This window comes from Alteromonas sp. AWQ4_252 (assembly GCF_056158205.1).
The window spans coordinates 173,014-230,684 of record NZ_JBSWSV010000001.1 but is presented as its reverse complement, the minus strand read 5'-3'; the positions used below and the strand labels follow the sequence as shown (position 1 = coordinate 230,684).

Genomic DNA, 57,671 nt, shown 5'->3' with positions numbered 1-57,671 from the left:
GGCGAGGGCATGCAAGACCAAGGTCTTATACTTTCGTCTAGTTTTTATGGGTTGGCCCGCATTTTTGACTATTTCTTGACGCAGTTGCCGTTCATGTTGATAAATCTTGTTATACTGCCGCCAATTTTTAACTCTAGCTATTGAGGATTTACATGACGACAAATCAGTCATCAGTTGAGCGTCCTGCGCTGAAAAACGACCGCTACTTGCGTGCGTTATTAAAACAACCTGTTGATATGACTCCGGTGTGGATGATGCGCCAAGCCGGGCGTTATTTGCCTGAATATAAGGCAACTCGCGCCGAGGCAGGTGATTTCATGTCTTTGTGTAAAAATGCTGAACTGGCTTGTGAAGTTACGCTTCAGCCTTTGCGTCGTTTTCCATTGGACGCAGCCATTCTTTTTTCGGATATCTTAACCATACCTGATGCAATGGGCCTAGGTTTGTACTTCGAAGCTGGAGAAGGGCCTCGTTTTAGTCATCCGATTCAATCTAAAGCTGATGTAGACAAAATTGGCATACCTGATCCAGAGGGTGAACTACAATACGTCATGAATGCAGTGCGCACCATCCGTCGGGAACTCAAAGGCGAGGTTCCTCTGATTGGCTTTTCCGGCAGCCCCTGGACGCTGGCGACTTATATGGTTGAAGGTGGGTCGAGTAAAGCGTTCACCAAGATTAAGAAAATGGCTTTCGCGGAGCCGGCTACACTGCATCTGTTACTTGAAAAGCTGGCTGATTCCGTAACGTCATATTTGAATGCGCAGATAGAAGCTGGTGCACAATCAGTGATGATCTTCGATACCTGGGGAGGTGTGCTGTCACCCAGGGATTACAAAGCCTTTTCGTTGCAATACATGGCTCGTATTGTTGATGGCCTCAAGCGTGAGAATGAGGGGCGCCGGGTACCAGTGACGCTGTTCACCAAAAATGGTGGTATGTGGCTGGAAGCTATTGCTGACACTGGTTGCGATGCAGTGGGACTTGATTGGACTATTGACATAGCAGATGCAAAAGCCAGGGTGGGGGATAAGGTAGCGCTACAGGGTAATATGGACCCATCTATGTTATACGCACCACCTGCTCGCATTGAAGAAGAGGTTGCTACTATTCTGGCTGGCTTTGGTGAAGGCAGTGGTCACGTTTTTAACTTAGGACATGGCATTCACCTGGATGTGCCCCCTGAGCACGCCGGTGTATTTGTTGAAGCCGTGCACAAGTTCAGTCGTCAGTACCACAACCGATAAAAGCGTGCCACAGGCAACACATGCCTGTGGCTGGTTTTTCTCAGGCATCCCGAGGCAGGCCTTTTTCGATTACTCTGATGAGACGCTGTTGCTGTCTGTCCTGGCCATTGCTGTCTGACTTCTTACGTTGTTGAGTCAGCGCCCAGTCAATGTGTTCTTGTACCAGCGCTGAAACCTGTCCATTGCGCTGCTCAAGTGCCGATGTTATTGATTTATCGGGTTTGGCGTTACCCATTGCGACTGCAATATTGCGCAACCAACGCTCGTGTCCGATACGGCGAATTGCAGATCCTTCGGTATTCTTCAGAAATGTCTCTTCATCCCATAAAAACAAAGTTTCTAAACGCTGTCCGTGCAAGACGTTGCGCGGCGTAAAGTCTGTTTCTTTAGTGACGGACGCATACCTGTTCCATGGACATACCAACTGGCAGTCGTCACATCCGTAAATGCGATTTCCCATAAGCGGACGAAGCGCTTCGGGTATAGGGCCGCTGTTTTCTATGGTCAGATAAGAGATGCACTTTCTGGCATCCACGGTGTAAGGCGCGACAATGGCGTTAGTTGGACAAATTGTGAGGCAGGCCGTGCAGCTCCCACACCCTTCCTCTATCGGCTCGTCAGTGGGCAGGGGTAAATTAATAAATAACTCACCGAGGAAAAACCAGGAACCAGCCTCACGACTCAGGGTTAATGAATGCTTCCCCGTCCAGCCCGTGCCAGCTTTTTCTGCGATAGCATGTTCAAGCACGGGCGCAGAATCAACGAAGGGGCGATAGACGGTATCCGCCGTTGCTTCGGCAATTTTTTGTCCCAGCTTTTTTAAACGATTTCGCAATAACTTGTGATAGTCACGGCCTAAGGCATAGCGTGAAATATAGCCAATACTGCTGTCTTTGAGGTGTTTGGCAAACGAGGCATCGGGCGGAAGGTAATCCATGCGAACACTGATAACGCGGAGTGTTCCCGGCACAAGCTCAGCAGGCCTGGCGCGTTTCATGCCATGGGCGGCCATGTAGTCCATGTTGCCGTGATAGCCGTTCTCGAGCCATTGGCTGAGCAGTGCTTCATGCTGACTGAGATCAATATCGCTGATGCCAACGTGCTGAAAGCCTAGCGCACGGCCCCAAGCCTTGATATCGTTTGTTAATCTTTTGAGATCGATTGAATACAACGCGGACATGAAACCATGCTAGATTCTAAACACGCTACAAGCTTACCACATAAACTCTATCGGGCCGAACAGGTAAGGGAAAACGAGGAGGAAGCTGCTAAAAACAGTGGCTGTGACCTCTATACTCTGATGGAGCGAGCTGGTGAAGCAGTGTTTAAACAGTGTCAGAATTTGCTGCCCAATACCGATGTGTACCTGGTTATTGTTGGCCAGGGTAACAACGCCGGTGACGGTTACGTAGCGGCGTTAACGGCTAAGCACGCCGGAAAGCAGGTATTGGTAACCGCCGTTGAGCCCCATCGAATCTTGCAAGGAGATGCAGGTGAAGCACAAAAGCGCTGGCTGGAAGCTGGCGGTAAAATAGACGTGTTTAAACCCGCACTTCTAGACAAAGCTGACCTTGTCGTTGATGCCATGCTGGGAACGGGGATCACCAGTTATATCAGAAACGAGTTTGCTGACATTATCGACGCCCTGAACGATCACAGTGTGCCTGTGGTTAGTGTCGACGTGCCATCGGGGTTGGACGCCAACACCGGTCAGTCACTCGGGCGGTGCGTCCAGGCTGACGTGACAGTTACGTTCGTAGGAATAAAGCCGGGCTTAACCACAGGGGCTGGCAAGCAATCCTGTGGCAAGCTGGTGTTTGAGGATTTAGGTATAGGCAAAGCATTTTCTGCGCTAGCACGTTCCTCTGCCAGTTTGCTTGATATTGAGCAGTTTCGCGGTATGGGGCCGCGGGATGTTCACAGTCACAAAGGTACCTATGGCAGGCTTTTGTGCGTGGGTGGAAATAAGGGAACGGCAGGGGCAATTCGCTTAAGTGGTGAAGCGGCATTGAGAAGCGGATCCGGAATGGTTCGGGTATTCACCCACGAGCAGTCGATCATTCAGGTGAGTGCCGGGCGTCCGGAGTTGATGGTAACGTCGGATAATCTGGAAGACGCACTTAATTGGGCATCTTGCGTAGTGATTGGTCCGGGGTTGGGGCAGGACGAATGGGCAGAAGACGTATTTACCACAGTCATGAAACATTGCCAGACCCACCCGAAACCCATGGTTATTGACGCTGATGCTTTAAATTTGTTGAGTCGCCAAGCCACCGCTTACACAATTAATGACTGCATTTTAACACCCCATTCAGGTGAAGCGGCGCGGTTACTCGGCGTATCTGTGGACGATGTTGAAGCGGAGCGGTTTAATTACGTGCGTCAGTGCGCGCAGCGGTATCATGCCACTTCTGTTTTAAAAGGTGCGGGAACCATCATTGATAATGAACGGTCTACATGGGTGTGCAAACACGGCAACCCGGGTATGGCAACAGCTGGCAGTGGTGATGTGCTAAGTGGTATTTGTGGCGCCTTGCTCGCCCAGGGGCTGTCCCGGGATATTGCCGCGAAATACGCAGTAACCATACACGCCAAAGCGGGTGATGATTTGGCTGATTTGTACGGTCAGCGTGGTATGATTGCCAGTGATTTGTTCGACGCGGTAAGGGCGTTGATAAACCAGTAAATACGAGTAGCTTTCTTTGTGTAGTAAAAAATATGCCAGCTGAAACATTACAATTTCTTTCTGACTCCGTTGAGGACACTCAGGCCATTGCGGTCAAGCTGGCCCAAGAGGTCAAAGCCACCTTGCCTGAGCGAGTAGTGATTTATCTTCAGGGCGATTTAGGGGCCGGTAAAACGACATTCAGTCGTTATTTCGTTCAGCAACTTGGTCACACTGGTAACGTGAAAAGCCCGACTTATACGTTAATTGAACCTTATGAGCTGGATGATCTCACTGTCTATCACTTCGACCTCTACCGTCTGGCCGACCCTGAAGAATTAGAGTTTATGGGTATCCGGGATTATTTCAGGGATAACGTGATATGCCTGGTTGAGTGGCCTCAGAAAGGTGCTGAATTCTTGGCAACTGCTGATTTAGTGATTAATATTACATCAACCGGTGATGACAGAGTATTCAATGTAACGGCCATGTCTGACCGGGGTAGCCAGATAATATCGGCCTTGCCGAAATAATAATGAAGATACCGGCCATAACACGAATAATAAGAACGACGATTAAAAAGAGGTTACAGGGTTAGTATGTTGCGCTTAATTGTCACCACATTATGTCTTTGGTGTTTAACAGACGTTGTGTGGGCACAAAACCAGATTAATGGTGTCAGAGCCGCGCCATCTGGTGACAAAACTCGCCTGGTGCTGGATCTGACCTCAGCGCCCGAGTACACCTATTTCTCCCTTTCAAACCCTCACAGGTTGGTGATTGATCTGGCCGACACACGAGACGATCAAAATCTGTCTGGTGCGGATATCAGCGGAAGTTTAGTAAAAAAAGTCAGATATTCTACTCCTAAGAATGGGAATTCTGCGCGCATTGTGGTGGAATTAGCTCGCAAAGCTGAGCCTTCGTTATTTCCTGTGGAACCCGACGGACCCTTTGGGCACCGCTTAGTGGTGGACTTACTCGATTCCGCTCCACCTTTGCCCCTACCTGCAGCTTCTCCGACGGTTGTTCTGAATACCGACAATAACAGTAGAGACAGAGATATCATCGTAGCTATTGATGCCGGACACGGTGGTAAAGATCCAGGGTCCATTGGCCGTGCCGGTACTTACGAAAAACACATTACCCTAAGTATTGCCAAATATTTAGAGGACATGGTGAATGCTGAACCGGGCATGCGGGCGGTAATGACGCGTAGTGGCGATTATTCAGTGGCATTAAATACGCGCCCTGAGATTGCCCGTAAAAGCAAAGCCGACTTGCTTATATCCATTCACGCTGATGCATTCACCGCGCCGGGGCCCAGAGGAGGGTCTGTGTGGGTGCTTTCTATGCGCCGCGCAGACACAGAGCTAGGCCGCTGGCTGGAAAGAACAGAACGACATTCAGAGTTACTTGGCGGCGCTGCCGAAGTCATTTCCGATAATGCCAGTGAACGCTATCTTGCTGAAACCATTTTGGGGTTGTCTATGGATCATTCCATGTCTACCAGCTATGACCTCAGCCAAAAAGTAATAAAAGAAATGCGCGGGGTGACAAAAATGCACAAGTCTTCCCCACAGGCTGCTAGTCTGGCTGTGCTCACCGCGCCAGATATTCCATCTATTTTGGTCGAAACGGGTTTTATTAGTAATCCTCAGGAAGAAAAGAACCTGAATTGGAGCACTTATCGCAAGCGACTGGCGACCTCTATGTTTGAAGCAATTAAAAGTTATTTCAGGCAGGTTCCCCCGGATGGTACGTTATGGGCCAGTCAAAAAGCACTGAATCGACAGCATAAAGTCCGTAGTGGTGAGTCTTTGTCCTTGCTGGCTCAACGCTATAATGTCAAAATCAGCAGTATCAAAAGAGCCAATAATTTAAATGGCGATACCGTACGAATTGGTCAGGTGCTGACCATCCCCAGAACCTGAAACACATCTACTATTAGCAGGATTTCACTTGCCTATACAGCTACTCCCACCGCAGTTAGCAAATCAGATCGCAGCTGGCGAAGTGGTGGAACGTCCGGCCTCCGTGGTTAAAGAACTGATTGAAAACAGTTTAGATGCAGGGGCCACTAAAATTGAACTGGATATTGAAAAAGGTGGCCACAAACGAATCCGCATACGAGACAACGGCAGTGGTATCAGTCAGGACGAACTCACACTTGCGCTGAGTCGTCATGCCACCAGTAAAATCACGTCGTTGGACGATCTCGAACAAATTCTATCCCTGGGCTTTCGTGGTGAGGCTCTGGCCAGCATAAGTTCGGTCAGCAGGCTTACCCTGACTTCTAAACCCTCTGCGCAGGAGCAGGCTTGGCAAGCTCACTGTGAAGGACGGGATATGGAAGTGAAAGTCAATCCCGCCGCGCATCCCGATGGTACTACTATCGACGTTGCAGACCTTTTTTATAATACGCCAGCCAGACGCAAATTTCTGCGCACTGAGAAAACTGAATTCCAGCATATCGAAGATGTGGTGCGCCGAATTGCTTTAAGTCACTCAAACGTGAGTTTTATTCTGAAGCATAACGGTAAAGTAGTAAGACGATACATGACTTCTGGCTCTGACCCCCTTTCACAGCGCATTGGTGCGGTAATGGGGCAAAAGTTTTTGAACAGTGCCCTGCATGTGGTAACAGAAACTCATGGAATGAAAATTGAAGCGTGGCTGGGCGATGAAAGCATGTTGCGCAGTAGTACCGATTGCCAGTTTAGCTTTGTGAATGGCAGAGGAATGCGGGATAAGCTCATTTTACATGCCATTCGACAGGCGTATGAGAGTGTATGGGGTGTACTAGAGCAACCCTCGTTTGTGGTGTATCTGTGTGTGCCGCCAAAGGACGTTGACGTGAACGTTCATCCGGCCAAACATGAAGTGCGTTTTCAGCAGAGCCGCCTGGTTCATGATTTCATCTGTAAAGCCGTGGCCGATGCATTGTCAGAGGGTAACGATGAAGACAATGGACATTATGCTGAACCAAGCCATGACTACATCAGGCCATTGAGACAAGAACCATCTGATATGACTCCTGCCAGCTTATCGGCACCGACGGGGGGGAATAGCTACCAGTCTGGCGCTCAAAAGCGCACTGAGCCCAGTTTTGGCCGCTCTTCGGGGTCGCCTGGGCCTTCGACTCGCCATTTAACTGGTGCAGTGGCAGAGCAATACAGCGCATTAATGTCAGCAGATCGTTTTGATCCAGCTACGACTGATGTCCAGTATTTAACCTTAAATGAATATGTAAGACTTTACCGGCATAAAAATGCATGTTGGCTTTTTGATATAACGACTATACTTTCACAATGGGTGCACAAGCAGGTGTGTCAGGCAAGTACGTCGCAGCCTTTGTTAATGCCGGTTTCCGTTGCGGCGGAGGGTTCTGGTGACAGGGTGGCTGATGTGCTCACAGCACATCATTTTTCCGTGAAAAAAGTAGCCGGGAAATACTTACTTCAACAAGTGCCCGCTGGGTGCAGGCATTTTCCGTGGGTGAAATGGTTTCCGGAAATGCTCTCATCAGGCCAGAACACATTAGAAGATGTGGTAAATTCTCTTTCATCAGGGGTTGAGTTACCCGGAGATATCCGAGCGGCATTGTGGGATGACCTATCCCAGCGCTCACAAAGTGAGCTGCTCACGACTTTGACACAATTTGGGCAAGAAAAGCCAATGGATGCTATCCTGAAAGGCTGGGGGCGTTTATGACTATAACGTCTTCTCGGCCGGTGGTGAGTATTATGGGGCCTACGGCTTCAGGAAAAACGGGGCTGGCCCTGGCGTTGGCGGAAACGACACCTTGCGAAATTATCAGTGTGGACTCAGCGCTGATTTACCGGGGAATGGACATTGGTACTGCTAAGCCAACCCGGCAAGAATTGGCGGCCGTGCCCCATTGGCTTATTGATATACGGGATCCGGCAGAAGCTTATTCCGTCGCAGAGTTTCGGCAAGACGTCTTAAAGTGTATTGAAGAAATACACGGCCGTAACAAATTACCTGTATTGGCTGGTGGTACGATGATGTACTTCAATGCCTTGATAAAAGGTATTTCGCCCTTACCTCGGTCTGACGAGGCGGTACGTGCCCAGATAAATCTCGAAGCGGCCTCTTCTGGGTGGCAGGTGTTACATGATGAGTTGATGCGGGTTGATCCTGTGAGTGCCGGGAGAATTCATCCCAACGATCCTCAGCGCCTGACGAGAGCATTGGAAGTTTATAGAGCCACGGGGCGTACGTTGACTTCCTGGCAGGCTGAAAAAGGTGAACCTTGTCCTTATGACATCACACAGTTTGCCATAGCGCCTGCTGATAGGTCGGTGTTACACGAGCGCATAGCGCAACGATTTGACGCCATGCTGGAAGCGGGTTTTATTGAAGAAGTAAAAACGTTGTACGCACGGGGCGATTTACATGAAGACTTGCCGGCCGTACGTTCGGTTGGTTACAGACAGGCATGGCAATACCTGGCTGGAGAAATCGACTATGCAGAAATGCGTGAGAGGGGTATCATAGCTACTCGCCAATTGGCAAAAAGACAGTTGACCTGGCTGAGAGGTTGGCCCTCACTCCACTGGCTGGACACGTTTGATAACAATAATTTGGCAAAAATTTTGTCGAAACTCACACTTTGATTTTTGAGTGTGTTATACATTAGGCGCGGTGGCATGCTATTTGGCATGTCATAGAAATAATAAAAATTAAGGATTTCAGATGGCTAAAGGGCAATCACTACAAGACCCATTTTTGAATGCGTTGAGAAAAGAACGTATACCTGTTTCCATTTATCTCGTGAATGGAATAAAACTTCAGGGGCAAGTAGAATCATTTGACCAGTTCGTGATTTTACTTAAAAACACAGTTAGTCAGATGGTGTATAAACACGCTATCTCTACAGTGGTGCCATCTCGTGCGATCACCATGCCCAGTTCAACCCAAGGGGATTCTGAAAATACTAAAAGTGAATAATACAAAAGGTACGTTGCTTGTTTGACCGTTATGAAGCCGGTGAACAGGCTGTTCTTGTTCATGTAAACTTTGCTGATGAAAACAGCAAGGAAGATTTGGCCGAGTTGGAATTACTTGTGTCTTCAGCAGGTGTAAATGCGGTAGACGTATTAACAACGTCGCGTAGTGCGCCTCATGCCAAGTATTTTGTTGGTTCCGGTAAAGCTGAAGAGATCGCCTCCGCAGTAAGAGCGCATGAAGCGAATGTCGTCATATTCAACCATGCGCTGTCTCCTTCTCAGGAGCGGAATCTCGAATCTATCTGTAAGTGTCGGGTTCTAGACAGAACAGGCCTTATTTTGGATATTTTTGCGCAGCGAGCTCGTACCCACGAGGGTAAGCTACAAGTCGAACTCGCGCAATTAAGACACATTTCTACACGCCTTATTCGTGGCTGGACTCACCTTGAAAGACAAAAAGGTGGTATAGGCTTGCGTGGTCCTGGTGAAACTCAGTTGGAAACAGACCGTCGTCTTCTCAGAGGGCGGATCAAGGCCATCCTACGCCGTTTAGAAAAGGTGCAGAAACAACGGGAGCAGGGCCGGCGCTCCAGAAAGCGGGCGGAAATTCCCACCGTTTCCCTGGTCGGCTATACCAATGCTGGTAAATCCACACTTTTTAACACCATTACTGATGCCCATGTGTATGCAGCTGACCAACTGTTTGCTACGCTCGATCCTACGCTCAGAAAAATTGAGCTTAAAGATGCCGGACCGGCTATTTTAGCAGATACGGTTGGTTTTATTCGTCACTTGCCCCATGATCTAGTAGCGGCTTTTAAAGCGACCCTACAGGAAACACAGGAAGCAGACTTACTGCTTCACGTGGTAGATATTGCTGAAGCCAATTATCGTGAAACCATGGATGAAGTGAACGAGGTATTGGAAGAAATTGAAGCCGACGACATTCAACAATTAATAATCTGTAACAAGATTGATAAACTGGATGATGTTCCACCGCGTATTGAAAGAAACGAGGAAGGTATACCTACTCGTGTTTGGCTGTCTGCGCACTCAGGTGAGGGTGTGGAGTTACTGAGTCAGGCGTTAACTGAGTGCCTTGGCAAGAGCATGGTGAGTTATACCTTACGTATTCCTCCTGCACACAGTAAACTACGTGGTGTTTTGTATGAGTTAAACTGTATTTCCAGTGAGCAGTACGATGCCGATGGAGACTGGGTTGTTGACGTTAAAATGCCAACCGCTGACTGGAACCGCCTGGAAAAGCGGTTAGACAGTGGTTTATCTGGCTATGTCGTACACCATTAATGTCTGTGATAACGGCGATGAAAAGATTTTCTAATTAAATTAATAACCTCTTATGGAGTATCAGCATGGCTTGGAATGAGCCGGGTGGCAAAAATAATGACCCGTGGAAAAATCGCGGTGGCCGTGATGAAGGGCCACCTGATTTGGATGATGTATTCAAAAAACTGTTTGGCAAATTCGGTAAAATGGGTGGTGGTAATGGTGGCTCAGGCAAAAGTCTTGGCACCGTGGGCATTGCCGTCATCGCAACATTGCTGATTGTCGTTTGGGTAGTCAGTGGTTTTTACACCATCCGTGAATCTGAGCGCGGTGTCGTGCTGCGGTTTGGTGAGTATTCCAAACAGGTAGAGCCGGGCTTGCGATGGAAACCAACATTTATCGACACCGTTATTCCTGTGGACGTAACTTCTATTCGGGATCAGGCGTCAAGCGGTTCCATGCTTACCGAAGATGAGAACGTAGTTCGGGTGCAAATGGAAATGCAGTTTCGTGTTGTTGACCCTTACCGTTGGACTTTTGCCGTCACCAGTCCAGAGCTTAGTTTGAGCCAGGCTTTAGACAGTGCGATCCGTTACGTTGTCGGGCACTCCCAAATGGATGATGTTCTGACAGATGGCCGTGAGGTGACCCGTCAACGAGTTTGGGAAGAGCTGCAAGCTATTCTTGAACCTTATGATTTAGGCGTTGTTATCACCGATATGAACTTCCGTGACGCTCGTCCGCCTGAAGAAGTGAAAGACGCATTTGATGATGCAATTGCGGCTCAGGAAGATGAACAACGTTTCATTCGAGAAGCAGAAGCCTATGCCAGAGAAATAGAGCCTCGTGCCCGTGGTCAGGTTAACCGCATGAACGAAGAAGCACAGGCTTATAAAGAACGCGTCATTCTGGAAGCCCAGGGTGAAGTGGCGCGCTTCTCTGAATTGCTGCCTCAGTTTGAAGCTGCACCGCAGGTGACCCGCGATCGGATCTATATTGAGACCATGGAAGCTGTTCTGGGCAATACCAGTAAAATCCTGGTAGACAGTGAAGGTGGCAACAACATGTTGTATCTGCCATTGGATAAAATAATGGAACAGCGTAGCGCAAACACGCAAAGCCGGAACAATGCTACCTCGTATCAGAGTGCGCCTATGTCGACATCCGGTGATTCGTCACGCGGTACCAGCACGAGCTCTGGAATCCGCGACAGTCGATTTAGAGATGGAGGGCAATAAGTCATGAAGAATCTATTAATTGCAGTTGTTGTGCTGTTTGCCATTCTCTTATCTGGTTCTCTATTCGTGGTATCGGAAGGTGAACGGGCTATCGTTATTCAGTTTGGTAAAGTTCAGCGGGACGATGCCACTGGTGAAACCCGGGTTTTTGCTCCAGGTTTGCATTTTAAATATCCGCTTATCGATACGGTCAGACGTTTAGATGCGCGTATACAAACACTGGACGATGCGCCGGACCGGTTTGTGACAGCTGAGAAAAAAGACTTGATCGTGGATTCGTATGTTAAATGGAAAATTAATGACTTCGCGAAGTACTACCTGGCTACTCAAGGTGGGAACAAGCTCCAGGCTGAAGCCTTGCTTAAGCAGAAGGTAAACAACGGATTGCGTTCAGAATTTGGTACCCGCACAATTTCACAGATTGTTTCTGGTGAGCGTTCTGCGCTTATGAACCAGGCGATGGAGCAAGCGAGTGATTCGTCAAGCGAGTTGGGTATTCAAATTGTTGATGTTCGCGTTAAGCAAATCAACCTGCCTAATGAAGTCAGTAACGCTATTTTCCAGCGTATGCGCGCTGAACGTGCAGCAGTGGCTCGTGAACACCGCTCTGAAGGTCAGGAACAAGCTGAAGTAATTCGCGCAGATATTGACGCTAAAGTAACGGTAATGCAGGCGGATGCGGAGCGAAATGCTCGCCAGGTTCGTGGTGAAGGGGATGCACTGGCAGCTCAAATTTATGCTAACACATACGCGAAAAACCCTGAGTTTTACAGCTTCCTTCGAAGTATGGATGCTTACCGCAAGAGCTTTAGTAATAAAGAAGATGTCATGGTGCTCGGCCCGGATGGCGAATTCTTTAAGTACCTGAACAATGCTTCAGGCAAATAATTTCTACCTTTGAAAAAACCCGCGACATCGCGGGTTTTTTTATATCACTTAAATCTGCTTGTTTTTTATAGTCAAAAAGTATGGAAAATCGCCGATTTGCTGCCTTGTTGCTGCTAGAAGATACAATCTCCGTTATACTATCGCCGATTATAAAATGTGACGACACAAGAAGTGTTGCACCATAAAACGACAGAGGTTCACCGTGAGTACCAATCAATCTCAGGCGCCGTCATCCAATGACGCAGCGCAGAGTGGATGGTTTGCGCGCTTTTTAGCTACCGTAGAGTGGCTAGGGAATTTGCTACCCCATCCAATCACACTATTTGCGCTTTTATCTGTTTTCATCGTTGTATTAAGCGGTGTTCTAGGCTATTTCGATATTGCTGTGGCAGACCCACGCCCTGAAGGCGCCAAAGGGCGAGAGGCTGACGGCATGATTGAAGTCATATCACTGATGAGCGCTGAAGGTTTACAACGCATCGTTACCGGGCTGGTCACTAATTTCACTAGCTTTGCTCCCTTAGGGACAGTGCTGGTTGCGCTGCTCGGTGTATCTGTTGCTGAGCATTCGGGAATGTTATCTGCACTTATGCGTTCAATGGTTATGGGGGCACCGAAACGGGTAGTGACATTTGCTATTGTCTTTTCGGGTATTTTGTCGAACACCGCCTCTGAATTAGGCTATGTGGTACTCATTCCTTTAGCTGCAATGATCTTTCACTCTTTAGGAAGGCACCCGTTAGCGGGTTTGGCCGCTGCCTTCGCTGGCGTATCGGCAGGCTATAGCGCAAATCTACTATTAGGTACTGTTGACCCGTTGTTATCCGGGATTACTGAAGCCGCGGCTCATATGATTGACCCAGGTTACACAGTGGGGCCAGAAGTGAATTGGTATTTTATGTTTATCAGCACGTTTATTATTGCCCTCATGGGCACGCTGGTGACGGAAAAAGTCGTTGAGCCCCGCCTGGGTGTGTACAACGAAAATGACGCCTCTGTTCCCTTGGATAATCAATCTATGGACGCGCCAACAGCACTGGAAAAGAAAGGGCTGGTTATGGCTGGTATCGCATTTGTGGTGGTATGCGCAGTGTTGGCCCTTACCGTGGTGCCGGAGAACGGTCCGTTGCGCAATCCAGACACAGGCGGTGTAACTGGCTCTCCGTTTTTAAAAGGCATCGTCGCGTTTATTTTCATTACCTTTGCCATCCCGGGCTTTGTCTACGGCCGGGTGGTGGGCTCGATGAAAAACGACCGCGATATTATCAATGCCATGTCTAAGAGTATGGGGTCCATGGGCTTGTACATCACACTGGTGTTCTTCGCTGCCCAGTTTGTTGCATTTTTCAAATGGACAAACCTAGGTACGTTTCTCGCGGTAAAAGGGGCAGCATTGTTGCAGTCAGCCGGGTTAGACGGTCCGTCTGTATTTATATTGTTTATTCTTATGTGTGGTATGGTCAATTTGTCGTTGGGCAGTGCTTCAGCGCAATGGGCGGTAACCGCTCCTATTTTTGTACCTATGTTGATGCTGCTAGGTTATGCACCAGAGGTTATTCAAGCGGCATATCGAATTGGCGACTCGGTAACCAACGTGATATCGCCTATGATGAGCTACTTCGGACTTATTCTGGCAATGGCGGCCCGTTATCGCAAAGACGTCGGCATGGGAACACTTATAGCCATGATGTTGCCGTATTCGATGGTGTTTATTGTCGGCTGGACTATTCTGTTTTTCGTCTGGGTATTCTTGTTGGGGATGCCAGTTGGACCAGGAGCTGCTACCTACTATCAACCTTAAATTACTTTGTGCCAGCAGGACTTCGTCTGCTGGCACATTTTCTGTCCTTCCTGTTTCATCGCTATACCCGAACAATCCAATCGAATTTAAAACACCAGCATTTGGATCAATCCTGCGGTTTAACCAGTATACTATTATCATTAATCACTAATTTTGAGACTATGCGAAAGTTACCCGTGTTGTTCTCATTTAAGGTGTCATTTTGTTTCAGGTAGAAGTGGTATGAAATATAAGAACAGCAATTATTTTACGCATGGACAAGCAGATAAAATCGGTGTGCTGGTAACCAACTTGGGAACCCCTCAAGCGCCCACGAAGCAAGCGTTAAAGCCTTATTTACGAGAGTTTTTATCCGACCCCAGGGTGGTAGAAGTGCCGCGATTGTTATGGTGGATGATCCTCAATGGCGTGATCCTGAATATCAGACCTAAACGTTCTGCCCAGGCCTACGCTACTGTATGGACTGACGAAGGCTCGCCACTACTGGCTATCACACGCAAGCAGAAAAACGCTATTGCAGCGCGCTGCCGAGCCGAATACGGCGATAATGTGGTGGTTGATTTTGCCATGCGATATGGCCAACCTGCCGTATCGGATGTCATCGACAATATGTTATCCCAGGGCGTGCGAAAGTTAGTGGTGCTGCCTTTGTATCCACAATATTGCGCATCCACCACTGCGTCGACATTTGATGCGGTTGCTGCTGATTTTACCCACCGACGCTGGATGCCCGAGTTGCGCTTCATCACACATTATCACGACAATCCTGCTTACATAGCTGCATTAGCAAACAGTGTTCGGGAACACTGGGCTAAGGAAGGTCGGGCCGACAAACTCATTATGTCCTATCACGGTATACCAAAGCGGTATCTAACCAATGGCGACCCGTATCATTGTGAGTGTTACAAAACTTCGCGATTGGTGGGGGAAGCGCTGGGTCTGTCTGCTGATGAGTATATGACAACCTTTCAATCGCGATTTGGTCGTGAAGAATGGCTAAAACCTTATACCGATGAGACTTTAAAAGGGCTGCCAGGACAAGGTGTCAGGTCTGTTCAGGTCATGTGTCCCGGTTTTTCAGCCGATTGCCTGGAAACTATTGAAGAAATAGGTGAAGAGAACAGAGAGTATTTTGTCGAGGCGGGAGGCGAGCGCTACGAATACATCCCCGCACTTAATGACGGCGCAGAACACATTGAGATGTTATTTGATTTGATTAAAACCAATCTCCACGGCTGGACGATTCAACCTGATATAGCTGGCCGTGAACAACGAGCTAAAGCGCTGGGAGCAGACCGCTAATATGAATAACGACAGTGAGTTTAAAGCACCAGAAGCTCTGACCAAAGCACAGGCGTGGGCAAATGCGCTCGATACTGCAGTGAAGATTCCTTTTGTGCCTTTGCGTATTGGTCTTGACTCACTTGTCGGCCTTATTCCAGGTGCTGGTGATGCGCTTATGCTGCTTGCGGGGTTGCGCATCATCTTGCTCGGGAAATCAATGGGCATGCCGAAGGCACTTATTTCGAGCATGATGCGAAATACGCTCATAGACTTTGTGCTTGGCTTTATTCCTATCGTGGGTGATATAGCTGATGTGTTTTACAAATCGAACCGAAGCAATGTACGTATCATGGAAAAGTGGTGGGTGAGTAATAACAAGCACAACGTGGACAAAAATACCGCAGAAAAGCTTAAAAATTGGGAAAGCCAGTTACCTGACTAAACCGTCATTCGTCTGAAAACTGACATTGTTGTAATCGCATTTTGGTTAAGCGCCGTAGCACTCCTAACACAACCACAAACGTTGAGGAGCGCGATACGCAATGAAAGCATCTGATCTCTTCGTGAGAGCCCTTGAAGCAGAAGGGGTTGAATACATATTTGGTATTCCGGGGGAAGAAAACCTCGACTTACTGGAATCTTTACGAACATCCTCTATTAAGTTGATCCTCACCAGACACGAACAAGGCGCAGGCTTTATGGCGGCCACCTATGGCAGGTTGACTGGCAAAGTTGGCGTGTGCTTGTCTACGTTAGGTCCTGGAGCAACGAACCTGGTTACGCCAGCGGCTTATGCACAACTGGGTGCGATGCCCATGTTGATGATAACCGGGCAAAAGCCAATCAAAACCAGTAAACAAGGGCGGTTTCAGGTTATTGATGTGGTCGATATGATGCGCCCTATCACCAAATACACCAGTCAAATTGTCAGCGGTGATCGAATACCCTCTGTGGTGAGAGAAGCGTTTCGCATTGCCTCAGAAGAACGCCCCGGTGCAGTTCACATCGAATTACCTGAAGACATTGCGGCAGAGAAAACCAGTGCACCGCTTTTATCACCCAGCTACACCCGACGCCCCATTGCTGAATACAAAGCCATTGCTGCAGCCGTTGATATGATTGAGTCAGCCAGCTCGCCTTTGTTATTGATAGGGGCTGGCGCGAATCGCAAGCTAACTGCCAAAATGCTGCGAGAGTTCGTAGATAAAACCGGTATTCCCTTTGTTACCACGCAAATGGGGAAAGGCGTATTAAATGAAAGTGATCCGTTATTTGCAGGCAACACGGCTCTCTCAGACGGAGATTTCGTTCATCGCGCTATCAGCAGGGCCGATTTGATCATCAATGTCGGGCATGATGTGGTAGAGAAACCGCCATTCTTTATGCATGACGATGGCAAGAAAGTCATACATATTAATTTTGATGCTGCCGCTGTAGACCCCGTGTATTTTCCACAGTTAGAAGTCGTCGGCGATATTGCCAACAGCGTGTGGCAAATTAAAGAAGCTATTACACCTCAAAAAGACTGGAAGCTTAATTTCTACAAAGATGTACATGATGCTTACGTCGCACACCGCGGCGAAGCGGAGGATGACGGACGGTTCCCTGTATTACCGGAGCGTTTTGTCAGAGACGTGCGAAAAGCGCTACCAGAGGACGGTATAGTCACCCTGGACAACGGGGTATATAAGATTTGGTTTGCCAGGAATTATCCGGCCTACCATCCCAATACCCTGTTGCTGGATAATGCTCTGGCATCAATGGGCGCAGGGCTGCCATCAGCCATTGCGGCCAAGCTCGTACACCCTGAAAAACAGGTGATAAGCGTGTGCGGTGACGGCGGCTTTATGATGAATAGTCAGGAGCTGGAAACGGCTGTTCGCCTGGGGCTTCACCTTACGGTAATTGTGCTAAGAGATGATGCTTACGGCATGATTAAATGGAAGCAGGCGCATATGGATTTTGACAATTTTGGTCTTGATTATGGCAACCCCGACTTAGTTCAATATGCTAACAGCTATGGCGCGTCAGGCTGGCGTATTGCCTCAACCGATGAACTGGGGGAAACCATTGAACATTGCCTTAACACTCCGGGGGTGCATCTTATCGATTGCCCCGTTGATTACAGTATGAATGACAAAACGCTGAACCACACCATTCGCGAACTCAGTAAACAATTATAAGGAGTCTTTTTATGTTGAAAGACAGCTATCCCTACTATTTGGCCAGTAAACCCGTTTACGCAAACGAAGATTTAGTCGTGACGAACAAGTATACCGGAGAGCCTGCGACGCGCGTGGCAAAAGCTGACGCTGATACCATCGATAAAGCGATTCAGGCAGCCGAAGATGCCCAGCCAGCCATGACTGCATTAAAACCTTATGAGCGCAAAGCGGTACTGGATCACTGTGTTGCACGGTTCACTGAACGCAAAGACGAACTGGCACAAGCTTTGTGTATTGAAGCGGGTAAACCTATTAAAGATGCCGAAGGTGAGGTTACAAGACTCATTGATACCTTCCGGATTGCAGCAGAAGAGAGCGTGCGCATTGAAGGTGAAGTACTGAATCTGGAAATCTCGGCCAGAGCCAGTGGTTATCAGGGAATGACAAAACAAGTGCCTATTGGTCCTTGCTCGTTCATTTCGCCTTTTAACTTTCCACTGAATTTGGCTGCGCACAAGGTGGCTCCGGCCATTGCGGCAGGCTGCACCTTTGTACTTAAACCGGCCTCGCGTACACCCATAGGTGCGTTAATCATTGGTGAAGTGTTAGCAGAAACTGACCTGCCGGAAGGGGCGTTTTCTATTTTGCCCTGTAGTCGTGACGGTGCTGATTTGTTCACCACAGACGAGCGATTAAAACTATTGAGCTTTACCGGCTCCCCCGATGTTGGCTGGGCGCTTAAAGCCAAAGCCGGAAAGAAACCCGTAGTACTTGAATTGGGCGGTAATGCAGCGTGTATCGTCGATGAAGACGCGGACATAGACGATGCCATCGAACGCATTATCATTGGTGCTTATTATCAGTCCGGGCAAAGTTGTATCAGTGTTCAGCGTATATTGCTTCACGATAAAATCTACGATGTATTTCGCGAGAAATTTGTTAAGCGGGTTTCATCTTTAGTTTCCGGAGACCCTGCCGATGAAAATACCTTCATCGGGCCAATGATTTCCGAGTCAGAAGCTGAGCGACTGGAGGGGTGGATCAGCAAAGCCCATGAAGCGGGAGGCACGATTTTATGTGGTGGAACGCGAAATGGTGCCATGCTGGAGGCCACGGTAATGGAAAATGTACCCGCGTCTTGTGATGCGAGCGCAGAAGAAGCCTTTGGGCCGTTGTCAGTGCTCATGAAGTTCAGCGATTTTGACGACGCCCTCAAAGAAGTGAATAACAGTCGGTACGGCTTGCAAGCCGGCATATTTACCCGCGATTTGTACAAAGCGCATAAAGCTTGGGACGTATTAGACGTGGGTGGTGTTGTGATTGGCGATGTGCCAAGTTGGCGCGTAGACAACATGCCTTACGGCGGCGTCAAAGATTCTGGCCTTGGCCGGGAGGGCATTCGCTATGCTATCAAAGACATGACGGAGACCCGTTTGATGGTGATCCGCACGCCTTAACAGCGAGGCAAAAAAGCGCGTTTACAACGCGTCCAGTGCGTACATCTCAAGGGTTTCCAATGGGATGACATCAAGGGCTTTTTGATGGGTTGCCGCCAGATTAACTCTGGGGGCAACGCCAGCACGATAAGCCTCTAACCATCTTGCGGCACATAAACACCACTTGTCACCGGGCTTAAGTCCTTCAAAGGCAAGTTCGGGGCGGGGTGTGACTAAATCATTGCCCTGGTCTACTGAGTAAGCCAAAAAGGGCTCATCGACTACCGCACAAACACTGTGATTGCCAACATCTGATGCAGGGACATAGCAAAACCCCTCCCGGGTAAACCCGGTATTTCCACAGCACAGCTGTAACGGCCGGCCATACACATTTTTTTCATTTGCCATAAAGCGGAACTCTGTTTTTCAACGTAATAAAACAAACGTATCGCAAAAAGCAACGCAGGCACAGCGCCAATTACTATTATGTGGAGAATGTAATGCTTGATAAAAGCCAGTTATCAGACCCAGTTTCATCTGCAAACGTCAGTGAGGATGAGATCGCACGGTTTGATGCCCTCGCCGAGAGCTGGTGGGATCCAAACGGTAAATATAAAACCGCATTGGCTTTTAACGCGGCGCGGGTCGAGCATATTGTTTCTGCCATTAACAAACACTTTAAACCCCATGGGGCAGCCGACAAGTTGTTTAATGGGTTGTCTGTCTTGGATGTTGGCAGTGGCGGGGGATTAATCTGCGAGCCATTGGCGGTACGCGGTGCAGAGGTAACTGGTATCGACGCCAGTGCGGTGAGTGTAGAAGTGGCCAAACGGCACGCACAGCAGCGAAATTTACAGGTTAATTATCATCACAGCCTGGCTGCAGACTGGGCACGAAAAGGGGAAACATACGATGTGGTCATCAATGCTGAGGTGGTAGAACACGTGCCGGATCAATACGCCCTGATACAAGATTGCGCCGCCATGGTGAAGCCTGGAGGCCTGCTCATTTTAGCAACTATAAATCGCACACTAAAAAGCTATTTGGTTGCCATTGTTGGCGCTGAATACATCATGCGCTATTTGCCTGTTGGTACCCATGATTGGCGTAAATTTGTAACGCCAAAAGAAATGGACGAGTGGGTGGGCACGTCGTTTGTTCGTAAAAGTCAGTGTGGATTTGCCCTTAACCCCATGAACAATCAATGGCGACAGACGTCTTCTGTGTCAGTCAATTATTTGTGTTGCTATAAGCACAGCGCGTAGTTAACACTCGATAGCGTAAAACGCTGCTAATCGCCTTGGCTTGCTTCTATCATCGATTTTACCGTGTCCAGAGTGTCGGCTTCGACAGCGGGCTTGTCCCACCTGATGCGGTGGATACGAGGGAAGCGCAACGCCACGCCCGATTTGTGACGCCCCGACGGGTGTACGGCATCGAAAGCAACTTCCACGACCAGTTCCTTTTTTACTTCTTTCACCGGGCCAAATCGGCCGGTAGTGTGACGCCTAACCCAATTATCTAACTTTTTGAGTTCCTCATCGGTAAAGCCGGAGTACGCTTTTCCAATGGGCAGCAGAGTATCGTCTTGCCATGCACCGAAAGTAAAGTCGGAGTAATAGCTGGAACGCTTTCCATGACCCCGTTGGGCGTACATGATAACCGCGTCTACCAACAAGGGATCTCGCTTCCACTTATACCACTGTCCTTTTGGTCTGCCGGGTGTGTACAGGCTATCTTTGCGCTTAAGCATTAACCCTTCCACCGCGATATCTTCGCACACCTGGTGATGCAGAGCATAAAGAGCGGCTGTTGAGTCTGGACTAAAGCAGGTTGATAAATGCAAACGTGGAGATGGGCGTTTCCCGAAGAATTGCTCTAGTGCCTGACGACGTGCAGATAAGGGCAAATCGGAAAGAGATTGCCCCTCTAAAGACAGAACATCGTACACGACCATGGCCGCGGGTAAGGCTTGCATGAGTTTTTTCGTAGGACGTTTTTTGTTTAGGCGCTGTTGCAACTGATTAAAGGTGTCTACTTCCTTGTCGTGCATGATCAGTAGTTCGCCGTCCAGCACACCCATATGTTCAATGGTGTCGAGTAAATCTGGAAAACCGTGGCTAATGTCGTCGCCAGTGCGACTAAACAGTGCTTTGCCGTTTGGTTTGGACACGAGCTGCACCCGTATGCCATCGAGTTTGGGTTCAATTTGCCAGGCAGTGGGGTCGATGCTGTCTCGCGTCTCGTCGTCGATAGGATGAGCCAGCATGACCGGATGGAAGGTGACTTCGCCTGAAATATCTGGCTTTTCCCCCTTACCGTCAAGCCAGCTTAGTAACCCGGTGTAAGGCGGCGACACACCGTGCCACAGGGCTTCAATTTCATTCACATCCACATTGCCATAGCGGGCGAGAATTTGTTTAATACTGCGTGAAGAAACACCCACACGTAATCCGCGCGTGCCCAGTTTAAGCAGAGCCCAGCGTTGCGCCGCAGTCATACGGTTTAACAATGAAGTAAGCAGCGGTTTAACTTCGGTTTTTTTTGCATTGCTGAAACTTTCGACCAACGCATGTAAACCGGGTAGCGGCGAAGGGTCTTGTACTTCCTCAGTAGACTGCCAAAGGTGGGCAACGGTTTCACTCATCTCGCCAACATAGTCATAACTCAGAGCGAAAAGGGTCTCGTCGACCTGCTCAAGGATCAGTGTTTTGATGGTATTGCGTTTGAAAAAGTCAAACTTGAGCTCACCGGCAATGGCGGCAATGGCCCAGCCTCTGTCCGGGTCGGGCGTTCGTTTCAGATAGTCCTCTATCAGCGCAGCTTTAGCGTTATTACTGCTGGTAAAGTATAACTGTTCTAATAAGTCGCTAAATGCTTCCATTACCCCGTTTCTTCCTCGTCATCGTAGCCAATCATTGACAAGGCCTTTGCTTTAAAGCCCATTTGAGTGGCCTGATAGGTGAGTGCATCCTCCCGGCCGTGAGTCACCCAGACTTCTTTGGGCGATACATCATTGAGGGTTTGAACCAGTTCAGGCCAATCACAGTGATCAGATATGATCAGTGGCAATTCCACCTGTCGTTGCCGGGCGCGAGCGCGTATTTGCATCCAACCTGATGCCATGACGGTTCGCACATTCGGCAAAGAACGGGACCAGCGATCAGCCAGCGCTGAGGGGGGCGCAAGTACAATCTTTCCGGCCAGTGTGCTTTTATCGTCAACCTCTGAAACCGCGATAATGTCGCCCAGTTCAATACCTTGCTGCTGATACAAATCACATAGTTTAAGCAGAGCACCATGTACATAAACGGGTTGGTGATATCCTGCCTCACGCAATGCGATGAGTACTCGCTGACACTTACCCAGTGCGTAGGTACCAACCAGATGACAGCGTTCAGGAAAAACGCGCAACGAGGACAACAGTTTGTCAATTTCTTTACTGATAGGCGGGTGCGTGAAAACTGGCAGTCCGAAAGTGGCCTCGGTGATGAACACATCACATGGCGTAACTTTAAATGGTTCACATGTGGGATCGGGACGGCGTTTGTAATCGCCTGATATCACTAACCGGCTACCACGGTATTCCAGCAACACCTGGCTGGAACCAAGAATGTGACCCGCTGGAAACAGGGTCATAGTAACCGGGTCGTCAGTATCGCCTAATTCAACCGGTGACTCATAAGGTAGCGCTATGGTGTGCTTGGCCATGTCCTCGCCGTAGCGGGTTTTCATGATGGCCAACGTTTGGGCGGTGGCGTACACCTGTTCGTGACCGGCCCGGGCGTGGTCGGCATGACCATGTGTAACCACAGCGTTGTAAACGGGCTGCATTGGGTCAATGTAGAGATCAGCAGGCGCACAATACAGGCCTGGGGGTTCAATCGACATCCAGTTTTCCGGGTGCAACGCTAACTCCCAACAAAATGATAAGTGTCGCACTTATACGAGGTAGTTATATTTTTAGATGACTCTTTCATCACTCCAAAACGACCACGCCGAACCCGAAGGTAAACCACTATGTTCTTTTTTGCGTATTACCAGAAAAACATGAACGGCTATGGCTTCAAGACTTCCAAAACCTTTTTATCAATGGCTTCGTTCCAGGGGATGGTCGCTGCGGGATTATCAGCGCAGTATGCTCAGCGCAGCGCAAGCCAATCATGCCACTTTGCTTATTGCCCCTACTGGCGCAGGTAAGACTTTGTCAGGTTTTTTACCATCGCTGGTCGATTTATACCGGCAACCGCAGAGTGGTTTGCACACCTTATATATTTCGCCATTGAAAGCCCTCACTAACGACGTTCAACGAAACCTGATGGACCCTGTAGAGGCCATGTCTTTATCTGTGACCATAGAAACGCGCACGGGAGATACGCCTTCACATAAGCGGCAGCGTCAGCGTAAAAAGCCCCCAAACATATTACTGACCACGCCGGAATCTTTAATGTTGCTGCTCTCTTACGCAGATGCGCCAACAATTTTTCGCGGTTTGAAAACTGTGATCATCGATGAAATACATAGCTTGGTAACCAACAAGCGCGGGGATTTTACCGCCTTGGCCCTTGCCAGGTTGCAGTCTCTGGCGCCTGACATGCGACGTATCGGTTTGTCAGCTACGGTAGCCGACCCGGCCGCTATTGCAGGCTGGTTGGGTGAAACCGGTACGCCGGCCCACGTTATTGAAGTACCTCACACTGTTAAGCCAAAAATTCGCTTGCTGGATTCCCGCGAGCGTATGCCATTTGGTGGTTTTATGGCGCGTTACGCCATGGCAGAGGTGTACGAAGCTATTTCTGCTGCTAACACTGCTTTGGTGTTCGTGAATACCCGCGCCCAGGCAGAATTAGTGTTTCAGATGTTGTGGGAGGAGAATAAAAGCGGGTTACCCATAGCGCTTTATCACGGCTCGCTGTCAAAAGAGCAGCGGCGAAAAACGGAAGCACTTATGAGCAGCGGCGGGTTGCGGGCCATTGTAAGTACTTCAGCCCTTGAGCTGGGCATAGATTGGGGGGATGTTGATTTAGTTATCCAAATTGGTGCGCCTAAAGGTGTGAGTCGCTTACTTCAACGCATTGGCAGGTCGAATCACAAGCTAAACGAGCCAAGCCAGGCACTTCTGGTTCCTGCTAACCGCTTTGAGGCGGTTGAATGTAAGGCGGCTATGTCGGCCATTGCCACTGGTGAACTCGACGGCGACGCTCTGTTGCCAGGGGCGCTGGATATCTTGCCCCAGTTCATTTTAAATTGCGCGTGTAGCGCGCCTGCGTCTTTTGAAACTATTTATCAGCAAGTGCTTAATGCGCCTCCTTATCAGGGCGTTGAGCGCAATTTGTTTGAGCGACTGTGGCAGTTCACCGTTGACGGAGGTTACGCATTGCGCGCCTATGAGCGGTACAGAAGAATGGAGGAACTGGCTCCAGGTGAGTTTGTGCCTGCTTCAAAACGCGTCATTCAACGACATCGACAAAACATCGGCACCATTGTGGAAGCCGGTAGGCTCAAAGTAAAGCGCATACGCCGTGGAAACCAGGGCAAAATAATCGGCGAAGTAGAAGAATATTTTGCCCAACAATTAGTGCCAGGAGACACCTTCCTGTTTGCAGGGGAAGTGCTCAGGTTCGAAGCCATCAGAGACATGCAATTACACGCCAAACCCACTAAAGGCGGTGAACCCAAAATACCCAGCTATGCCGGTGGACAAATGCCTATGTCAACGTTTTTGGCCGATGGCGTGAGGCACATTCTCGACCGCCCTGAAGCATGGAAGTCGTTACCCAAACAAGTGCAGGAATGGCTTACGTTACAACGTGAGTTCTCTGCTTTGCCAGACAGCAACAAAGTACTGGTTGAGCAATTTCCATATCGCAAGGCAAACTACGTACTGTTTTATACCTTTGAGGGACGAAAAGCCAATCAAACCCTGGGTATGTTGATGACCCGTCGCATGGAAAAACTTAAGTTAAAGCCGCTGAGCTTTTCCGTGACAGATTATGGTTTGTCGGTGTGCTTGCTGGAGAAGGTAAACGAAAGCTTGCTGTCATCTCTGTTTCAACCGGATATTCTGGGTGATGAATTGGAAAATTGGATGTTGCATGCGCCTATGCTAAAACGCTCTTTCCGGCAAGTGGCAGTGGTGAGCGGGCTTACAGAACAGCACTATCACAGCAGCCATAAAACCATGAAGCAGGTAACCTTTTCCACTGATTTAATCTATGACACGCTGCGGGAACACGACCCTGATCATATACTGTTAACGGTAACCCGCAGTGATGCCGAGCGGGAGTTACTCGATTTACAGCGCCTGGCTGATACACTTATTCGCTTTCACGATAAACTACAATTCATTGATTTACCCAAGGTGTCACCAATGGCTATTCCCATCTTGCTTGATGTGCGAAGCGAGCAAGTGAAAGGCGCTGGCGCACATGCCATTATCGAACAAGCGAATTTATATCAGGAAGCTGAAGACATGATGGACGAGATAAAGGCATTGCTTCGTGGCGATAGATGAACACTGGCTAAACGAGGCGGTGAAAACACATCGTGTGCAACCTGTGCGATTTGCTGAACACACGTTTTTGCTCGACGGGCGAGGGGTATTGTATTGTCCAAAGCGTGATGCGCTGGTGGTATCAGATCTACACCTTGAAAAAGGCAGCTATCTCGGACAATTTGCTAACCCCATTCCACATTTTGATAGTTTGTCTACCTTACGCTCGCTTAAATGTATTGTGGACGACTATCGTCCTAAAAGCCTGGTGTGTTTAGGTGACAGCTTTCACGATAAAGGGGCGTTTGAGCGGCTGGCTTCTCAAGAGCGTGAGCTTTTACACGCATTGATAGCGCAATGTGAGCAGTGGTACTGGATAGTTGGCAATCACGACCCGGTGATCCCCAACGAGCTGGGCGGTATGTGTGTAGAATCGGTCAGGTGGCAAAGTGTTGTCTTTCAGCATGAGCCCGAACGCGATTCGGCGTTGTGTCAGGTAGTGGGGCATTATCACCCAAAATGCCGGGCAGTGATTGCCAGGCGACGTTTTAGCGGGCGGTGCTTTGTTCGCAATAACAGGTTAATGATCATGCCCGCGTTTGGGCAATATACCGGTGGTCTGGATATCAATCACGAAGCGCTATTGTCGTGGCTAGCGCCCCGTGAAAGGGAGGTGTTCCTCACCTTTGATAAGAAAATTTACGCGGTTAGTCGCGCCAGCGTTTAGTTAGCTCATCGTAAGCGTCGATACGACGGTCGCGGAAATAAGGCCAGATCCGTTTTACTTTTTCAGTGCGTGCCATATCAAGCTCCACCGACAGGGTTTGTTCTTCATCGGCACTTGCCTGGGCCAGAATTTCACCCTGTGGACCGCTGATAAAGCTTTGACCCCAGAATTGGATCCCAGGGTCACCGTCGACTGGTGACGCCTCAAAGCCGGTTCGGTTAGCCACGATAACAGGCAGTGAGTTAGCCACTGAGTGAGAACGCTGAATGGTTTGCCAAGCGCCGTGCTGACGAGCACGCTCTTCCGGCGTATCTGTCATGTCCCAACCAATTGCAGTTGGGTAGAATAAGATATCGGCGCCCGCCATCGCCATCAACCTGGCCGCTTCCGGGTACCATTGGTCCCAGCACACAAGTACTCCCAATTTACCTACGCTGGTTTGGATTGGCGTGAAACCCATATCACCCGGCGTAAAATAGAATTTCTCATAAAAGCCGGGGTCGTCAGGAATATGCATCTTGCGGTACTTCCCGGCAATCTCGCGGCTTCTGTCAAATACCACAGCGGTATTGTGATACAGGCCTGAGCCACGTTTTTCAAACAAGGATGTGACCAACACAATATTGTGTTTTTCGGCTAATTCGCCAAAAAAGTTCGTGGCTGGACCAGGAATGGGCTCAGCTAAATCGAATGCGTTAGTGTCTTCTTCCTGGCAAAAATACAAGGTGCTATGTAATTCCTGAAGTAAAATACACTCACAGCCTTCTGCAGCCAGTTTTGCCACCTGCTCAGCACTTTTCTGCCAGTTAGTGGCTTTGTCGTTGTCTGCCACAGCCTGTTGAACCAGACCAACTTTCAGTGTTGATTTAGCCATATACCGTTACCCCTTGTTTCAATTGCGTCAGAACGTCATTGCGCAGTGTATTTGTGGGCACTTGCATGGAAATGCAATGCAAGCTGCCGAATTGGCGCACGAGTGGTGCGCAGTCTACCGACACTATCTGGTGGTCAGGGAATGCCTGTTGTGCAACTGATAGCGCCAGTTCGTCTTCTTCTTGCCCATATACGGGAAATAAGACAGACCCATTGCAAATCAAAAAGTTCGCGTAGGAGGCAGGTAATCTGTCGCCATCATCATTAAAAATGCTGGGCAAGGGTAAGCGAAATTGCTTGTGCTCAGGGAGCGCGGCCGCGCATTCGTCACACAGTGCTGTTAGCCCGGCAAAATGCACATCGTCGGGACGGTTGTCAGCAGCCTGGATAACAAGGCCGCTATCTGGCGTAAAACGCACTAACGTATCGATGTGACCGTCTGTGTCGTCACCTTCAAGATGCCCGTGCTCAAACACAGTAAAGTTCGCGCAGCCTAAGGTTTGTGTGAAAGTCTCTTTATAATCTGCAAGGGACATAGCACCGTTTCGCTTCGGATTAAGCAAACACTGGGCGGTAGAAAGTAAATGACCGTGGCCATCTATTTCTAGTGCACCACCTTCTGCAACCACCTGGCTCGACTGAATGGGCAACTGGCATAGGCGTGCTAAATACTGTTGATTGACGTCGTTATCCCGCGATGCGTTGAATTTCTCGCCCCAGCCGTTGAAGGTGAATTCCACGGGTTGGCCAATGGCGTTGTCGGCACTCTCATCACGACAGGTTAAAAACGCGTAGTCGCGGGCCCAGGTGTCATTGTACTTTGCCCCAACAATTAGCACACTAGCCGACCCGTCAAGACGAGCCTCTACGTCAGCGATATCATCAGGGCGGCACAGCAAAATAACACCGGCGTCGGTGGCGTTTACTGCCTTAATTACATTGAGGTAGGTTTGCCGCGTGTCTTCAAGCCAGGGCGCCCAGTCAGTTGCATCGTGAGGCCATGCCAGAATAACAGCGTCAACGGCTTCCCACTCGGGTACGAGTGTAGAAACGGAATTAGTCATGAAGGAATCCACAAGTTGCGGTTAAGAGACTGGGCGAGTATACCTCGCCCTCTTTCATACACCAATACAGTAAGGTTCAAAACTAGCTGAATTTGAGGTGTCGGCCGCCGTTTACCTGTAGCGACTCTCCGGTTACATACGTGGCCCGAAGCAAATAGTTTACTGCGTCCACAGCGGCTGTTGCGCCGGGTTCGCAGGCCATAAGCGATTTCGCTAACGCCTTTTGTTTATATGCCTCATCGTCGTGTTCATTGAACATCAACAGCGCAGGGGCAATGGTGTTAACTTTAACCTTCGGCGCCAGCAAGCGCGCGAATGATAAGGTTAAATTGTGCAATGCAGCTTTGCTTGCCGCATAGGCCAGATGTTTGTCACTGCCGGCGTCTTGTACGAAGTCAGTGATGTGGATGATATCAGCCTGGCCGTCTGGATTTGAAAGCAGTGAGGAAAGCCCCATATTTAAAAGGTAAGGCGCTTTAGCATGGATTTGCATCATCTGGTCAAAGAGCCGGGCGTAATTGGTTTGCTGCTTTTCAGAATCCCACTGTGAGGCATTGTGAATTATGGCACGTAAACCCGGGGTATTGGTTTTTATTTCATCAATGCATCGCGCTATACCGTCGTCAGTGCTAAAATCGGCCTGAATAGCTGTCGCTCCCGCTGCGGTGAGCGCATCTACTGCGGGTTTGTGTGTGCGGTATGTTATTATTACCGCCTCGCCTTTAGCGAGTAAATCATTGGCAATGGCCAAGCCAACCCGTTGTGACGCGCCGGTTATCAAAATAGGGTGAGGCAAAACAGGCTCCTTAGTGTTTAGTTATGCGTACTTGGTTGTATGGCATTTGGCACAAATTAAAACATGAAATTTGTGTCATTTTCACTGATTAAGTGGTCTGTAAAGGCATATTTTTACGTTATAAAGTAATTTGGTGGTTTCGGAAAAAAGCAATGTTATCTAATGAAGCGGTAGTGGTACGAGATGCAATAGAACCTGGTTTGTCCTCATCGGCAATTCTGGTTAGAAAGGCATTAGAAGCACATGGGTTGGAAACACCCATGGTGCACAATGGGTTGTCGAATGACGAAAAGCGCGCTCGCATCGAAGCCGCGATGACAGACATCATGGACACGCTCGGTTTAGACCGCGCTGATGACAGCTTAGCCGAAACCCCTGCACGCATTGCCAAAATGTACGTCAATGAAATTTTTGGTGGGCTGGACTATCGCAATTTTCCGAAGATCACAGTCATTGAAAATAAGATGAAGCTGAACCAGCCGGTGCAAGTATCAGACATCAGTCTCACCAGTACCTGTGAACATCACTTTGTTACTATAGATGGCACGGCAAGCGTTGCCTATATCCCCAAAGACACCGTTATCGGCTTGTCGAAACTCAACCGTTTAGTGAGCTTCTTCGCGCAGCGACCACAAGTGCAAGAGCGACTAACACAGCAAGTGCTGGTTGCCATTCAAACCCTGGCCGGTACTGAAGATGTGGCAGTAAGTATTAATGCCACACATTACTGCGTAAAAGCGCGGGGCATTAGAGACACTAATTCCTATACCAAAACCGCTGCACTCGGCGGCGTGTTTAATACTGACCCTATTTTACGGCAGGGCTTTTTTCAGTCTTAGATGTAAACGGGATGCAGGCCGATTGGCCTGTTATGAGCCCAGCTAATGATAGGTTTTTGTCTATGTGAACCTAACTTTAGCTGGGTAAACCAACGTTGTTTGCTTGTTTGTGCCACTACACACCTTTGACAAGCAAAACAGATTACCCCGAGCTACTTCAACAGGCACTACGCTCAACCTTCGTTACGACCCCGATGGCAGACTGTCAGAACACAATCTTAATGGTAATAAAACGGACTTCTTACACGACGACAATGAGTTAATTTTGGAGTACAGCAGTACGGGAAGTATTTTGCGACGTTATATACATGGCATTGCAGATGATGATCCTGTGCTTTGGTATGAAGGGAGTGGTACAGCCAACAAACGATATTTATTAGCAGATGAAAAAGGGACCATAATATCGGAAACAGATAGTTCAGGCGCTGTTGTTCAAACTCATCAGTATGACGCTTTTGGCTTGCCAATGAATGACAGTAATTCTCGCTTCAGATATACCGGCCAAATACTTCTGGAAGGAACAAGCCTCTATTACTACAAAGCACGGATTTATCATCCAAAGCTAGGTCGATTCCTGCAAACTGACCCGATTGGCTACGCCGACCAAATGAATTTGTATGGTTATGTGCATAATGATCCAGTCAATTTTATCGACCCAACAGGCTTGTGCACAGGTAGTAGAATTAAAAATGAGGATGGAACATGCCGAAGTGGCGGTTTTACTACCGGAATACAAGGTAATGCAGGGGCTTTTGCACAAAAGAGAGGCTTTGCTGATAAATTGGTACGTAATGCAAGTAAGTTTGGTGAAGCTTTTGAGTTTAAATTAGGGCCTGCTTTTGGTTTTCATGGAGAAAAGTGTGCGGGCGGAGAGTTGCAATTTGGCAAGCTGACTATGGGCCTCAGTGCAGATAAAATCACACAACGTAATAGTAGTATTTACGGTACGGAATCTATAACTAGAGAAAGTGGAGTTGTCGGCTGGAAAGTCAATGAGTCTTCAGCGAATCTCGACTATGGGAAGTTTAGTGCTGGAACAACTATAATTCTTCTCGGTGTCGAAGTCTCTGTAGATTTTAGAATGATATCTGATGCAGTTACTAATTGGGATTGATTTTGAATAATAGGAAATTTGTATATATTGCTATAGTCAGCTTTATATGTGCACTTGTTCTTACAAAAATAAATATACAGTATGAGCAGTACCACTGGCTTAAATATTTAGTGACTGCATTAATGCTGTTATTCTTCTTAATGGCTATTGTTGTTAGTATTAGGTGTGTAATTTATGTTTGGAAAAATAGAGATTTGTACAGGCCTGAAGAGCTAGCTTTTTTATTAACTATGGCGCTAATCTTCAATGTTGTCTTTGGTTATTTTTTCCTCGTTTATTCAAAGATCAAGAGAATGGGGAATAGTGAGGCTGAATAGCTAGCTGATAGAGGCATAGTTTTTATCCGACTATAAATAACCCTGTTTTTATATTAGCCGCTCAATCGAGCGGCTTTCTTATGCACAAGAGAAAACGAATGTTGTAAGGATTTTCTTTTGCTTTGGAAACAGCTTTCTGTGACCCGCTACAATTGCCATGCTGAATCCATTGGGGATTATTATCCCGTTAATTGTGTATTTTATGGATAATTATCCCCTTTTTTGCACTAAGGGTAGTTATTCACAAATATCTCTTTCACCAACTGTGCTTTTGAGAATATCAACTGACAAGTGCGATACTTGCAGCCACATGCCAAACCAATCAAGTCGGGCGGCAAAAACCAAGCGAGCTGATTTTGCAGATGCATTACAGCTAACTAAACAAAGGGTGACAGATAGTTAAATAAAGATGGAGCAACTGTCTATACGTTCGACAAAGCAGCGTTAGCAATAGGCGTTACTACACTACCTTAAAAATTTGAACAATGGGGTAGTGGTGAATTACCTGATGGGCAATTCAGTGGAAGAGAGTGATACGACTAAGTTGATTTGTTCTCCAATACCATCCGCTGGTACTACTTCCACTATCGTATTACACTTTTCACAGGCAACCTGCCGTTCTATGTACATCTCTTTAGCGGGGTTGATTTCAAGTGCATTAATGTGGCTGCAATGCGGGCACAAAAATTCTTGTTGGCGTATCGCGTTCATCGTTATTCCTTACAAACTTATCTGCGGCTTCATATCCGTGAAACCCTATTTCACTGAAAGCGCTTGCGCCCCTTGCTATTAAAAGGAAGCGAAAACTATAAGTAACTCACATTGCCCTTAGGCAATGTCTGCCACCGATGGCATGAAGTATAGTCTATTTTTCAGCATGTAAAGCCAGATTTAAAAAAGAATTGCAATTATTTACGAATTAAATGAGATATGGTTCTAAAAAAGCCTACACGAGTGTGTAGGCCATGTGAGTTTTACGGCTTGTTATGCTGCTATTGGGCAAACAACCAGCACTGCTGATACGGTGCTACTGACAGAGATTGCTCTTTACCGCTGAGCGTTTCATCATTTAATAAGTCGCGGGCTGGCTTCTGCTCCAGCGCCTGCAAAACCAAGCCATCGACCACCTGATGCTGTTCGCTAAAATTACAGATGACCAATAGCTTCTCTCCAGCGACATTTTGGCGGATGAACGCAAAGCAATGAGGATTGCCTGTATCCAGGATTGAGGTACTGGCATTACCAAACACCCGATGAGTCCTGCGAACGTTAAGCATGTCTCTTAAACCGTTAAATACCCGACGTTGACATTGAGCCGTAATATTTTTAGCTGGCTCGTCCTGTATCAATACATTGTCTATCTGCGCTTGGGTAACGGCAATACGGTTCACCCAGCGATCGTCATGGCGTTTTGCTTCATCATCACGATAGCTGTAGTCATTTAATAAGCCGAGCTCGTCACTGGAGTACAATAAGGGAATACCGCCGATGGCAAACGTTACGCCATAAAGTAACAACATGCGCTGAATAGCCATCTCGATTTCCTGCTCGTCCAGCGTGACCATGGCTTTTTCCAAGCCACACAGGGACGCGAGTGAACCGCACACCCGGCAATCGCCGTTCGAAGGGTTTTCAGCAAAAGGCACACCTGATGCGAATGAACCATCAAAGCGGCCAGTGTAAAACTGGTTTAAAAAGTAACGGTGATCGTGCGGGTTTATACCTAAATCGTAAGACACTGCATCGTCGAAAGTCCACCCTATGTCATCGTGGCACCGCACGTAATTTACCCAGGTTGTGTCTTGCGGAATACTAAAGCTCTTTTTCATAGACTGGGTAAGTAAGCGTGTTTTACGCGTGGCCAAACTGTTCCATAACAATGCCATTAGAAGAGGGTTGTAAGACAACTGGCACTCGTCTTTGTGAATATATTTTACGACTTCATCAGGGTGCACAATTGCTTCAGATTTAAATACCACCGCAGGTGCTACAATTTGTAAGCATGCGTTGAAAGCCTGGATTAGCCTGTGAGCATTTGGCTGGTTCTCACAATCGGTACCAATTTCCTTCCATATAAAAGCGAGTGCATCCAGGCGCAGACCCGCACATCCGATATTCGCAAGAAACAGCATTTCAGACGTGATGGCATTGAATACTTCAGGGTTGCTGTAGTTTAGATCCCACTGAAAACTATTGAATGTAGTCCATACCCATTTTTCCATGTGGTCATTGAAGGTAAAACTGCCACGTCGGACCTGCGGAAATATTTCCCGAAGAGTATGTTCGTACTGGTCAGGAACTGTTCTGTCGTCAAACAAGTAGTAGTAATTTTGATAGGTGGGGTCACCTGCAAGAGCAGCTTTTGCCCATGCGTGCTCGTCTGAAGTATGGTTAAACACAAAATCCAATACCAGATCGATACCCGCGGATTGTAGCGCGTCAGACAGTCTCGCCAAGTCATCAGTAGTGCCAAGGGTGGGATTGACTTTGCGATAGTCAGATACCGCGTAGCCGCCATCGCTGTCGCCCTTTGGGGCATCGTACAGTGGCATCAAATGGATATATGTTATGCCCAACGCTTTGAAATAGGGGATCTTGTCGTGTAAGTCATTGAGCGTAGGTCCGAGTAGATCTACATAGCAAGCCATACCCACCTGTTCTTCCTCACGGTACCAAAGAGGGTTTTTAAGTTTGGCTGTATCCTGTGCCTTTAACTTTGCTTTTCGTGCCTTGAGACCGTCACGAAGTGTTTCGACCAGTTTGAATAAGTGGTAGTAACAATCATACTGATGACCGTATACATGAGTATAACGCTCAAACAATACCGGGAAATGGGTATCCATTCGTTGAATAAATATTGTTGCATCTTTTTTGCTTAAAGTTGACAAATCAATAGATGCTAGTATCCGGTCTAAACACTGTTTACTATCGGCTGCATAACTCATCACTATCACTCCTGCCACTCATCATATTATTCAATGTTTGATGGTGGTATTTCACATTTAGTTCACATGAATGTTTACAGACATTCTGCATTCTGTTAATTTATCTTAAACGATTAAGATGTTTTTGCAAACTTTCTCTAACGTTATTTTGAAAGAGATTCAGTATTAGGTTGGTGGCTGGATAAACGCAGTTTCATCTTAGAATCACTATGCAAATGAAAATGAAATGTTAAAACACGACGCGGCAGTAACGGAGTTGCTATAATCCGTATCACCAGTTTGTAGATGAGGCCCAGTATGCAACAGTCAAATAGCCAGTTTATTCGCTGGCTTACTTACTTAATGTTTATGATGTTTGCGATGACATCAGACTCCGTAGGCGAAATTATTAAAGAAGTGAAGGTGGCTTTTGATGTCACAAACGCCCAGGCGAGTCTAATGCACTCTTTGCCAATGCTGGGAATTGCACTTTCAGGGTTATTGCTTGGGTTTCTGGCTGACAGGTTGGGGCGAAAAGTTACAATTATTCTGGGTTTAAGTGTGTTTGGTATTGCCTGCTACAGCTTTTTTATCGCTAATAATTTTGTTTTAATCGTCAGCCTTATGACGTTGTCTGGTATTGCTGTTGGCATCTTTAAAACGGGCGCCCTCGCACTAATCGGAGATATTTCAACTTCGACGCGTCAGCACACTTCAACAATGAATGGCGCTGAAGCGTTTTTTGGTGTTGGAGCTATCATCGGGCCACTTATAGTTGCCTTTTTAATCCACAAAGGCGTTCCTTGGCAATATCTGTATATAATTGCCGGTGGTATGTGCACACTACTCATCCTCATAGCTGTTTTTGTAAAGTATCCTAGCTATATGAAGGCCAATGCTGATGCTGCTGAAAAGGTGTCAATGCGGCAAAGTCTGAGCTTGGTAAAGAATCCATATGCTTTAGGATTCTCTTTAGGCGCATTCCTGTATGTTGCCGCCGAAAGTGCGATTTACGTATGGATGCCCAGTTATTTGGTGTGTGATGCCACCACTATTAAAGCCACTTACACTTGTTACAGCGAGGGGATTTCCCAAACGCTAGCCATTTATTCAGTAACGGCCTTCTTTATTCTGCGTGCTGCCGGCCGATTTTTAGGTATATGGATGATGGCGCGTTTCAATTGGTCGCTGGTCCTATTACTTTTTAGTGGGGCAATTGTGTTATGCTTCGCCGGCGGATTAGCTGGCGGTAAACAAGTTGCTCTGTATTTATTCCCGCTCACAGGCATTTTTATGTCAGTTATATATCCGACATTCAACTCGAAAGGGATCAGCTGTTTTCCTAAACATCAGCATGGTTCTGTAGCTGGAGTGATTTTGTTTTTCACGGCTGCAGGTGCTGCTGCTGGTCCTTTCATTATGGGGCTGGTCAGTGATGCCATGGGTGGGGATGCGAAATATGGTTTCATGGTGGCCAGTGTGTTTGCCAGTCTGTTGTTTATCGGGCTGTTGTATAATTATTTGAAAAACCCGACGCTTACGCGTTTGAAAACCATTGAGGCCACAGAATATGGCGTTGAAAAATGAATACTATGCGGTTATTGAAGCCGGTGGGACGAAGTTCAACTGTGCAATCGTTAATAATAATCGCGAAATTTTAGCAGATGTTCGCATTCCCACTACCACTCCGGAAGAGACGTTATCAGCGTGTGTTAGCTTTTTTAAGGCACAACGGGAAGCGGGCTATGCTTTTTCTAGAATGGGTATTGGTAGTTTTGGTCCGCTAGATCTGGACGAAAAATCAAAAACTTTTGGTTATGTAACGAAAACACCAAAACCACATTGGACGTTTGCTGCAATATCACCGTATTTTGAAGAAGCCCTCGGCTGTGAAGTTGTCATTGATACAGACGTTAATGCGGCGGCGTTAGCGGAAGCGCGTTGGGGTGCGGCACAAGACACGTCAGTTTCTGTGTATATCACCGTAGGCACGGGCGTTGGTGGAGGTGTCGTGGTAAACGGCAAACCGCTTCACGGGTTAGTTCACCCTGAAATTGGTCATATGACAGTAATTCCGCCGGAAGGTATGGAAGGTGTGTGTCCTTTCCACAAAAACTGTGTGGAAGGGTTAGCGTCGGGCCGCTCATTGGGCAAAATATGGGGGCAACCATCGGAAACCCTGCCTGATGATCACGAAGCCTGGGATAAGTTGACAGACGTGTTGTCGCAGCTTTGCCATAACCTCTTGGTCGCGTTTAGTGCTCAGCGTATTGTATTCGGCGGTGGTGTGATGCAAAAAGCCGGTATGATTGAACACATTGTTGCTAAAACCGAGAAAAGCCTGAATGGCTATATCGTTTACCCTGAAGGCGTAACCCTTGAAGATATTATTGTATTGCCAGGCCTTGGGACTCACTCTGGTATGTTAGGCGCACTTGCGCTACTTGACCAGTAAATCGCACTTGAGTTGAAAAAAGGTACCGCGCTGGTACCTTTTTTTATATCTCGTATAATTCTAAAGGCAATCCATCAGGGTCGTTAAAGAACGTAAAACGTTTACCGGTGTATTCATCTACCCTGATTGTTTCGCTTTCTACGCCCTGTTCACTTAGTCTGGCTACAGCACTATCGAGGTTGTCGACGCGAAAAGCCAGATGTCTCAACCCTTGTGCTTCCGGCCGGGAAGGGCGCGTTGGCGCATCAGGAAAAGAGAAAAGCTCAATTTGTGAACCATCAGGCAGTGCTAAATCACATTTGTAAGACTGACGACTTTCCCGGTAATTTTCATCTAACACGTCAAAACCGAGAACATCGGTATAGAAATGTTTGGATACGGGGTAATTACTGCAAATAATGGCAATGTGATGAAACCCTTTCAGCATGTCGTTTTTCATGGAAGCTCGTTTCCTCGCGCGGCAACAAGCAGGGCGTACCAGTCTTCCCGACTTAAACTAAGGCTTGCCGCTTCTGCACAATTTGCGATGCGCTGCACGTTCGTCGTACCTATAACGGGTTGAATGTTTGCGGGGTGGCGCATTAACCAGCCAAGTACAATCGCTTCTGCTGAAACCTCGTATTTTTTCGCCATGTTGGCCACCAGTTCTGCAGTTGCCACGTCGGCTTCGAACTCGGCATGCCCGCCGGTATACTTTCCTTGGGCGAGGCTTCCCCATGCCTGAAGTTGCACTTTATTTTGCATGCAATATTCAAGTGTACCGGGCGCATAACCCATGTTTCTATTCTCTGTGCTATTCGTCGTGATTCCGTCTTCCAGCCAATCGCGAAATGCCAGGCTCATTTCCAGTTGATTAGCCACAATTGGGGTATCGAGCGCACTTTGCAGAAATTCAATTTGATAACCGTGCATATTTGATACGCCAAGATGGACGATTTTACCAGATTGCTGCAGTTGCTCGACAGTAGTAGCAACTTCGCTGAGTTCCATCAGGGGGTCGGGGCGATGCAACAACAATACATCGAGCTGCTCTATGCCTAAGCGTTGAAGAATGTTGTCTACGGAATGGGTGATCCACTGGGAAGAAAAATCGTACCGTTTAGGCCCGATTTCATCCTCGAATCGAATTGCGCATTTCGATTGTAAAATCATCTGATCACGAAGGGATGGCTGTTGACTTAGTACTTTCCCAAATGCTTGTTCTGCTTTCGAAAAGGTATAGATATCCGCATGATCAAATACGGTAATGCCATTTTCCAAAGCAGTATGAATTACAGATTCAGCTTGCTTTACATCGGCGTCTGAAAGCGGGTTTTTATTCCATCCTCCGCCTAAGCCCATGCAGCCATAAACCAGAGCGCTCGCAGTGGGAAAGTAGTGATTTAACATCGCGTATCCTATAGGTTTTTATCAGAGCTAAAGGTTAGCACGAATAACGTGGTCGATAACCCTGTTACAAACGTATGTAGAATGAATAAGTTCATTATTGACCGAAAGTTTCCAACTAAGGGTGTTGTAGATTGATGAAAAATAAAATTAGGTATTTGTTGCTTACCTTACTTGGGATTGTATTTACAGCAGGTTGTACGTCAAAGCCCGACGGAGTTGAGCCCATTGACAATTTTCAGTTAGATAGATACCTCGGTCAGTGGTATGAAATAGCTCGCTTGCCTCATTCTTTTGAAGACGGTCTCTCACAGGTAACAGCAACTTACACTCTCAGAGAAGACGGTGGCATTAACGTTATTAACAGAGGCTTCGACGCCAGAAATGGTGAATGGAATGAAGCGAAGGGGAAAGCTTACTTTGTAAAAGACCCGCAAACCGCTTATTTGAAGGTGTCTTTTTTTGGCCCTTTTTACGCCAGTTATCTGGTAGTGGAATTAGATGAAAACTACAACTATGCCATGGTGACTGGACCTGATCGTGACTACTTGTGGATCTTATCAAGAACACCGGTTCTGGATGAGAAAATTCTGTCATCTTTAGTCAATAAAGCAAAAGCCTGGGGTTATAACACGAGCAAATTGATTTACGTTGAACATCAGGAAAAATGAACTCGAACGCTTAAGTGCAATAAAAACCCTGATATAATAAAGGTTTTATTACACTTAAGGATAGATAAAGTGGAAGATCGCGTTTTAACACGGGCAGGCCACAGTTGTGAATTTTGTGGCAGCAAAGACCTCGTCGCCTTATACGAGGTACCCTTTTCACCGGCTTCTGAAGCCGATAATCATGTAGCTACCTGCCAGGTATGTCGCGATCAATTAGATGGAACTGCTCCGCTTTCCCCAGATCACTGGCGGTGTTTAAACGATGCTATCTGGTCACCAGTGGCTCCCGTTCAGGTGGTGGCGTGGCGCATGTTGCACAAACTTAAATCAGAATCCTGGGCCCAGGATCTACTCGACATTGCGTACTTGGAAGATACAGTGAAAGACTGGGGCGAAGCAGGGTTGGTTGACCTTGACAGAGAGCCTACACTGGATTGCAACGGCGTTGCGTTGAACGCTGGCGACAACGTTCATTTAGTAAAAGATCTGAACGTCAAAGGTGCAGGTTTTACCGCAAAACGTGGTACGCCTGTGCGCAATATCAGTCTTAGTGATAATCCACTTCACATCGAAGGCCGGGTTAACGGTACCCGAATTGTTATTATTGCTGCATATACGAAAAAATCCTGAGCTGTCCGGCAAGAAAGTAAAAAGTGTGTCTAATTTCTCTCTATGGGTGCAGATTTTGCAGACTTGAGGCATAATTAGCCTGTTGATTTCAGTATTTACAGGCTATCCATTCATGCAAACCCTTACCATACGAACACCGGACGATTGGCACTTACATTTTCGCGACGACGATATGTTGTTGGAAACAGTGCCAGCAACTGCGCGTTGTTTTGCCCGGGCCATTGTTATGCCCAACCTGGTACCACCGGTGACGAACGCAAGTATGGCCATGGCCTATAAAGCAAGAATTGAAGCAGCCCGTCCGGCGGGAAGCCAGTTTGAACCGCTCATGACCTTGTATCTTACTAATCAAACGACTGCGCAGGATATTGTTGAAGCGAAGCAAGCCGGCGTTGTAGCATGCAAGTTGTACCCCGCTGGTGCCACCACGAATTCGGATGCTGCGGTTAAGGGTATTGAGGCACTTTACCCTGTTTTTGAAGCAATGCAGCGTCAGGGTATGTTGTTGCTCATCCATGGTGAAGTCACTGAAAGTCACATCGATATTTTCGACCGCGAAAAAGTGTTTATCGACAAACATCTGCGGCCAATAGTAGAATCATTTCCTGAACTTAAAGTGGTGTTTGAGCATATCACCACAGCGGATGCTGCACAGTTTGTTGCAGATGCTAGCGATAAGGTGGCGGCCACAATCACACCACAGCATTTAATGTTAAACAGGAATGATCTTCTGGTGGGAGGCGTTAGGCCACATAATTATTGTTTACCTGTGTTGAAACGCAATACTCACCAAAAAGCATTGCAAGACATGGTGAAGACTGGGTCACCGAAATTCTTTCTGGGCACTGACTCGGCACCTCATGCCCGTCACAAAAAAGAAAACGCCTGTGGCTGTGCAGGTTGCTACAGTGCATGGAGTGCTATTGAACTCTACGCAGAAATTTTCGACGAGTTGGGCGCGCTGGACAAACTGGAAGGGTTTGCCAGTCTTCACGGTCCTGCATTTTATGGTTTACCGCTAAACGAAGGCACAATAACGCTTGTGGAATCACCCTGGCAGGTGCCAGAGACAGTTACGTTAGCTGATGGCACGGATATGGTGCCATTCTCAGCTGGGAAAACACTTAAATGGAAACTCGCACAGTCGCTTACGGCGTAAAGGCATTCGCGGCTGTCATACTCAGTCTGCTAATTCATGTGGCGGGCAGGGCAGAAACCCTGCCCGTTGTGCTCAATCCTATTCCATATTTCTCAACGACAAACAGTGAGGGTAAGCATCAAGGCTATCTCGTTGGATTAATTGACGGCATGATGGCATCAACGGCATACGAGGCGTCTTACCGTATCGAGCCGTTCACCCGTATGATGTCTTCGCTTTCTACACAGCCTCGCCAATTGGGAACATTCGTGGTTCGCACCCATGAGCGGGAACCGTTTTTTCATTGGATTGCCCCGATCACGTCAATACAGAATCAGCTATTTGTTACTGATGTAAAAGAGTACCAGAAAGATGCTGTAGGTGGACTGCAGGCGTTGCGAACCATTTCTGTCATGCGGGGCGATTACAGACATAACCTACTGGTGAATGCTGGGGTACCCGGCATCATGGATGTGAGTAGCTGGGAGCAAGCAATAGAAGCGGTGTTAAGAGGGCGTGTACAAGGTGTTTTTCACTCTGCACTAGGGGTGAAACTCGTGTGTCAGCGGGCTCACCTTGATTGTTCAGCGCTTAAACCCGTATACACGCACAGTACGTCTACATCGTATGTTGTGATGCCAAAATTTGCAGGTAGCGGTGCCATAGCTGAAGCGCTGATGCAGGGCGCACGTCAGTACAAAAAAACTGATGACTATAAGCTTATGGTTGAAGATGAAATAGCGCGAATGAAATCACAGGGCGTTTTGCTGGCACTTACCGACGGCGTGTTGTCCATGGGGTCTGACGGTTCAGATGCGTTAAATACCAGTTTATGGGTGCTGGGCGAGGAGGCCGGTGACTTTGCTTACCTCAATGCCGAAGGCAAAATGGCGGGCTATATTGCTGAGCTGGTCAACGCTATTCTACTCGAAGCTGATATCAGTACAGCCATACTAGCTGCCCCCTGGAAGCGAATAGTACAGGAGGCGCAGCAAAAGCCCAATGTGATGGCTTTCTCGGTTACCAGAACCGCAAGTCGCGAACCTATGTATCATTGGATAACACCGCTGACATCCAGTCGTCATGTCTTGTTCGGTAAGCCTGGTGTTCACTATTCCGGGCTGACGGACGTTCCAGGCACTATGATTGTTGCTGTTGTAAAACGAGATTTTCGTGGCGACGAAGCACGGCGTTTTGGTCTAAACACCGTAGAATACGACAGTTGGGAAGCGGCATTCTCAGCGTTGGCGGAAGGGGTTGTCGATCTGGTATTCGCGTCTGATGTTATCTTACAGCAAACCTGCGGTCGAGCCTACGCACTGTGCGGCGATATCGCTGTTCGGGCAAAACATGAGAGCAAAATGACCTGGTTAGTCATGTCCAAGTCAGGTACGTCAGAATTACTTGTCGAAAAAATAAAAACGGCGGCACAAAATGTTAAAAATGCAGACCGCTATAAGCAATGGGCTGAACGATGGGTAAAGGATGTAAACGAAAGAAGACAAACCCAGTACAGCGTCAGGGATGGCATAATTTACTTACATAAAGTCGAAAAAACACAATGACAAATTTTTCTACCCTTAGCGCTGCCCGCAGTGAGTTACACGAAGCGTTAGAGCGTATGCAGTTTTCTGCAATGACGGCGGTTCAACAAGGTACGTTACCGCTGGCACTCGAGGGACGGGATATTCTTGCCCAAGGGCAAACAGGCAGCGGAAAAACCATCGCTTTTGCATTGGCAACCCTCAATCGCGTGGTGGTGAGCGATTTTTTCACCCAGGTATTGGTACTATGTCCCACCCGGGAGCTGGCTGCGCAGGTGGCAGAGCAGTACCGCGCGGTCGGTCAGTGTATGGCAAACCTAAAAGTAATGACGCTATGTGGTGGAGAGCCAATGGGGCCACAAATTCAGTCGCTACGCCACGGTGCCCACGTGGTTGTTGGTACGCCCGGGCGAGTACTGGATCACTTGCAAAAAAGGCGCTTAAAGCTCGATGGCGCTGTTTGCCGGGTACTTGATGAGGCAGATAGAATGCTTGATATGGGTTTTTCTGAAGACGTTGATGAGATATTTTCATTCCTGCCCAATCAGACGCAAACATTACTATTTTCTGCTACATGGAACGATGGCATTAAGCGAATGGCAGAAAACTACCTTCATCAGCCACATGCTTTTAAGGCAGAGCAAGAAGAGGTCGCTAACCCGGACATTGAGCAACAGGCTTATTCAGTGGAAGAACATACTCGGGTTACGACACTGCAAGGTTTTCTGACCACGGAACAGCCAACCAAAGCGATTTTGTTTTGCAATACGCGCAAGCGTGTAACCGAAGTCACTGATGCGCTGGTGCAGGCTGGCTTTGTTGCCGCAGGTCTTCAGGGTGACATGGAACAAAGAGAGCGTACAGAAGTTCTGGCACGTTTTGCTGCTGAATCCCTGTCTGTTCTGGTGGCGACAGATGTGGCCGCTCGAGGACTGGATATTAAGGATGTGGATTGCGTCGTCAATGTTGACGTGAGTGAGGATATCGATACTCACACTCACCGTGTGGGGAGAACGGGGCGCGCCGGGTCGAAAGGGTTAGCCGTTACATTGGTGTCGCCACAAGAAAAAGATCAGTTCGACAAAATTGAAGCCTTTGCTGAAATAAAAATTCCCATCAAAGGTGGGCCTAGTTTACGCTTTCACGCAAACCGTATTAAAGCGCCCGTGTATCAGTGTATTCAGGTAAACGCAGGGAAAAAACAGAAGCTCCGTCCAGGTGATTTTCTAGGCTCTTTGGTCAAGGATGCAGATATCCCGGCAGAGGATATAGGCAAGATACAGGTTCAAAACTCTCAAAGTTTCGTGGCAGTGAAAGCGCGCAGTGTAAAGCGTGCGCTCTTGCTTTTCAGAGAGGGAAAAATCAAGGGTAAGCGGGTCAGAGCCCGTAAGCTCAATTAACGGTTGTTCGCAAAATATTGGGTGATGTTGAACATGAGTAGCGGAGAAGTGAACTTAAACCGGTTGCTAGAAGGGTTGTCTCCAAAACTCTTTGACGGGGACTTTGTGTTCGTAACTGTTTCCGAAGAAGCCTGGCAGCGCAGTAAATGGCCGATTAAGGGCGTGTTTTTCGAAGAAGAAGGCGTCACTCTGATTTTATTAAAAGAGGTTGCCGAGCAAGAAGGGTTAGCGTTTGAAGGTATATTCAGGCAAATTACCTGTCAAATACATTCAAGTCTCGACGCTGTTGGAATGACAGCAGCCATGGCGACGGCACTTACCCAGCATGGAATTAGTGCTAATGTCGTGGCAGCGTATTTTCACGATCACATTTTTGTTCCAGCCGCAAAAGCGCAAGAAGCTGTATCTGTACTGCGTGAACTTGGCAACGGCAATAAATAGCGAATCTCCCGCAGATAACCATTATTCATTCAATAAAGTCTTGTTGGCTCTATTCACTGCTATAGTTAAAAGAACTTAAAAAATTTTGCTAGCAGTACGAATGAATGGAGGCGTTAAATGTACGATAAATTCACTTCAGTATCGGTGTGTGATTACGCTGATGCGCTACCACGAGAGCAGTTTATTGACTACAGCATTCGCTCGTTGTGGGCACCAGTCCCCCGTATTGCTGGGCCCGCTTATACAGTAAAATGTGAACCTGGTGACCATCTCATGTTTCACGCTGCTGTGTACCGTGCTAATCCCGGCGACGTTATCGTGGCGCAAGCGGATGACATGTACGCGCTGGCAGGTGGCAATGTGTGCGCGATAGCACAAGAGCGGGGTATAGCTGGCTTTGTTATTGATGGTGTTATACGGGATATTGCCGAAGTGCGAGAGATGGCATTTCCGGTTTTTGCCAGGGGCGCTAGCCCTAAACCCGGAGCGAAGCAGAAACTTTCCCCTCTTAACGAGCCCATTCAATGTGGCGGTGTTAAGGTTAATCCAGGTGATATCGTCGTAGCTGACGAAGAGGGCATCGCCGTGGTGCCACTCAGTGGTGCGGAAGAAGTGTTAGATAAAGCCAGGGCCAGGGCGCAACAAGACGCCGGCATGACATTATCGCAATGGCGGGAAAATCACCTTGAAAAACTGGAATCTATCCTCACTAAGCTAGGGTTTGAAGAATAAATCCTGAGCCATAATATGTTTTCATTTTTTGAACGGCTGACTAAACCGTTCCCCAGCGATGCCCCAATACAGCCTCCTAAGGGGCTTGTCGCATTTTGCCGCTACTACTCACAGGGTATGTGGAAAATTATCGCAGTTGTATCCATGCTCAGCGCCATCATCGCGGTTCTGGAGGTGGCACTGTTCGGCTTCCTTGGGCAATTAGTAGATTGGTTTTCTGCCCACGACAGAGCCACATTTTTGGAAAATGAGAAGTGGACGCTCATCGGCATGGGGGCGGTGGTAGTTATCGTTATCCCTGGCTGTATTTTGCTTCGGGCGCTGTTTAATCGTCAGTCGCTCATGGGAAACTACCCCATGAGAATACGTTGGCAGGCACACCGTTACCTGCTCAGCCAAAGTTTAAGTTTCTTTCAAAATGAATTTGCGGGCCGGGTTGCTACTAAGGTGATGCAAACCGCATTATCAGTGCGGGAAGTGGTAATGAAACTGCTCGACCTGATGGTATACATTTCAGTGTATTTTCTGTCCATGGTTGTGTTGATCTTTTCAACTGATTGGCGCTTGGCTCTGCCACTGATTGTTTGGTTTTTTGTTTACATCGCCATTCTCCGGGCTCTGGTACCAAAGCTGAAATCCGTGTCACAAGCTCAGGCCAACGCCCGAGCGGTGATGACAGGACGTATTGTTGATAGCTATACAAATATCTCTACCGTTAAACTGTTTTCCCACAGTCGCAGGGAAGCCGACTATGCCAAAGAGAGTATGGATGGCTTTCTACAAACCGTATATCCGCAAATGCGCTTGGTAACAATACTGGAAAACTGTGTGGAAATGGCAAATGCACTGCTCATTTTCGCCATCGGCGCTATGTCTGTATATCTCTGGCTTCATGAACTGGTATCACCTGGTGAGATTGCCGTCGCGATAAGCCTTGTACTGCGTTTGAATGGTATGTCCCATTGGGTAATGTGGGAAGTATCTTCGCTATTTGAAAACCTTGGCACAGTTCAGGATGGTATGAATACCCTGGCTCAACCGGTAGAAGTAAAAGATCAAAAGAACTCCGGTGCTCTGCGTGTTAAGGGCGGGGCAATCACCTTTAAAAATGTGAATTTTGCATATGCGGGTAGTGATGATCGGCATATCAGTGTGTTTAACAATTTAAATATTGATATCAAACCAGGTGAGAAAGTGGGCCTGGTGGGACGTTCAGGTGCTGGCAAGTCGACGTTGGTGAATCTGCTCATGCGTTTTTATGATACGCAATCTGGTGACATTGTTATTGACGGTCAATCGGTGCGAGCGGTAGCGCAGGAAACCCTACGGGAAAAAATTAGTATGGTTACCCAGGATACTTCACTGATGCACCGTTCGGTTCGCGATAATATTATTTATGGCCGTACAGACGCCACTGAAGGGGAAATGATTGAGGCGGCCAAACAAGCGGAAGCCCATGATTTTATTTTGTCGCTGTCTGATGACCAGGGTCGCACAGGCTATGATGCCCACGTGGGCGAACGGGGAGTTAAACTCTCCGGCGGTCAGCGTCAACGCATCGCTATTGCCAGGGTTCTGTTGAAAGATGCACCTATTTTGGTACTTGATGAAGCAACATCCGCTCTGGATTCGGAAGTAGAAGCCGCTATTCAGGATTGTTTAAATACGGTAATGGAAAACAAAACCGTGGTCGCTATTGCTCACAGGCTGTCTACCATTGCGCAAATGGACCGTTTGCTGGTATTGGACAAAGGTGAAATCGTAGAAGCGGGCACGCACAGTGAATTGGTAGAGAAAGGAGGCATCTACGCCAAGTTATGGGCACACCAAACGGGTGGTTTTATTGGTGTAGTGTGACTCGGCCTTCACAGGTTCACCCGAGGTTCGCAAATGTCATGATTTGCGGTATGGTGGTAAAAGCTGATGAAGGAGATGCCCATGACACGCTTACTGGTTTCGTTGCTTGCTGTACTAGCATGTTCTGGTTGTACGTCTGGGGTAGCCAATACGGCAAACATCACTGCCAGTGGGCCCGTGCTTCCGTCATACACCCTGACTACCAAGCATACCCGTTTGACAGTAACACCAGAAACACTCTACGTGCTAACTGATGCACAGCGGAAAGATTTTCTGCGTTATTATCGTCAAGAGAGAATCGCGCATCTATCGCCCAACCAGCGTATATATCATTATCTTGAAGACATTCTGCATGGATTTACCTATAACGGTGAGACATTAGCCGCCCATGCAGCTCTGGAAGGTAAAATGGGCAATTGCTTATCTCTTGCCGTGCTGACGGCAGCCCTGGCTGATGTGGTTGGGGTGCCCATTCGTTTTCAACACGTCAATACAGCACCCGTATTCAAGCAAAAACAAGATGTGCTTCTTGTATCCAGGCATATTCGAAGCATTCTTTACGACCCTACTTACAAGCGCAGTAAAGGTGAGATATTGATCACCCCACCTAGAACCATCATAGATTATTTTCCAAGTGGGGGAAGCGTAGCCGGAGACATCATTGAAAGAGAGGCTGTTACAGCGATGTTTTTTCGAAACTTAGCGGCACAATCTCTACTCAATGACGACTTGGGCCAAAGTCTGGCGTACGCCGATACAGCGATAAGTCAGCAACCGATGAACGCAAATTCCATTGGTCTTATGGCGCTTCTTCTAAATCGTGATAACAATAGTGAAGATGCCAGGAAGCTTTATAACTTTGCTGTGCAACACAAGCTTACGAATTTGTCGTTACTTGATAACTACACCGGCTTTTTACTTCAACAAGGGCAGAATGAAGAGGCTGACGCGTTGCTATCATCATATTTAACAGCTCGAGAAGACAACCCTTACGCATGGATTGTTAAGGGTGAACAAGCACTTCAAAGGGGGGAAGTTGGCAAAGCGCAGCGCTTTTTTGTCAACGCTTTGACCGTCGCACCCTATCTGGACGATGCATTTTTAGGGCTGGCAAAAACCTATAAGGCCCAAGGGGATGACCGCGCAGCGCGCTCGGCACTTAAAGATGCAATTAGCAATGCCTGGGATGACAAAGACAAAAATTTGTACCAGGCAAAACTGCGTGGCCTTGATAGCTACTGATAAAACGTGAAGAGAGTCGGGATGTTTGCTTGTATCTCTTCCAATGATCGGTATAATACGCCTCCCTCCCTTGCGATTCCGCGAATTCTTCTTAAAAAGAAACGCCACATTTCACAAGGGTAGTGTAACTGAATTTTGTCTTAAGACAGACTTTTAGGGGTGTAGTTCGAATTGGTAGAACAGCGGTCTCCAAAACCGATGGTTGGGGGTTCGAGTCCCTCCACCCCTGCCAGCATTAAACTCTATGGCAGAGTTCGTAGAGCCTGACGACGAAGTATTGCTAGGATCGTGACATGAGCGAAAAAACGGAAAATACGTCCAATCCATTGGACATGATGAAATGGCTGGTAATTTTTGCCTTATTAGCTGGCCTGATTGCTGCAAACCACACCTTTGGTGAAGTTTCAGTATTGATACGGGCGCTTGTAGCTGTTGGCGTAGTGGTTGTTGCCGGTTTTATTGCCGCTACCACGGTTAAAGGCAGTGCATTTTTAACCTTCGCGAAAGAATCACGTATGGAAGTGCGCAAGGTTATCTGGCCGACCCGTCAGGAAACCAACCAAACCACCCTTATCGTTATGGCTGCTACGGTTATTGTTGGCCTGTTATTATGGGGCTTAGACGGCATAATTGTTCGTTTAGTTGGCTTCATTACTGGAATTGGAGTGTAAGATGTCTGAAGAAAACCAAACACCAGAAGAAAATCAGGCTGCGCCAGAAAACAAAAAGCGCTGGTACGTGGTACAGGCTTATTCGCAGTACGAATCTCGCGTAAAGAAAACACTGCTTGAATATATCAAGATGCACGAAATGGAAGCCTTTTTCGGTCAGGTTTTGGTACCTACCGAAGAAGTGGTTGAAATGCGTGCTGGTCAAAAACGCAAGTCTGAGCGTAAATTCTACCCTGGTTATGTATTGGTAGAAATGGAAATGAACGAGCAGTCTTGGCACTTAGTGAAAAGTGTACCTCGTGTACTGGGCTTCATCGGTGGTACTTCAGACCGCCCTATGCCAATTACTAAGCGCGAAGCTGATGCTATTCTCAATCGTCTGGAAGAGAATACCGACAAACCAAGACCGAAGACTTTGTTCGAACCGGGCGAAGTGGTACGCGTTACCGATGGGCCTTTTGCCGATTTCAACGGTGTTGTGGAAGAAGTCGATTACGAGAAGAGCCGCGTAAAAGTGTCTGTGCTTATCTTTGGTCGTTCTACGCCAGTCGACCTGGAATTTGGCCAGGTAGAAAAAGGTTAATCCCCCTCTAATTATCAAAAAACCCGGCTTGAAGCCGGGTTTTTGTTTTTGGTCGTTTGCAGCGTGAAACACGCCCAAATAAAATTCACTGTTAATTTACAAATCAATTATCATAAGACGATATTGAGGTTTTTATGACTTCAATACCAAATATATGTAGTTAGATTTGTCTACTTCATAATAGCACGTACCAGATTTGATCGGTGTCAAAGATAAAGTTCCAAAAAAATAAAACTGGCACAACCAAAAAAAGAGAAACGTAAACCATGGGTAAAGTACTTAGTAACTGGGACGATATTCTGCTGTTGAATAATCAATTGTCAGAAGATGAGCGCATGATCCGTGACATGGCACATGATTTTTGTCAGCAAGAGTTAATGCCGGGGATCTTAATGGCTAACCGGCACGAAGAATTCGACCCAAACATCATGCGAAAATTCGGTGAAGTAGGGCTACTTGGTGCAACCATTAACGGTTACGAATGTTCTGGGGTTAATTATGTCAGTTATGGTTTGGTTGCGCGAGAAGTGGAAAGGGTAGATTCCGGATATCGCAGCGCAATGAGTGTGCAATCTTCTTTAGTTATGCATCCTATTTATACCTTTGGAACGGAAGCTCAGAAACAAAAATATTTGCCAAAACTAGCCAGTGGAGAATACATCGGCTGCTTTGGGTTGACCGAGCCTGATGCGGGCTCTGACCCCGCGGGTATGAAAACCCGTGCTAAAAAAGTGGAAGGTGGTTATCGCCTTAGTGGCTCAAAAATGTGGATCACCAACTCTCCTATTGCCGACGTATTTGTCGTGTGGGCGAAAAATGAAGCCGATAATAATCAAATTTGCGGCTTTGTTTTGGAAAAGGGCATGGACGGGTTGAGTGCGCCAAAAATAGACGGGAAGTTGTCTCTGAAAGCATCGATTACTGGTGAGATTGTAATGGACAATGTGTTCGTTCCAGAAGAGAACATGTTCCCGGAAGTGAGAGGGTTGAAAGGGCCGTTCAGTTGCCTAAATATGGCTCGCTATGGCATTTCCTGGGGCGCGCTGGGAGCGGCAGAATACTGTTGGCATGCGGCACGTCAGTACGGGCTCGACAGAAAGCAATTCGGTAAACCTCTGGCGCAAACTCAGCTGTTTCAAACCAAGCTGGCGAATATGCAAACAGAAATTACTTTGGGACTGCAAGCGTCGTTACGGGTGGGGCAAATCATCGACACGGGAAATTGGGACCCAACTATGATTTCTTTAGTCAAGCGCAACAATTGTGGTAAATCTTTGGATATTTCGCGTTGGGCCAGAGATATGCACGGCGGTAACGGGATTGCGGATGAGTTCCATGTCATACGTCATGTGATAAATCTGGAAACGGTGAATACCTATGAAGGTACTTACGACGTACATGGCCTTATTTTGGGAAGAGCGCAAACCGGCTTACAAGCGTTTTTTTAATAGCAAAGATTTTACGGATAATTGTACCTATGCAGCTAATGACCATCATTAAATGACGGAATGTCAAAGCATTGCTATGGCAGCTTAAATTTAAACCCGATATTATCCGAATTAATTCACTCAAGGGGTTGCGTGAATAGCTTAATTGTTGTACATTACGCGCCCTTTGAAACACAACGGGAAGCCGTTAGAGCAAATATTCTCGGGTATTTGCGAGGCGTTAGACCCAAGACGAGAGCATTATTATGGCTAAAAAAGTAACCGGCTTAATTAAGCTACAGGTTGCAGCTGGTGCTGCTAACCCATCTCCACCTGTTGGTCCTGCACTGGGTCAGCACGGTGTTAACATCATGGAATTCTGTAAGGCTTTCAACGCAAAAACTGAAAGTCTTGAGAAAGGCGCTCCGGTACCAGTAGAAATTACTGTATACGAAGACCGTTCTTTCACATTCGAAACGAAGACTCCTCCTGCGTCTTACCTGCTGAAAAAGGCTGCTGGAATCAAGAGTGGTTCTGGTCGTCCTAACACTGAAAAAGTGGGTAAAGTGACTCGTGCTCAATTGGAAGAAATCGCCAAGACTAAAGAGCCGGATCTGACTGCAGCTGACCTTGACGCAGCAGTTCGCACTATCGCGGGTTCTGCTCGCTCAATGGGCTTGAACGTAGAGGACTAATCGAATGGCTAAATTAACCAAACGCGCTCGTCTGATCCGCGAAAAAGTAGACGCGACTAAAGAATACGATATCAACGAAGCTGTTGCTCTGTTAAAAGAACTGGCTACAGCCAAGTTTGCAGAGAGCGTAGACGTTGCAATTAACCTGGGTATCGATGCGAAGAAATCTGACCAAAACGTTCGTGGTGCGACTGTACTGCCAAACGGAACTGGTAAAGAAGTTCGCGTAGCAGTGTTCACTCAGGGTGCTAACGCTGAAGCCGCGAAAGAAGCGGGTGCTGACATCGTTGGTATGGAAGACTTAGCTGAGCAAGTTAAGAAAGGCGAAATGAACTTTGACGTAGTAGTTGCCAGCCCTGACGCAATGCGCGTTGTTGGTCAACTGGGTCAAATCTTAGGTCCTCGTGGCCTGATGCCTAACCCTAAGACTGGTACTGTTACACCAGACGTTGCTACAGCAGTTAAAAATGCTAAAGCTGGTCAGGTTCGCTACCGTAACGATAAGAACGGTATCATCCACGCTAGCATCGGCAAGATTGCTTTTGAAGCTAACCAGATCCAAGAAAACCTGGAAGCGCTTCTTGAAGCACTGAAGAAAGCTAAGCCTTCTTCAGCTAAAGGTACTTACATCAAGAAAGTTAGCCTGAGCACCACTATGGGCGCTGGCGTATCTGTTGATAAAGGTACTGTAGGTCTGTAAGACTTTTCACAGGTGGCATAAGCCCATCTGTCTCTTAAGGTTATGGGTTGGAGCCGTTGAATATCGCTAAAGCGAATATCGATGGCTCCCGTCCAAGACCGCAGGCGCTAGACGGCAAAAGAATTAAGAGAGCTTTTGCAGCAACGTTTAGCTTAAAAGCACAGCCTGCGCAGACGGTGGTTTCGACTCAGACTCTCTGGGATAACGAACACCGTAGAGCGGTACAACTACATTGTGGATGTATCAATCTGTGAACACTGATGAATGGGAAGGGCAACCGGAACAAACATCAGATTTTATGAGGTGAACTCAGTGGCACTAGGTTTAGCAGCAAAAAAAGAGATCGTAGCAGAAGTTTCTGAAGTTGCGTCTCGCGCTCTATCCGTAGCCGTTGCTGAATACCGTGGGATGGAAGTTGCAGAACTGACTGACCTGCGCGTTAAAGCTCGTGAGCAAGGCGTATACCTGAAGGTTGTACGTAATACTCTGGCTAAGCGTGCATTGGCAGACAGTCAATTTGCAGACTTGGATAGCGCTTTAACTGGCCCGCTTATCTATGGTTTCTCTATCGATGCACCTGGCGGTGCAGCACGTCTTTTCAAAGACTTCGGTAAGACTAACGATAAGCTGAAAGTTACTGCTCTTTCAATTGGTAGCGGCTTACTTGGTCCAGAAAAACTGGATGCAGTAGCAGCTCTGCCTACCCGCGACGAAGCGCTTGCGAAATTGCTTGCAACCTTCAAAGCACCAGTTGGGAAATTCGTTCAAACAATCAACGAAGTTCCTGGCAAGTTTGTGCGTGTATTGGCGGCGGTCAAAGACACCAAATAATTGGCGTCTTTGGCATATTGATTTTTTTAACATTTTAATCCCAGGAGTTTAGAGAACATGGCTCTGACTAAAGAAGATATCTTAAACGCGATCGCTGAAATGCCAGTAATGGAACTGGTTGAACTGATCGAAGCAGCTGAAGAAAAATTCAACGTTTCTGCTGCAGCTGCTGTTGCAGTTGCTGGCCCAGCTGCTGGCGGTGACGCTGCTGCTGCAGAAGAGAAAACTGAATTTGACGTTGTAATGACTTCATTCGGTGGCAACAAAGTTGCTGTTATTAAAGCAGTACGTGGCGCAACTGGCCTTGGCCTGAAAGAAGCTAAAGAAGTAGTTGAATCTGCTCCTAAAGCTATCAAAGAAGGCGTATCTAAAGATGAAGCTGAAGCACTGAAGAAAGAGCTTGAAGAAGCTGGTGCAGAAGTAGAAATCAAGTAATCTGCTTGCGTAGATTACCTGCCTGAAACGGCAAGGCTGGTGGTTAATATTGACCACCAGCCTTTTTGCGCTGTAGGGTGTACAGTTTTTAACCCTTTACTGTACAACACCAAAAAAGCACGTCGGGAAAATAAATAGGCATAAAACCAACACCTTAACTAATATTTGGTTAATTTTTGGTGTATGCTATGTAATTACCCCGAAAAAGGGTCGTGGAAGTTTGTTGTTTGACTAGTTCAGACAGCAGGTTGGGTCAAAAATCAGCAGGCTGAGGAACCCATGGTTTACTCTTATAGCGAAAAGAAACGTATCCGTAAGGATTTTGGCAAACACCCACAGGTATTGGAAATTCCATACCTCCTTTCAACACAGCTAGATTCTTTCAAAAAATTTATTGAGATCGATGCAGACGGTCAATATGGTTTAGAAGCCGCTTTCCGTTCTGTGTTTCCAATCAAAAGTTACTCAGGCAGTTCTGAGCTGCAGTACGTCAGCTATCGCCTGGGCGAGCCCGTATTTGACGTTAAAGAATGTCAAATTCGCGGTGTAACCTATTCAGCTCCGTTAAGAGTAAAACTGCGTCTGGTTTTATACGATAAAGATGCTGCCCCTGGTACCGTAAAAGATATAAAAGAACAAGAAGTGTACATGGGTGAAATTCCTTTAATGACAGAGAACGGCACGTTCGTCATTAATGGAACTGAGCGTGTTATCGTATCTCAGTTGCACCGTTCCCCTGGTGTATTCTTTGATCACGACAAAGGTAAAACGCACTCATCCGGTAAAGTATTGTATAACGCGCGTGTTATACCTTACCGTGGGTCGTGGTTAGACTTTGAGTTTGATCCTAAAGATAACCTGTTTGTTCGTATCGACCGTCGTCGTAAGTTGCCTGCAACGATTATCTTACGCGCGCTTGAAATGACGACAGAAGACATCCTTGATCTGTTCTTTGACAAGGTGTCAATTCGCATTGAAGACAATAAGCTTCTGATGGAAGTTGTGCCTGATCGTCTGCGTGGTGAAACTGCACAGTTTGATATCAAGGACAACGACGGCGAAGTTATCGTTGAAACCGGTCGCCGGGTATCTGCACGTCACACCCGCGCTCTTGAAAAAGCGGGCGTTACCGAGCTTGAAGTACCAGCTGAATATATGGTTGGTCGTGTCTTTGCACGCACTTATGTGAATGAAGATACTGGCGAAGTTATCGTCAACGCGAATGATGAAGTTACCCTTGAATTGATGGCTGAGCTTAGCCAGGCAGGTGTTAAAGAATTTGAAACCCTGTACATCAATGAATTGGATCATGGCTCTTACATTTCTGACACGCTGAGAATAGACAGTTCAACAAACCGTCTTGAAGCCTTGGTAGAAATATACCGCATGATGCGTCCAGGTGAACCACCAACAAAAGACGCCGCAGAAACTCTGTTCGACAACCTATTCTTCTCTGACGATCGCTACGATTTATCATCTGTTGGTCGTATGAAGTTCAACCGTCGCTTAGGCCGTGAAGAACTCGTTGGTTCAGGTACGCTGGACAAAGACGATATCGTGTCGGTAATGAAGCAACTTATTCTTATCCGTGATGGTAAGGATGAGGTAGATGACATCGATCACCTTGGAAACCGTCGTATTCGCTCAGTGGGCGAAATGGCAGAAAACCAATTCCGCGTAGGCTTGGTACGTGTGGAACGTGCAGTAAAAGAGCGTTTGTCTCTGGGTGACCTTGACAACGTGATGCCACAGGATTTGATCAACGCCAAGCCAATTTCTGCAGCAGTTAAGGAGTTCTTCGGTTCTTCGCAGCTGTCTCAGTTCATGGACCAAAACAACCCGTTGTCAGAAGTAACGCACAAGCGTCGTATTTCTGCCTTAGGCCCGGGTGGTCTTACACGTGAGCGCGCAGGCTTTGAAGTTCGAGACGTACACCCGACGCACTACGGTCGTCTGTGTCCTATTGAAACGCCTGAAGGTCCAAACATCGGTTTGATCAACTCATTGGCAAGCTTCGCGCGTACCAATGATTTTGGTTTCCTCGAAACGCCGTTCCGTCGTATCGAAGATGGTGTTATCACTGATGAAATCGATTATTTGTCAGCTATCGAAGAAGGCCAGTTCAAAATCGCCCAGGCAAATGTGGCGGTTGACGAAAATGGCGCACTAATCGATGACCTGATCCCTTCACGTCACCGTGGTGAAACCACGCTGATGCCGAAGGAAGAAATTAAATATATGGATGTATCGCCTCAGCAAATCGTTTCGGTTGCTGCGAGCATCATCCCTTTCCTGGAACACGATGACGCCAACCGTGCATTGATGGGTGCGAACATGCAACGTCAAGCGGTACCTACACTGCGTGCAGATAAGCCGTTGGTAGGTACAGGTATGGAGAAAACCGTAGCGGTTGACTCCGGTGTAACCGTTGTTGCTAAACGCGGTGGTATGGTTGATTACGTCGATGCGAGCCGCATCGTAATCAAGGTAGATGAAGATGAGATGCTTCCTGGCGAAGCGGGTATCGATATCTACAATCTGACCAAATACACCCGCTCTAACCAGAATACTTGTATTAACCAGAAGCCAACCTGTAACGTAGGTGATCCTATTGTTGCCGGTGATGTGTTGGCTGACGGTCCGTCAACCGACTTAGGTGAGTTGGCACTGGGGCAGAACATGCGTATCGCATTCATGCCTTGGAATGGTTACAACTTCGAAGACTCGATTCTGATTTCAGAGCGTGTTGCTCAGGAAGACCGTTTCACAACTATTCACATTCAAGAGTTGAGCTGTATTGCTCGTGACACCAAGCTTGGGCCAGAAGAAATTTCTTCTGATATACCTAACGTAGGTGAAGCTGCACTGGGCAAACTTGATGAATCTGGTGTTGTTTACATCGGTGCAGAAGTGAAAGGCGGCGACATTCTGGTAGGTAAAGTTACGCCTAAAGGTGAAACGCAGCTGACTCCGGAAGAAAAACTGTTACGTGCTATCTTCGGTGAAAAAGCATCTGACGTTAAAGATACTTCATTGCGAGTGCCTAACTCTGTACACGGTACTGTTATTGACGTTCAGGTATTTACCCGTGACGGCGTAGAAAAAGACAAGCGCGCACTGGAAATTGAAGACATGCAGTTACGTCAGGTTAAGAAAGACCTGTCTGATGAATTCAATATCCTTGCCGACGGTATCTTCGCCCGTGCCCGTAACTTACTTATCAACGCTGGTGTTGATGAAGCCAAGTTAGAAAGCATGCCTCGTGAAAAGTGGCTGGAAATTCCACTGACTAACGAAGACGCGCAAAACGAGCTTGACCAAATCGCTGAACAGCACATCGAAATTAAATCTGATTTCGATAAGAAGTTCGAGAACAAGCGTCGTAAGATCACTCAGGGTGACGACCTTGCGCCGGGCGTACTTAAGATTGTTAAAGTTTATCTCGCGGTTAAACGTCACATCCAGCCTGGTGACAAGATGGCTGGTCGTCACGGTAACAAAGGTGTTATCTCAACGGTTATTCCAGTTGAAGATATGCCATACGATGAAAACGGCACGCCGGTAGACATCGTATTGAACCCTCTGGGTGTACCGTCGCGGATGAACATCGGTCAGATCCTTGAAACGCACTTAGGTATGGCGGCTCACGGTCTGGGCGTGAAGATCGACAGAATGCTCAAAGAGCAGGAAGAACTTGCTAAGTTACGCGGTTTCCTGAAAGAGGTTTACACCTTAGGTGAAAACCACCAGGAAGTAGACATCGATAACTTCTCTGATGATGAAGTACTGCGTCTTGCTGATAACCTGCGCAAAGGTGTTCCTGTTGCCACACCAGTATTCTCTGGTGCGAAAGAAGCAGAAATTAAAGCGATGTTGAAATTGGCTGACTTGCCAGAAAGCGGACAAATCACCTTGTTTGACGGCCGTACGGGTCGCGAATTCGAACGTCCGGTAACGGTAGGTTACATGTACATGCTGAAACTGAACCACTTGGTAGACGACAAGATGCACGCTCGTTCTACTGGTTCTTACAGCCTGGTTACACAGCAGCCTCTGGGTGGTAAAGCACAATTCGGTGGTCAGCGCTTCGGAGAGATGGAAGTGTGGGCACTTGAAGCATATGGTGCTGCTTATACCCTGCAGGAAATGCTAACTGTTAAGTCAGATGACGTTAACGGTCGTACCAAAATGTACAAGAACATCGTGGATGGCGATCACAGAATGGAGCCGGGCATGCCTGAATCCTTCAACGTATTGCTTAAAGAAATTCGTTCACTCGGTATCAATATCGAGCTGGAAGAAAAGTAATACGGCTATTGCCATTGTATGATTTGATGGCCCGGTTCGCCGGGCTATAGAGACTGACTCCGCCGGGAGAGTAATGTGAAAGACTTATTAAAGTTTCTAAAGCAACAAAACAAGACTGAAGAGTTCGATAATATTCGAATCGGTCTGTCATCACCTGACATGATTCGTTCATGGTCATTTGGTGAAGTTAAGAAGCCTGAAACCATTAACTACCGTACGTTCAAGCCAGAGCGTGACGGTTTGTTCTGTGCCCGTATTTTCGGACCTGTTAAAGACTATGAATGTCTTTGTGGTAAGTATAAGCGTCTGAAACACCGTGGTGTTATCTGTGAGAAGTGTGGTGTTGAAGTAACCCTGACTAAAGTTCGTCGTGAGCGTATGGGTCACATCGAGC

At 47.5% G+C, this 57,671-nt stretch carries 51 protein-coding genes and 1 tRNA gene (1 of these 52 running past the window's edge); 41 read left to right on the top strand and 11 right to left on the bottom strand.

What is annotated here, in order from left to right:
• The first annotated feature begins 152 nt into the window (after positions 1–152).
• A complete protein-coding gene (gene hemE / locus ACXACM_RS01040; protein WP_474819197.1) occupies positions 153–1,247 on the top strand; it encodes a uroporphyrinogen decarboxylase in 1,095 nt (364 codons plus the stop codon).
• Between the two features lie 40 nt (positions 1,248–1,287).
• Here the strand turns inward: hemE and queG are convergent, their stop codons facing one another.
• Entirely contained in the window at positions 1,288–2,427 is a 1,140-nt protein-coding gene (gene queG, locus ACXACM_RS01035) for a tRNA epoxyqueuosine(34) reductase QueG (RefSeq protein WP_474819195.1), read from the bottom strand.
• A gap of 6 nt (positions 2,428–2,433) precedes the next feature.
• Here queG and ACXACM_RS01030 point away from each other — a divergent pair, with 6 nt between their 5' ends.
• From ACXACM_RS01030 to ACXACM_RS00965, 14 genes are all read left to right on the top strand, one after another.
• Positions 2,434–3,933, top strand: a complete 1,500-nt coding sequence (locus ACXACM_RS01030) for an NAD(P)H-hydrate dehydratase (protein WP_474819194.1) — start codon at positions 2,434–2,436, stop codon at positions 3,931–3,933.
• Positions 3,934–3,965: 32 nt separating this feature from the next.
• On the top strand, positions 3,966–4,445 hold the full coding sequence (tsaE, locus tag ACXACM_RS01025; RefSeq protein ID WP_474819193.1) for a tRNA (adenosine(37)-N6)-threonylcarbamoyltransferase complex ATPase subunit type 1 TsaE: 480 nt from the start codon (positions 3,966–3,968) through the stop codon (positions 4,443–4,445).
• Between the two features lie 66 nt (positions 4,446–4,511).
• Positions 4,512–5,846: an N-acetylmuramoyl-L-alanine amidase gene (locus ACXACM_RS01020; RefSeq protein WP_474819191.1), complete on the top strand. Its 1,335-nt coding sequence runs from the start codon at positions 4,512–4,514 to the stop codon at positions 5,844–5,846.
• Between the two features lie 28 nt (positions 5,847–5,874).
• Positions 5,875–7,626 (top strand): DNA mismatch repair endonuclease MutL, encoded by a 1,752-nt coding sequence (gene mutL, locus ACXACM_RS01015; protein ID WP_474819190.1) that lies wholly within the window; start codon positions 5,875–5,877, stop codon positions 7,624–7,626.
• A complete protein-coding gene (miaA, locus tag ACXACM_RS01010; RefSeq protein ID WP_474819189.1) occupies positions 7,623–8,552 on the top strand; it encodes a tRNA (adenosine(37)-N6)-dimethylallyltransferase MiaA in 930 nt (309 codons plus the stop codon). The genes mutL and miaA overlap by 4 nt, the downstream gene beginning before the upstream one ends.
• Before the next feature lie 79 nt (positions 8,553–8,631).
• Positions 8,632–8,886, top strand: a complete 255-nt coding sequence (hfq, locus tag ACXACM_RS01005) for an RNA chaperone Hfq (protein ID WP_216027147.1) — start codon at positions 8,632–8,634, stop codon at positions 8,884–8,886.
• A 17-nt stretch (positions 8,887–8,903) separates the two neighbouring features.
• Positions 8,904–10,193 (top strand): ribosome rescue GTPase HflX, encoded by a 1,290-nt coding sequence (gene hflX / locus ACXACM_RS01000; protein ID WP_474819187.1) that lies wholly within the window; start codon positions 8,904–8,906, stop codon positions 10,191–10,193.
• Positions 10,194–10,258: 65 nt separating this feature from the next.
• Positions 10,259–11,410: an FtsH protease activity modulator HflK gene (hflK, locus tag ACXACM_RS00995; RefSeq protein WP_474819186.1), complete on the top strand. Its 1,152-nt coding sequence runs from the start codon at positions 10,259–10,261 to the stop codon at positions 11,408–11,410.
• 3 nt (positions 11,411–11,413) lie between these two features.
• On the top strand, positions 11,414–12,298 hold the full coding sequence (gene hflC, locus ACXACM_RS00990; protein WP_474819185.1) for a protease modulator HflC: 885 nt from the start codon (positions 11,414–11,416) through the stop codon (positions 12,296–12,298).
• A 202-nt stretch (positions 12,299–12,500) separates the two neighbouring features.
• Positions 12,501–14,099 carry an AbgT family transporter gene (locus tag ACXACM_RS00985; RefSeq protein ID WP_474819184.1) on the top strand — a complete coding sequence of 533 codons (1,599 nt, stop codon included), beginning with the start codon at positions 12,501–12,503 and terminating at the stop codon, positions 14,097–14,099.
• 222 nt (positions 14,100–14,321) lie between these two features.
• Positions 14,322–15,401: a ferrochelatase gene (gene hemH / locus ACXACM_RS00980; RefSeq protein ID WP_474819182.1), complete on the top strand. Its 1,080-nt coding sequence runs from the start codon at positions 14,322–14,324 to the stop codon at positions 15,399–15,401.
• Between the two features lies 1 nt (position 15,402).
• A complete protein-coding gene (locus ACXACM_RS00975; protein ID WP_474819180.1) occupies positions 15,403–15,825 on the top strand; it encodes a DUF4112 domain-containing protein in 423 nt (140 codons plus the stop codon).
• Between the two features lie 100 nt (positions 15,826–15,925).
• Positions 15,926–17,566, top strand: a complete 1,641-nt coding sequence (locus tag ACXACM_RS00970) for an acetolactate synthase large subunit (RefSeq protein WP_474819178.1) — start codon at positions 15,926–15,928, stop codon at positions 17,564–17,566.
• 11 nt (positions 17,567–17,577) lie between these two features.
• Entirely contained in the window at positions 17,578–19,005 is a 1,428-nt protein-coding gene (locus ACXACM_RS00965; RefSeq protein ID WP_474819177.1) for an aldehyde dehydrogenase family protein, read from the top strand.
• 21 nt (positions 19,006–19,026) lie between these two features.
• On the opposite strand, the gene ACXACM_RS00960 is transcribed toward ACXACM_RS00965, so the two are convergent.
• Positions 19,027–19,392: a DUF2237 family protein gene (locus tag ACXACM_RS00960; protein WP_474819176.1), complete on the bottom strand. Its 366-nt coding sequence runs from the start codon at positions 19,390–19,392 to the stop codon at positions 19,027–19,029.
• Between the two features lie 92 nt (positions 19,393–19,484).
• Here ACXACM_RS00960 and ubiG point away from each other — a divergent pair, with 92 nt between their 5' ends.
• Positions 19,485–20,249: a bifunctional 2-polyprenyl-6-hydroxyphenol methylase/3-demethylubiquinol 3-O-methyltransferase UbiG gene (gene ubiG / locus ACXACM_RS00955; RefSeq protein ID WP_474819174.1), complete on the top strand. Its 765-nt coding sequence runs from the start codon at positions 19,485–19,487 to the stop codon at positions 20,247–20,249.
• Between the two features lie 26 nt (positions 20,250–20,275).
• Here the strand turns inward: ubiG and ACXACM_RS00950 are convergent, their stop codons facing one another.
• Positions 20,276–21,868: a cisplatin damage response ATP-dependent DNA ligase gene (locus ACXACM_RS00950; RefSeq protein ID WP_474819173.1), complete on the bottom strand. Its 1,593-nt coding sequence runs from the start codon at positions 21,866–21,868 to the stop codon at positions 20,276–20,278.
• On the bottom strand, positions 21,868–22,875 hold the full coding sequence (locus tag ACXACM_RS00945) for a ligase-associated DNA damage response exonuclease (protein ID WP_474819171.1): 1,008 nt from the start codon (positions 22,873–22,875) through the stop codon (positions 21,868–21,870). The genes ACXACM_RS00950 and ACXACM_RS00945 overlap by 1 nt, the downstream gene beginning before the upstream one ends.
• Before the next feature lie 169 nt (positions 22,876–23,044).
• Here ACXACM_RS00945 and ACXACM_RS00940 point away from each other — a divergent pair, with 169 nt between their 5' ends.
• On the top strand, positions 23,045–25,498 hold the full coding sequence (locus tag ACXACM_RS00940) for a ligase-associated DNA damage response DEXH box helicase (protein ID WP_474819170.1): 2,454 nt from the start codon (positions 23,045–23,047) through the stop codon (positions 25,496–25,498).
• Positions 25,485–26,204, top strand: a complete 720-nt coding sequence (gene pdeM, locus ACXACM_RS00935; protein ID WP_474819169.1) for a ligase-associated DNA damage response endonuclease PdeM — start codon at positions 25,485–25,487, stop codon at positions 26,202–26,204. Before ACXACM_RS00940 ends, pdeM begins: the two co-directional genes overlap by 14 nt.
• Here the strand turns inward: pdeM and ACXACM_RS00930 are convergent.
• The 3 genes from ACXACM_RS00930 to folM all read right to left on the bottom strand — a co-directional run bounded on the left by ACXACM_RS00930 (position 26,185) and on the right by folM (position 28,937).
• Positions 26,185–27,078, bottom strand: coding sequence for a carbon-nitrogen hydrolase (locus ACXACM_RS00930; protein ID WP_474819167.1), 894 nt, complete (start codon positions 27,076–27,078; stop codon positions 26,185–26,187). The genes pdeM and ACXACM_RS00930 overlap by 20 nt on opposite strands.
• Complete coding sequence (locus ACXACM_RS00925) at positions 27,071–28,141, bottom strand: agmatine deiminase family protein (RefSeq protein WP_474819166.1); 1,071 nt, start codon at positions 28,139–28,141, stop codon at positions 27,071–27,073. Before ACXACM_RS00925 ends, ACXACM_RS00930 begins: the two co-directional genes overlap by 8 nt.
• Positions 28,142–28,223: 82 nt before the next feature.
• Complete coding sequence (gene folM / locus ACXACM_RS00920) at positions 28,224–28,937, bottom strand: dihydromonapterin reductase (RefSeq protein ID WP_474819165.1); 714 nt, start codon at positions 28,935–28,937, stop codon at positions 28,224–28,226.
• Positions 28,938–29,089: 152 nt separating this feature from the next.
• Here folM and folE point away from each other — a divergent pair, with 152 nt between their 5' ends.
• Together folE and ACXACM_RS00910 are read left to right on the top strand one after the other, a co-directional pair.
• The gene (folE, locus tag ACXACM_RS00915) at positions 29,090–29,776 is read left to right on the top strand and encodes a GTP cyclohydrolase I FolE (RefSeq protein WP_474819163.1); all 687 of its coding nucleotides are present in this window, start codon (positions 29,090–29,092) and stop codon (positions 29,774–29,776) included.
• 109 nt (positions 29,777–29,885) lie between these two features.
• On the top strand, positions 29,886–30,890 hold the full coding sequence (locus ACXACM_RS00910) for an RHS repeat-associated core domain-containing protein (protein WP_474824183.1): 1,005 nt from the start codon (positions 29,886–29,888) through the stop codon (positions 30,888–30,890).
• An 818-nt stretch (positions 30,891–31,708) separates the two neighbouring features.
• On the opposite strand, the gene ACXACM_RS00905 is transcribed toward ACXACM_RS00910, so the two are convergent.
• Positions 31,709–31,918 carry a hypothetical protein gene (locus ACXACM_RS00905; RefSeq protein WP_474819161.1) on the bottom strand — a complete coding sequence of 70 codons (210 nt, stop codon included), beginning with the start codon at positions 31,916–31,918 and terminating at the stop codon, positions 31,709–31,711.
• A 281-nt stretch (positions 31,919–32,199) separates the two neighbouring features.
• Positions 32,200–34,152 (bottom strand): alpha-amylase family glycosyl hydrolase, encoded by a 1,953-nt coding sequence (locus tag ACXACM_RS00900; RefSeq protein ID WP_474819159.1) that lies wholly within the window; start codon positions 34,150–34,152, stop codon positions 32,200–32,202.
• Positions 34,153–34,494: 342 nt separating this feature from the next.
• On the opposite strand from ACXACM_RS00900, the gene ACXACM_RS00895 reads away from it, so the two are divergent.
• Both ACXACM_RS00895 and ACXACM_RS00890 read left to right on the top strand, forming a co-directional pair.
• Positions 34,495–35,718, top strand: a complete 1,224-nt coding sequence (locus ACXACM_RS00895) for an MFS transporter (protein WP_474824181.1) — start codon at positions 34,495–34,497, stop codon at positions 35,716–35,718.
• Positions 35,702–36,586: an ROK family protein gene (locus ACXACM_RS00890; protein WP_474819157.1), complete on the top strand. Its 885-nt coding sequence runs from the start codon at positions 35,702–35,704 to the stop codon at positions 36,584–36,586. The genes ACXACM_RS00895 and ACXACM_RS00890 overlap by 17 nt, the downstream gene beginning before the upstream one ends.
• Before the next feature lie 43 nt (positions 36,587–36,629).
• Here ACXACM_RS00890 and gloA2 read toward each other — a convergent pair whose 3' ends face one another.
• Both gloA2 and ACXACM_RS00880 read right to left on the bottom strand, forming a co-directional pair.
• Complete coding sequence (gloA2, locus tag ACXACM_RS00885) at positions 36,630–37,013, bottom strand: SMU1112c/YaeR family gloxylase I-like metalloprotein (protein WP_474824179.1); 384 nt, start codon at positions 37,011–37,013, stop codon at positions 36,630–36,632.
• Positions 37,014–37,021: 8 nt separating this feature from the next.
• Entirely contained in the window at positions 37,022–37,975 is a 954-nt protein-coding gene (locus tag ACXACM_RS00880; protein WP_474819156.1) for an aldo/keto reductase, read from the bottom strand.
• Positions 37,976–38,109: 134 nt separating this feature from the next.
• Here ACXACM_RS00880 and ACXACM_RS00875 point away from each other — a divergent pair, with 134 nt between their 5' ends.
• The 19 genes from ACXACM_RS00875 to rpoC form a co-directional block, all read left to right on the top strand.
• Positions 38,110–38,643: a lipocalin family protein gene (locus tag ACXACM_RS00875; RefSeq protein WP_474819155.1), complete on the top strand. Its 534-nt coding sequence runs from the start codon at positions 38,110–38,112 to the stop codon at positions 38,641–38,643.
• Positions 38,644–38,712: 69 nt separating this feature from the next.
• Entirely contained in the window at positions 38,713–39,273 is a 561-nt protein-coding gene (locus ACXACM_RS00870; RefSeq protein WP_474819154.1) for a PhnA domain-containing protein, read from the top strand.
• Positions 39,274–39,385: 112 nt separating this feature from the next.
• Positions 39,386–40,432, top strand: a complete 1,047-nt coding sequence (gene pyrC, locus ACXACM_RS00865) for a dihydroorotase (RefSeq protein WP_474819153.1) — start codon at positions 39,386–39,388, stop codon at positions 40,430–40,432.
• Positions 40,402–41,976 carry a transporter substrate-binding domain-containing protein gene (locus ACXACM_RS00860; protein WP_474819152.1) on the top strand — a complete coding sequence of 525 codons (1,575 nt, stop codon included), beginning with the start codon at positions 40,402–40,404 and terminating at the stop codon, positions 41,974–41,976. The genes pyrC and ACXACM_RS00860 overlap by 31 nt, the downstream gene beginning before the upstream one ends.
• The gene (gene dbpA, locus ACXACM_RS00855; RefSeq protein ID WP_474819150.1) at positions 41,973–43,355 is read left to right on the top strand and encodes an ATP-dependent RNA helicase DbpA; all 1,383 of its coding nucleotides are present in this window, start codon (positions 41,973–41,975) and stop codon (positions 43,353–43,355) included. Before ACXACM_RS00860 ends, dbpA begins: the two co-directional genes overlap by 4 nt.
• A 33-nt stretch (positions 43,356–43,388) precedes the next feature.
• A complete protein-coding gene (locus ACXACM_RS00850) occupies positions 43,389–43,796 on the top strand; it encodes an ACT domain-containing protein (protein ID WP_474819148.1) in 408 nt (135 codons plus the stop codon).
• A gap of 117 nt (positions 43,797–43,913) precedes the next feature.
• The gene (locus tag ACXACM_RS00845) at positions 43,914–44,528 is read left to right on the top strand and encodes an RraA family protein (RefSeq protein WP_474819147.1); all 615 of its coding nucleotides are present in this window, start codon (positions 43,914–43,916) and stop codon (positions 44,526–44,528) included.
• 15 nt (positions 44,529–44,543) lie between these two features.
• Positions 44,544–46,385 carry an ABC transporter ATP-binding protein gene (locus ACXACM_RS00840; protein ID WP_474819146.1) on the top strand — a complete coding sequence of 614 codons (1,842 nt, stop codon included), beginning with the start codon at positions 44,544–44,546 and terminating at the stop codon, positions 46,383–46,385.
• Between the two features lie 81 nt (positions 46,386–46,466).
• A complete protein-coding gene (locus ACXACM_RS00835) occupies positions 46,467–47,627 on the top strand; it encodes a tetratricopeptide repeat protein (RefSeq protein ID WP_474819144.1) in 1,161 nt (386 codons plus the stop codon).
• Positions 47,628–47,782: 155 nt separating this feature from the next.
• Positions 47,783–47,859: transfer RNA gene (locus tag ACXACM_RS00830), tRNA-Trp, on the top strand.
• Between the two features lie 61 nt (positions 47,860–47,920).
• Positions 47,921–48,298 (top strand): preprotein translocase subunit SecE, encoded by a 378-nt coding sequence (secE, locus tag ACXACM_RS00825; protein ID WP_474819143.1) that lies wholly within the window; start codon positions 47,921–47,923, stop codon positions 48,296–48,298.
• A 1-nt stretch (position 48,299) separates the two neighbouring features.
• On the top strand, positions 48,300–48,881 hold the full coding sequence (nusG, locus tag ACXACM_RS00820; RefSeq protein WP_474819142.1) for a transcription termination/antitermination protein NusG: 582 nt from the start codon (positions 48,300–48,302) through the stop codon (positions 48,879–48,881).
• A gap of 266 nt (positions 48,882–49,147) precedes the next feature.
• Entirely contained in the window at positions 49,148–50,329 is a 1,182-nt protein-coding gene (locus ACXACM_RS00815; protein WP_474819140.1) for an acyl-CoA dehydrogenase, read from the top strand.
• A 245-nt stretch (positions 50,330–50,574) separates the two neighbouring features.
• Positions 50,575–51,003, top strand: coding sequence for a 50S ribosomal protein L11 (gene rplK / locus ACXACM_RS00810; protein WP_169211502.1), 429 nt, complete (start codon positions 50,575–50,577; stop codon positions 51,001–51,003).
• Positions 51,004–51,007: 4 nt separating this feature from the next.
• Positions 51,008–51,703, top strand: a complete 696-nt coding sequence (rplA, locus tag ACXACM_RS00805) for a 50S ribosomal protein L1 (protein ID WP_474819139.1) — start codon at positions 51,008–51,010, stop codon at positions 51,701–51,703.
• 312 nt (positions 51,704–52,015) lie between these two features.
• A complete protein-coding gene (rplJ, locus tag ACXACM_RS00800; protein WP_014951041.1) occupies positions 52,016–52,534 on the top strand; it encodes a 50S ribosomal protein L10 in 519 nt (172 codons plus the stop codon).
• A gap of 57 nt (positions 52,535–52,591) precedes the next feature.
• Positions 52,592–52,969 (top strand): 50S ribosomal protein L7/L12, encoded by a 378-nt coding sequence (rplL, locus tag ACXACM_RS00795; protein WP_015068303.1) that lies wholly within the window; start codon positions 52,592–52,594, stop codon positions 52,967–52,969.
• A 279-nt stretch (positions 52,970–53,248) separates the two neighbouring features.
• Positions 53,249–57,277 (top strand): DNA-directed RNA polymerase subunit beta, encoded by a 4,029-nt coding sequence (rpoB, locus tag ACXACM_RS00790; protein ID WP_474819138.1) that lies wholly within the window; start codon positions 53,249–53,251, stop codon positions 57,275–57,277.
• A 75-nt stretch (positions 57,278–57,352) separates the two neighbouring features.
• Positions 57,353–57,671, top strand: the 5' end (the start) of a protein-coding gene (gene rpoC / locus ACXACM_RS00785; protein ID WP_474819137.1) for a DNA-directed RNA polymerase subunit beta'. It continues 3,863 nt past the right edge of the window; the window shows 319 of its 4,182 coding nt (coding positions 1–319); the start codon lies at positions 57,353–57,355; its stop codon lies beyond the right edge, outside the window.

Bases quoted from the DNA above. Each gene is read 5' to 3' on its own strand.
- ACXACM_RS00930 (WP_474819167.1), bottom strand. From the start codon at position 27,078: ATGGCTAAATCAACACTGAAAGTTGGTCTGGTTCAACAGGCTGTGGCA.
- ACXACM_RS00875 (WP_474819155.1), top strand. From the start codon at position 38,110: ATGAAAAATAAAATTAGGTATTTGTTGCTTACCTTACTTGGGATTGTA.
- ACXACM_RS00850 (WP_474819148.1), top strand. From the start codon at position 43,389: ATGAGTAGCGGAGAAGTGAACTTAAACCGGTTGCTAGAAGGGTTGTCT.
- miaA (WP_474819189.1), top strand. From the start codon at position 7,623: ATGACTATAACGTCTTCTCGGCCGGTGGTGAGTATTATGGGGCCTACG.
- ACXACM_RS00900 (WP_474819159.1), bottom strand. From the start codon at position 34,152: ATGAGTTATGCAGCCGATAGTAAACAGTGTTTAGACCGGATACTAGCA.
- rplA (WP_474819139.1), top strand. From the start codon at position 51,008: ATGGCTAAATTAACCAAACGCGCTCGTCTGATCCGCGAAAAAGTAGAC.
- ACXACM_RS00925 (WP_474819166.1), bottom strand. From the start codon at position 28,141: ATGACTAATTCCGTTTCTACACTCGTACCCGAGTGGGAAGCCGTTGAC.
- ACXACM_RS00840 (WP_474819146.1), top strand. From the start codon at position 44,544: ATGTTTTCATTTTTTGAACGGCTGACTAAACCGTTCCCCAGCGATGCC.
- hemE (WP_474819197.1), top strand. From the start codon at position 153: ATGACGACAAATCAGTCATCAGTTGAGCGTCCTGCGCTGAAAAACGAC.
- hflK (WP_474819186.1), top strand. From the start codon at position 10,259: ATGGCTTGGAATGAGCCGGGTGGCAAAAATAATGACCCGTGGAAAAAT.
- ACXACM_RS00950 (WP_474819173.1), bottom strand. From the start codon at position 21,868: ATGGAAGCATTTAGCGACTTATTAGAACAGTTATACTTTACCAGCAGT.
- secE (WP_474819143.1), top strand. From the start codon at position 47,921: ATGAGCGAAAAAACGGAAAATACGTCCAATCCATTGGACATGATGAAA.
- ACXACM_RS00895 (WP_474824181.1), top strand. From the start codon at position 34,495: ATGTTTATGATGTTTGCGATGACATCAGACTCCGTAGGCGAAATTATT.
- ACXACM_RS00960 (WP_474819176.1), bottom strand. From the start codon at position 19,392: ATGGCAAATGAAAAAAATGTGTATGGCCGGCCGTTACAGCTGTGCTGT.
- pyrC (WP_474819153.1), top strand. From the start codon at position 39,386: ATGCAAACCCTTACCATACGAACACCGGACGATTGGCACTTACATTTT.
- ACXACM_RS00975 (WP_474819180.1), top strand. From the start codon at position 15,403: ATGAATAACGACAGTGAGTTTAAAGCACCAGAAGCTCTGACCAAAGCA.
- ACXACM_RS00940 (WP_474819170.1), top strand. From the start codon at position 23,045: ATGGCTTCAAGACTTCCAAAACCTTTTTATCAATGGCTTCGTTCCAGG.
- ACXACM_RS00965 (WP_474819177.1), top strand. From the start codon at position 17,578: ATGTTGAAAGACAGCTATCCCTACTATTTGGCCAGTAAACCCGTTTAC.
- hfq (WP_216027147.1), top strand. From the start codon at position 8,632: ATGGCTAAAGGGCAATCACTACAAGACCCATTTTTGAATGCGTTGAGA.
- ACXACM_RS00945 (WP_474819171.1), bottom strand. From the start codon at position 22,875: ATGTCGATTGAACCCCCAGGCCTGTATTGTGCGCCTGCTGATCTCTAC.
- ACXACM_RS01020 (WP_474819191.1), top strand. From the start codon at position 4,512: ATGTTGCGCTTAATTGTCACCACATTATGTCTTTGGTGTTTAACAGAC.
- ACXACM_RS01030 (WP_474819194.1), top strand. From the start codon at position 2,434: ATGCTAGATTCTAAACACGCTACAAGCTTACCACATAAACTCTATCGG.
- ACXACM_RS00890 (WP_474819157.1), top strand. From the start codon at position 35,702: ATGGCGTTGAAAAATGAATACTATGCGGTTATTGAAGCCGGTGGGACG.
- hemH (WP_474819182.1), top strand. From the start codon at position 14,322: ATGAAATATAAGAACAGCAATTATTTTACGCATGGACAAGCAGATAAA.
- ACXACM_RS00835 (WP_474819144.1), top strand. From the start codon at position 46,467: ATGACACGCTTACTGGTTTCGTTGCTTGCTGTACTAGCATGTTCTGGT.
- ACXACM_RS00845 (WP_474819147.1), top strand. From the start codon at position 43,914: ATGTACGATAAATTCACTTCAGTATCGGTGTGTGATTACGCTGATGCG.
- nusG (WP_474819142.1), top strand. From the start codon at position 48,300: ATGTCTGAAGAAAACCAAACACCAGAAGAAAATCAGGCTGCGCCAGAA.
- rplK (WP_169211502.1), top strand. From the start codon at position 50,575: ATGGCTAAAAAAGTAACCGGCTTAATTAAGCTACAGGTTGCAGCTGGT.
- ACXACM_RS00880 (WP_474819156.1), bottom strand. From the start codon at position 37,975: ATGTTAAATCACTACTTTCCCACTGCGAGCGCTCTGGTTTATGGCTGC.
- ACXACM_RS00815 (WP_474819140.1), top strand. From the start codon at position 49,148: ATGGGTAAAGTACTTAGTAACTGGGACGATATTCTGCTGTTGAATAAT.
- ubiG (WP_474819174.1), top strand. From the start codon at position 19,485: ATGCTTGATAAAAGCCAGTTATCAGACCCAGTTTCATCTGCAAACGTC.
- queG (WP_474819195.1), bottom strand. From the start codon at position 2,427: ATGTCCGCGTTGTATTCAATCGATCTCAAAAGATTAACAAACGATATC.
- dbpA (WP_474819150.1), top strand. From the start codon at position 41,973: ATGACAAATTTTTCTACCCTTAGCGCTGCCCGCAGTGAGTTACACGAA.
- rpoB (WP_474819138.1), top strand. From the start codon at position 53,249: ATGGTTTACTCTTATAGCGAAAAGAAACGTATCCGTAAGGATTTTGGC.
- ACXACM_RS00860 (WP_474819152.1), top strand. From the start codon at position 40,402: ATGGAAACTCGCACAGTCGCTTACGGCGTAAAGGCATTCGCGGCTGTC.
- tsaE (WP_474819193.1), top strand. From the start codon at position 3,966: ATGCCAGCTGAAACATTACAATTTCTTTCTGACTCCGTTGAGGACACT.
- gloA2 (WP_474824179.1), bottom strand. From the start codon at position 37,013: ATGCTGAAAGGGTTTCATCACATTGCCATTATTTGCAGTAATTACCCC.
- ACXACM_RS00905 (WP_474819161.1), bottom strand. From the start codon at position 31,918: ATGAACGCGATACGCCAACAAGAATTTTTGTGCCCGCATTGCAGCCAC.
- hflC (WP_474819185.1), top strand. From the start codon at position 11,414: ATGAAGAATCTATTAATTGCAGTTGTTGTGCTGTTTGCCATTCTCTTA.
- rplL (WP_015068303.1), top strand. From the start codon at position 52,592: ATGGCTCTGACTAAAGAAGATATCTTAAACGCGATCGCTGAAATGCCA.
- folE (WP_474819163.1), top strand. From the start codon at position 29,090: ATGTTATCTAATGAAGCGGTAGTGGTACGAGATGCAATAGAACCTGGT.
- ACXACM_RS00970 (WP_474819178.1), top strand. From the start codon at position 15,926: ATGAAAGCATCTGATCTCTTCGTGAGAGCCCTTGAAGCAGAAGGGGTT.